General features: G+C 50.2%; 51 protein-coding genes, 3 pseudogenes and 1 riboswitch (1 of these 55 running past the window's edge). Of the genes and pseudogenes, 43 read left to right on the top strand and 11 right to left on the bottom strand.

What is annotated here, in order from left to right; all coding sequences use genetic code 11:
- The 19 genes and pseudogenes from ACE41H_RS12370 to ACE41H_RS12280 form a co-directional block, all read left to right on the top strand.
- Positions 1 to 1,019: the end of a rhamnogalacturonan lyase gene (locus tag ACE41H_RS12370; protein WP_375355573.1), read on the top strand. 1,585 nt of this gene lie to the left of the window's left edge; 1,019 of the gene's 2,604 nt are visible here — the last part of the coding sequence; its start codon lies beyond the left edge, outside the window; its stop codon occupies positions 1,017 to 1,019.
- A 173-nt stretch (positions 1,020 to 1,192) separates the two neighbouring features.
- Positions 1,193 to 1,387: riboswitch (cyclic di-AMP (ydaO/yuaA leader) on the top strand.
- A 130-nt stretch (positions 1,388 to 1,517) separates the two neighbouring features.
- Positions 1,518 to 1,913: a hypothetical protein gene (locus ACE41H_RS12365; protein ID WP_375355572.1), complete on the top strand. Its 396-nt coding sequence runs from the start codon at positions 1,518 to 1,520 to the stop codon at positions 1,911 to 1,913.
- Positions 1,914 to 2,163: 250 nt separating this feature from the next.
- Positions 2,164 to 3,837, top strand: coding sequence for a DEAD/DEAH box helicase family protein (locus tag ACE41H_RS12360; RefSeq protein ID WP_375355571.1), 1,674 nt, complete (start codon positions 2,164 to 2,166; stop codon positions 3,835 to 3,837).
- Positions 3,838 to 4,132: 295 nt separating this feature from the next.
- Positions 4,133 to 4,384, top strand: a complete 252-nt coding sequence (locus ACE41H_RS12355; RefSeq protein WP_375355570.1) for an AbrB/MazE/SpoVT family DNA-binding domain-containing protein — start codon at positions 4,133 to 4,135, stop codon at positions 4,382 to 4,384.
- Entirely contained in the window at positions 4,378 to 4,818 is a 441-nt protein-coding gene (locus ACE41H_RS12350; protein ID WP_375355569.1) for a type II toxin-antitoxin system VapC family toxin, read from the top strand. Before ACE41H_RS12355 ends, ACE41H_RS12350 begins: the two co-directional genes overlap by 7 nt.
- Before the next feature lie 120 nt (positions 4,819 to 4,938).
- A complete protein-coding gene (locus tag ACE41H_RS12345) occupies positions 4,939 to 5,898 on the top strand; it encodes a nucleoside hydrolase (RefSeq protein ID WP_375355568.1) in 960 nt (319 codons plus the stop codon).
- Positions 5,899 to 6,086: 188 nt separating this feature from the next.
- On the top strand, positions 6,087 to 6,476 hold the full coding sequence (locus tag ACE41H_RS12340; protein ID WP_375355567.1) for a GntR family transcriptional regulator: 390 nt from the start codon (positions 6,087 to 6,089) through the stop codon (positions 6,474 to 6,476).
- Positions 6,469 to 7,371 carry an ABC transporter ATP-binding protein gene (locus ACE41H_RS12335; RefSeq protein ID WP_375355566.1) on the top strand — a complete coding sequence of 301 codons (903 nt, stop codon included), beginning with the start codon at positions 6,469 to 6,471 and terminating at the stop codon, positions 7,369 to 7,371. Before ACE41H_RS12340 ends, ACE41H_RS12335 begins: the two co-directional genes overlap by 8 nt.
- Entirely contained in the window at positions 7,346 to 9,352 is a 2,007-nt protein-coding gene (locus tag ACE41H_RS12330) for a multidrug ABC transporter permease (protein ID WP_375355565.1), read from the top strand. Before ACE41H_RS12335 ends, ACE41H_RS12330 begins: the two co-directional genes overlap by 26 nt.
- An 83-nt stretch (positions 9,353 to 9,435) precedes the next feature.
- Positions 9,436 to 10,197, top strand: a complete 762-nt coding sequence (locus ACE41H_RS12325) for a class I SAM-dependent methyltransferase (protein ID WP_375355564.1) — start codon at positions 9,436 to 9,438, stop codon at positions 10,195 to 10,197.
- 426 nt (positions 10,198 to 10,623) lie between these two features.
- Positions 10,624 to 11,007 (top strand): annotated as a pseudogene (locus ACE41H_RS12320) (aldo/keto reductase); the annotation flags it as partial.
- Between the two features lie 38 nt (positions 11,008 to 11,045).
- Positions 11,046 to 11,558 carry a mismatch-specific DNA-glycosylase gene (locus ACE41H_RS12315; protein WP_375355563.1) on the top strand — a complete coding sequence of 171 codons (513 nt, stop codon included), beginning with the start codon at positions 11,046 to 11,048 and terminating at the stop codon, positions 11,556 to 11,558.
- Positions 11,559 to 11,918: 360 nt separating this feature from the next.
- Positions 11,919 to 13,136 (top strand): branched-chain amino acid ABC transporter substrate-binding protein, encoded by a 1,218-nt coding sequence (locus ACE41H_RS12310; RefSeq protein ID WP_375355681.1) that lies wholly within the window; start codon positions 11,919 to 11,921, stop codon positions 13,134 to 13,136.
- Between the two features lie 104 nt (positions 13,137 to 13,240).
- Positions 13,241 to 14,227 (top strand): branched-chain amino acid ABC transporter permease, encoded by a 987-nt coding sequence (locus ACE41H_RS12305; RefSeq protein ID WP_375355562.1) that lies wholly within the window; start codon positions 13,241 to 13,243, stop codon positions 14,225 to 14,227.
- Positions 14,228 to 14,236: 9 nt separating this feature from the next.
- Positions 14,237 to 15,499: a branched-chain amino acid ABC transporter permease gene (locus tag ACE41H_RS12300; RefSeq protein ID WP_375355680.1), complete on the top strand. Its 1,263-nt coding sequence runs from the start codon at positions 14,237 to 14,239 to the stop codon at positions 15,497 to 15,499.
- A 27-nt stretch (positions 15,500 to 15,526) separates the two neighbouring features.
- Positions 15,527 to 16,312: an ABC transporter ATP-binding protein gene (locus tag ACE41H_RS12295; RefSeq protein WP_375355561.1), complete on the top strand. Its 786-nt coding sequence runs from the start codon at positions 15,527 to 15,529 to the stop codon at positions 16,310 to 16,312.
- On the top strand, positions 16,309 to 17,013 hold the full coding sequence (locus ACE41H_RS12290) for an ABC transporter ATP-binding protein (RefSeq protein ID WP_375355560.1): 705 nt from the start codon (positions 16,309 to 16,311) through the stop codon (positions 17,011 to 17,013). The genes ACE41H_RS12295 and ACE41H_RS12290 overlap by 4 nt, the downstream gene beginning before the upstream one ends.
- Positions 17,014 to 17,353: 340 nt before the next feature.
- Complete coding sequence (locus ACE41H_RS12285; RefSeq protein ID WP_375355559.1) at positions 17,354 to 19,105, top strand: methyl-accepting chemotaxis protein; 1,752 nt, start codon at positions 17,354 to 17,356, stop codon at positions 19,103 to 19,105.
- 66 nt (positions 19,106 to 19,171) lie between these two features.
- A complete protein-coding gene (locus ACE41H_RS12280; RefSeq protein WP_375355558.1) occupies positions 19,172 to 22,861 on the top strand; it encodes a non-ribosomal peptide synthetase family protein in 3,690 nt (1,229 codons plus the stop codon).
- 80 nt (positions 22,862 to 22,941) lie between these two features.
- On the opposite strand, the gene ald is transcribed toward ACE41H_RS12280, so the two are convergent.
- Positions 22,942 to 24,081, bottom strand: a complete 1,140-nt coding sequence (gene ald / locus ACE41H_RS12275) for an alanine dehydrogenase (RefSeq protein ID WP_375355557.1) — start codon at positions 24,079 to 24,081, stop codon at positions 22,942 to 22,944.
- Between the two features lie 175 nt (positions 24,082 to 24,256).
- On the opposite strand from ald, the gene ACE41H_RS12270 reads away from it, so the two are divergent.
- The 4 genes from ACE41H_RS12270 (at position 24,257) to ACE41H_RS12255 (ending at position 30,057) form a co-directional block, all read left to right on the top strand.
- Positions 24,257 to 25,924, top strand: coding sequence for a PucR family transcriptional regulator (locus tag ACE41H_RS12270; RefSeq protein ID WP_375355556.1), 1,668 nt, complete (start codon positions 24,257 to 24,259; stop codon positions 25,922 to 25,924).
- 143 nt (positions 25,925 to 26,067) lie between these two features.
- Entirely contained in the window at positions 26,068 to 27,582 is a 1,515-nt protein-coding gene (locus tag ACE41H_RS12265; RefSeq protein ID WP_375355555.1) for a copper amine oxidase N-terminal domain-containing protein, read from the top strand.
- 159 nt (positions 27,583 to 27,741) lie between these two features.
- The gene (locus ACE41H_RS12260; RefSeq protein ID WP_375355554.1) at positions 27,742 to 28,659 is read left to right on the top strand and encodes a RecB family exonuclease; all 918 of its coding nucleotides are present in this window, start codon (positions 27,742 to 27,744) and stop codon (positions 28,657 to 28,659) included.
- Between the two features lie 126 nt (positions 28,660 to 28,785).
- The gene (locus tag ACE41H_RS12255; RefSeq protein ID WP_375355553.1) at positions 28,786 to 30,057 is read left to right on the top strand and encodes a methyl-accepting chemotaxis protein; all 1,272 of its coding nucleotides are present in this window, start codon (positions 28,786 to 28,788) and stop codon (positions 30,055 to 30,057) included.
- 86 nt (positions 30,058 to 30,143) lie between these two features.
- Here the strand turns inward: ACE41H_RS12255 and ACE41H_RS12250 are convergent, their stop codons facing one another.
- Positions 30,144 to 32,213, bottom strand: a complete 2,070-nt coding sequence (locus tag ACE41H_RS12250; RefSeq protein WP_375355552.1) for a hypothetical protein — start codon at positions 32,211 to 32,213, stop codon at positions 30,144 to 30,146.
- Positions 32,214 to 32,347: 134 nt separating this feature from the next.
- Complete coding sequence (locus ACE41H_RS12245) at positions 32,348 to 32,560, bottom strand: hypothetical protein (protein WP_375355551.1); 213 nt, start codon at positions 32,558 to 32,560, stop codon at positions 32,348 to 32,350.
- 152 nt (positions 32,561 to 32,712) lie between these two features.
- Here ACE41H_RS12245 and ACE41H_RS12240 point away from each other — a divergent pair, with 152 nt between their 5' ends.
- The 6 genes and pseudogenes from ACE41H_RS12240 to ACE41H_RS12215 form a co-directional block, all read left to right on the top strand.
- A complete protein-coding gene (locus tag ACE41H_RS12240; protein WP_375355550.1) occupies positions 32,713 to 33,432 on the top strand; it encodes a M50 family metallopeptidase in 720 nt (239 codons plus the stop codon).
- Positions 33,429 to 34,181 carry a YwaF family protein gene (locus ACE41H_RS12235; protein ID WP_375355549.1) on the top strand — a complete coding sequence of 251 codons (753 nt, stop codon included), beginning with the start codon at positions 33,429 to 33,431 and terminating at the stop codon, positions 34,179 to 34,181. Before ACE41H_RS12240 ends, ACE41H_RS12235 begins: the two co-directional genes overlap by 4 nt.
- Positions 34,182 to 34,380: 199 nt before the next feature.
- Positions 34,381 to 35,775: an N-acyl-D-glucosamine 2-epimerase gene (locus ACE41H_RS12230; RefSeq protein WP_375355548.1), complete on the top strand. Its 1,395-nt coding sequence runs from the start codon at positions 34,381 to 34,383 to the stop codon at positions 35,773 to 35,775.
- An 81-nt stretch (positions 35,776 to 35,856) separates the two neighbouring features.
- Positions 35,857 to 36,312 (top strand): NUDIX hydrolase, encoded by a 456-nt coding sequence (locus ACE41H_RS12225; RefSeq protein WP_375355547.1) that lies wholly within the window; start codon positions 35,857 to 35,859, stop codon positions 36,310 to 36,312.
- Positions 36,313 to 36,446: 134 nt separating this feature from the next.
- On the top strand, positions 36,447 to 36,629 hold the full coding sequence (locus tag ACE41H_RS12220) for an NUDIX hydrolase (RefSeq protein ID WP_375355679.1): 183 nt from the start codon (positions 36,447 to 36,449) through the stop codon (positions 36,627 to 36,629).
- A pseudogene (locus ACE41H_RS12215) lies at positions 36,574 to 36,708 on the top strand (class A beta-lactamase); the annotation flags it as partial. The gene ACE41H_RS12220 and the pseudogene ACE41H_RS12215, both read left to right, overlap by 56 nt.
- Before the next feature lie 93 nt (positions 36,709 to 36,801).
- On the opposite strand, the gene ACE41H_RS12210 reads toward ACE41H_RS12215, so the two are convergent.
- On the bottom strand, positions 36,802 to 37,983 hold the full coding sequence (locus ACE41H_RS12210; protein WP_375355546.1) for an MFS transporter: 1,182 nt from the start codon (positions 37,981 to 37,983) through the stop codon (positions 36,802 to 36,804).
- Between the two features lie 69 nt (positions 37,984 to 38,052).
- Complete coding sequence (locus ACE41H_RS12205) at positions 38,053 to 38,343, bottom strand: ArsR/SmtB family transcription factor (protein ID WP_375355545.1); 291 nt, start codon at positions 38,341 to 38,343, stop codon at positions 38,053 to 38,055.
- Positions 38,344 to 38,497: 154 nt separating this feature from the next.
- On the opposite strand from ACE41H_RS12205, the gene ACE41H_RS12200 reads away from it, so the two are divergent.
- The 6 genes from ACE41H_RS12200 to mle all read left to right on the top strand — a co-directional run bounded on the left by ACE41H_RS12200 (position 38,498) and on the right by mle (position 46,219).
- Positions 38,498 to 39,049: a PadR family transcriptional regulator gene (locus tag ACE41H_RS12200; protein WP_375355544.1), complete on the top strand. Its 552-nt coding sequence runs from the start codon at positions 38,498 to 38,500 to the stop codon at positions 39,047 to 39,049.
- A 35-nt stretch (positions 39,050 to 39,084) separates the two neighbouring features.
- Entirely contained in the window at positions 39,085 to 40,233 is a 1,149-nt protein-coding gene (locus tag ACE41H_RS12195) for an MFS transporter (protein ID WP_375355543.1), read from the top strand.
- Between the two features lie 122 nt (positions 40,234 to 40,355).
- Complete coding sequence (gene treC, locus ACE41H_RS12190) at positions 40,356 to 42,056, top strand: alpha,alpha-phosphotrehalase (protein WP_375355542.1); 1,701 nt, start codon at positions 40,356 to 40,358, stop codon at positions 42,054 to 42,056.
- A 40-nt stretch (positions 42,057 to 42,096) separates the two neighbouring features.
- The gene (gene treP / locus ACE41H_RS12185) at positions 42,097 to 44,088 is read left to right on the top strand and encodes a PTS system trehalose-specific EIIBC component (RefSeq protein ID WP_375355541.1); all 1,992 of its coding nucleotides are present in this window, start codon (positions 42,097 to 42,099) and stop codon (positions 44,086 to 44,088) included.
- Positions 44,089 to 44,222: 134 nt separating this feature from the next.
- Positions 44,223 to 44,954, top strand: coding sequence for a trehalose operon repressor (treR, locus tag ACE41H_RS12180; RefSeq protein WP_375355678.1), 732 nt, complete (start codon positions 44,223 to 44,225; stop codon positions 44,952 to 44,954).
- A 419-nt stretch (positions 44,955 to 45,373) separates the two neighbouring features.
- Positions 45,374 to 46,219 carry an alpha/beta fold macrolide esterase gene (mle, locus tag ACE41H_RS12175; RefSeq protein WP_375355540.1) on the top strand — a complete coding sequence of 282 codons (846 nt, stop codon included), beginning with the start codon at positions 45,374 to 45,376 and terminating at the stop codon, positions 46,217 to 46,219.
- Between the two features lie 93 nt (positions 46,220 to 46,312).
- Here the strand turns inward: mle and ACE41H_RS12170 are convergent, their stop codons facing one another.
- Positions 46,313 to 47,038: a peptidylprolyl isomerase gene (locus tag ACE41H_RS12170; protein ID WP_375355539.1), complete on the bottom strand. Its 726-nt coding sequence runs from the start codon at positions 47,036 to 47,038 to the stop codon at positions 46,313 to 46,315.
- A gap of 305 nt (positions 47,039 to 47,343) precedes the next feature.
- Positions 47,344 to 47,601, bottom strand: a complete 258-nt coding sequence (locus tag ACE41H_RS12165) for a YqkE family protein (protein WP_375355538.1) — start codon at positions 47,599 to 47,601, stop codon at positions 47,344 to 47,346.
- Positions 47,602 to 47,730: 129 nt separating this feature from the next.
- On the opposite strand from ACE41H_RS12165, the gene ACE41H_RS12160 reads away from it, so the two are divergent.
- The 4 genes and pseudogenes from ACE41H_RS12160 to ACE41H_RS12145 all read left to right on the top strand — a co-directional run bounded on the left by ACE41H_RS12160 (position 47,731) and on the right by ACE41H_RS12145 (position 51,299).
- Positions 47,731 to 48,987, top strand: a complete 1,257-nt coding sequence (locus ACE41H_RS12160; protein ID WP_375355537.1) for an MFS transporter — start codon at positions 47,731 to 47,733, stop codon at positions 48,985 to 48,987.
- Positions 48,988 to 49,057: 70 nt separating this feature from the next.
- Entirely contained in the window at positions 49,058 to 49,918 is an 861-nt protein-coding gene (locus ACE41H_RS12155) for a carbon-nitrogen hydrolase family protein (protein ID WP_375355536.1), read from the top strand.
- Positions 49,919 to 49,922: 4 nt separating this feature from the next.
- Positions 49,923 to 50,579, top strand: a pseudogene (locus tag ACE41H_RS12150) (GNAT family N-acetyltransferase); the annotation flags it as partial.
- A gap of 48 nt (positions 50,580 to 50,627) precedes the next feature.
- On the top strand, positions 50,628 to 51,299 hold the full coding sequence (locus tag ACE41H_RS12145; RefSeq protein ID WP_375355677.1) for a GNAT family N-acetyltransferase: 672 nt from the start codon (positions 50,628 to 50,630) through the stop codon (positions 51,297 to 51,299).
- Positions 51,300 to 51,411: 112 nt separating this feature from the next.
- Here ACE41H_RS12145 and ACE41H_RS12140 read toward each other — a convergent pair whose 3' ends face one another.
- Together ACE41H_RS12140 and ACE41H_RS12135 are read right to left on the bottom strand one after the other, a co-directional pair.
- Entirely contained in the window at positions 51,412 to 51,672 is a 261-nt protein-coding gene (locus tag ACE41H_RS12140; RefSeq protein ID WP_375355535.1) for a hypothetical protein, read from the bottom strand.
- Positions 51,673 to 51,889: 217 nt separating this feature from the next.
- A complete protein-coding gene (locus ACE41H_RS12135) occupies positions 51,890 to 52,186 on the bottom strand; it encodes a hypothetical protein (protein ID WP_375355534.1) in 297 nt (98 codons plus the stop codon).
- Positions 52,187 to 52,331: 145 nt separating this feature from the next.
- On the opposite strand from ACE41H_RS12135, the gene ACE41H_RS12130 reads away from it, so the two are divergent.
- Both ACE41H_RS12130 and ACE41H_RS12125 read left to right on the top strand, forming a co-directional pair.
- Positions 52,332 to 52,634, top strand: a complete 303-nt coding sequence (locus ACE41H_RS12130; protein WP_375355533.1) for a hypothetical protein — start codon at positions 52,332 to 52,334, stop codon at positions 52,632 to 52,634.
- A 106-nt stretch (positions 52,635 to 52,740) separates the two neighbouring features.
- The gene (locus ACE41H_RS12125) at positions 52,741 to 54,651 is read left to right on the top strand and encodes an ATP-binding protein (protein WP_375355532.1); all 1,911 of its coding nucleotides are present in this window, start codon (positions 52,741 to 52,743) and stop codon (positions 54,649 to 54,651) included.
- A gap of 99 nt (positions 54,652 to 54,750) precedes the next feature.
- Here ACE41H_RS12125 and ACE41H_RS12120 read toward each other — a convergent pair whose 3' ends face one another.
- Together ACE41H_RS12120 and ACE41H_RS12115 are read right to left on the bottom strand one after the other, a co-directional pair.
- Positions 54,751 to 54,990 (bottom strand): NHLP leader peptide family RiPP precursor, encoded by a 240-nt coding sequence (locus ACE41H_RS12120; protein WP_375355531.1) that lies wholly within the window; start codon positions 54,988 to 54,990, stop codon positions 54,751 to 54,753.
- A gap of 40 nt (positions 54,991 to 55,030) precedes the next feature.
- A complete protein-coding gene (locus ACE41H_RS12115) occupies positions 55,031 to 55,972 on the bottom strand; it encodes a hypothetical protein (RefSeq protein WP_375355530.1) in 942 nt (313 codons plus the stop codon).
- A gap of 232 nt (positions 55,973 to 56,204) precedes the next feature.
- On the opposite strand from ACE41H_RS12115, the gene ACE41H_RS12110 reads away from it, so the two are divergent.
- A complete protein-coding gene (locus ACE41H_RS12110; protein ID WP_375355529.1) occupies positions 56,205 to 56,942 on the top strand; it encodes a hypothetical protein in 738 nt (245 codons plus the stop codon).
- Positions 56,943 to 57,299: 357 nt separating this feature from the next.
- On the top strand, positions 57,300 to 57,671 hold a 372-nt coding region (locus ACE41H_RS12105; protein ID WP_375355528.1), incomplete at its 3' end, for a transposase.

Here is a 57,671-nt window from a genome sequence, read left to right as displayed (position 1 = left end):
TGGATCACGACGGCAGCCTGCTGTACAGCTCCATGGATGAGATGCCTGAGCAGAGCGCAGCGCCGGGAACCACAGCCCGTCTGGGACACGGGGACGCGCTGCATGTTACGGATATTGACCCGGACCGGCCGGGACAGGAAATTTTCATGGTTCATGAAGGCGGAACCTATGCCCCTTACGGTTATTCCCTGCGTGATGCGGCCACCGGCGAGGTCCTCTATGGCGGCTACACCGGCAAGGATACAGGACGCGGCATGGTGGGAGATATCGATCCGGAGCACAGGGGGCTGGAGTCCTGGGCGGTTGGCCTATGGACGGCGGCCGGGGAGCAGCTCAGCAGCAGTATGCCGGGCACCAATATGAACATTAAATGGGCCGCGGACATGACAACGCAAATTGTGAACGGGGCGATTGACGTCACGCCGGTGATTGAAGACTGGAAGCGTGGTGTCCTGCTGACAGCCGATGGAACCTTGACCAACAACTACACCAAAGGAACGCCTTCACTTGTGGCGGATATTTTCGGGGATTGGAGAGAAGAAATGCTTGTCCGCAAGGCGGACAGCTCGGCGATCCGGATTTATCTGAGCACAGAAGTGACGGACCGCAAGCTGTACACGCTTATGCATGATCCGCAGTACCGGACCGGGGTAGCACGGCAAAATACGGCCTACAACCAGCCGTCATATACCAGCTTCTATTTTGCTTCAGACACGGATTGGGCGGATGTGCCGGTTTCCGTCTTCCATGCGCCCGCCGCGCTGAACGGTCTGCAATCCGCATTTGTGCAGTATCGTGCGGCCAAAGAAGTAAAAGGCGATCTGGCTTCCCGTCTGAACAGCACCCTGAAGCAGGCGCAAAGGCAGCTGGAGCAGGGGAATACCGGCAAAGCCGTAAGCTTGATGGAGAAATTCGCTTTCCAGATCAGCGGGAATAAAAAAGAGGAGCAGATTTCGCAGCGGGCTGCTTGGAGCCTCATCCGGTATGCACAGTTGTTTATCGGAACAGAGAAGAAATGATGTGAAAATCAGCTGAAAAACGAGGGTTTCAGCAGGCAGGCGGGCAAACGTTCCGCCTGCCTTTTTGGATTGCAGCAAATTTTTATTAGAAACGGGAATAGAAGTCTTTACACTTTCAGTCGGCCGGGTGTATGATTCAAATCGGTAATTTAAATATTTTCTTTGTGATGATTTTGCTTTTACCGCTGAATTTCCGCACAGAGCGGAAAATGGGGGAACCAAAGCGGCCAGCTTGTTCCGGCAGGAGAGTCGGAAAAGGCCTGGCTTGCAGGGGTGAATCGCGGAGGAGATTCCAAGGTCTCAGCCGCGTAGGGCGACTCTCTCGCCCGAATCCGACAGCTAACCTCATAAGCGTACAGGGAGAGGCAGCAAACCGACTAATATCCAGTCCATGTTTTATTGACATGTGGACCTTTGGAAGAAGCCGCGGGAAGCTACTTGGACGCCCTGGCTTCTTTTTTTTGTATCTTTGCTGCCCGAATATCGAGGAGGATCTAAATGCAAACCGAGACCATTCTCGTTGTTGCTCCTAACAACGATGGCCGAAAATTTGTGAAGCTGCTGCAGCATCACCATTTGCCCTTTGCGGTTCTGACGAACAGCGCTGTAAAAGAAAAGCAATTTGAAAAGCAAGGGGTGAAGCAAATTGTTCGGATCGATACGTCCATGACGGACAAATGGGTTATTCCCAAAATGACGGTGGGCCGTATTTTCATATTTGAGAGCAGTTTGAACCTCACCTGCCGCTACCTGCAAATCTGCAGATCATGGACAGAGCGGGAGATTTGCGTCATTACCCGGCAGCTGTTGCATCCGAGGGGCGTTTACCAGCGGATGGGGGCGAACCGGGTGATTTATACCAAGACAGGGGAAGTCGGATTTATTCTCCAATGATAAGCGACGGGTGACGGTATTTTTGTAATATAATATACCAATAAAAGGAGAGCAGACTGCCTGAACAGGGCTCACACGAAGAACTGGTGGCGAAGGACGGCTTCTATGCGGGACTGGTTAAAGGGCAGGCTTCCTGAAGGATGCAAAAAGGTGTGGGGATGGGCACTAAGATTTGTTCAGAATTCGTTCAGAACCGTATGTTACTTTGGGATGTAAAAAAGATATTACTACATCCAAAGGAATGATTGAGATGAGTGAACGGAAGAGGCGGCAGACAGCCGAAAGTCATCCGGATTCCATGGATCATCATCTGATCCAGATCACTTCATTACATCGGCAGCTCAGATTTGTAAAAGATAGTGAATTAAAGAAACAAATGCATCTCGCCGGACAAAGCAGAGGAGCGGGAGCCGGAAGCTATCAGCATAAATACATGGTGTTTGCGGCAGCGAAGGAAGCTGTCAAACGGGTAACAGGACTTGAACTGCACGAACTGCAGATGACTGCAGGCTGGTGGATGTCCGAGGGGAAAATTATTCAAATGGCCTCCAACGAAGAAAGATTGCTCGCCTCGGTTCTGGCATGCGCTTGGCGTGCCCTGCCAGGGCGCGGGGTGCACATGATGTCGACGGACAATCAATGCTCCTGGAGGGATTATAATGTGTTATATCCGGTATACACAATGCTTGGTCTCACCGTAGGCTGCAATCTTGCAGGCGCGTCAGCGGAAGAGAAGCAGCAGGCCTATCTCACGGATATTACCTTTGGCGATTTCCGGGAATTTGCAGCAGACTATTTGCTCGATCATCTGACCATGAATGCAGGCGAACGTATGCAGACGTTTAATGCCTGCGCGGTCATCGACAATGTCGAGCAGGTGCTTGTTCATCATCTGATGACCCCGATCACTCTTTCGGAACAGAGCGGAGCAGCGGAGCAGATGGTTGCAGGCGCGCATGCCGAAATATCGGTGCACCATTATATGCAGCAGTACGGGAGTATTGCGGGCATGACAGACCGGATTGGCGGAGAAGCCGCCCTTTTGCAGAGGGCTTATGGTCTGGATACGGTGATGTTGCCTGCTTCAGATTTGAGAAAAAGGTCCGTGACGGAGGAAGTCATCGGATATCGCCGGGAGAAGGCCTCCTTCAAGCTTAGCGGAACGGATGGCGGGCCGGCGTCCGGTTCGGCGGAAAGTTTGAGAACGGCGGGTTTGAAATGTTTGGTGAAAAGGGATTCCGGTGCAGCAGAAGTTTCCAACCGGGGAGTGGCCCGGCCGAAGACGGCAGAAGAACACCGCATGCTGATATGGCAGCCTGATGGGACACGCTGGGAAGAGGAATGGCTGTATGTTACGGAAATGGAACGGATTGTGCATACTCACCGGCAGCTTGTGTATGAGCGGCGTGATCAAATGTGGGAGAAGGCCAATATCAAGCATATACTGAATACCCATGTATCTGCAACGATCACTGAAATGGATACTATATATCTGGAGAAGATGCGAAACTGGTTGTTGACGATCGGTCAGGGTATGCTGGAAGATGACCATCTGCTGCTGCAGGGAAATGCTTTTGACGTTCAGGAGCTTCAGCAGGTCTGGTCGGATATATGGCAATGCCTGCTGAAGCGGCCGACGATGAGCAGGCATCTTCTGAGCTGGAGTCATAAATATATTCAATTGCTGGACAAATACTGGGCCAGGTATATGGAAGGCGCAAAGGAGCTGCGGCGGCAGGCCGGAATTGGCGAGAACGGCAGGGAAACGATGGTTCAGGCCTATCATGATGCCTGCTCGGAGCTGTTTCTGCGGATTAAAGCCGATTGGAGAACGGAGTTCACCAACTGGTTTTTAAGCGAAGCATTGCCTGCATTTACGGCCGTGCTACCGGAACAGCCGCTATGTGGCTCAGGAGCCACCTGAACGTTCAACATTGACCTAGGTCAAAAAAATAGTCTGAATTCCCTGGAAAAAGGAATTCAGACTATTTTGTTTTCATCTTTCTCGTCGTCATTGATCTTACGAATTTCCTTTCTTTTCTTCCTGGACTTTTTAAAACGGTGTCTAACCTGATTCTCGATATTTCCGGAATTATTCTTCGATGAATAATCGTTAATTTACCCAATATTGGATTGTGATAAAATCAAGTTTGATTAGATAAATTTATTTTTTGTATGATATAATTCATATATATAAGAAGTCCAAGGAGTTGATCGATGTGGATCATGTTGTTAAATCAGAAAGCGAAATTCGCACAAGATATCAAATAACAATACCCGAGGATATAAGAACGAGGGCAAAACTTAATATTGGCGATTCATTACTCTGGCAGTACGATGAAATAAGTCAGGAGATCATTGTTATGCCAAAACCAAAATCTTTCTCTGACAAACTATGGGGACTTGGCAAAGACATCTGGGAACAGGAATCAGCAGATGGTTACATTCGCAAGGAGCGTACTGAATGGTAATGTCGAATTCTCTCCATGGTAATAAGAAAATTGCGTTAGATACAAATCTATTCATTTATGTTTTTGAGCAACATTCCGAATTTGGTGAGAAAGCTAAAGCGATTTTGGAGCAGATAGAAGATGGACTTGTTGCTGCGGTGGCTTCTTCCGTCTCTCTCACTGAAATCTTGGTTAAACCAATACGTGAAGGAAATCTGACTCTGGAAAAGCAATACAAATTGCTTTTCTCCCACTTCCCCAACCTTACCATCTTACCGATCGATAACATGGTCGCCGAACGAGCTGCCTATCTCCGTGGAAAGTACAATATTAAAACACCAGATGCATTGATCGTCGCTACAGCGCTTGTAGCCAATGCAGATTTGTTTATAACGAACGATCAACGACTCGAAATTGTCAAAGAAATAAAATGCGTATCATTAAGCCAACTTTAATTCAAGTGGGATTACACTAAATCCCTATCCTCTGCTGCGGATGCGCTCGGCGGATTTTCCGCTTATCACCGCCCGAATTGGTGTATAATCAGTGGGACAACTGGCTGATGGAGGATTGGAATGACGAAACGAATCATACTGGATGTGGACACAGGCATTGATGACGCGCTGGCCATTGGTTATGCGGCGCACTCGCCCGAGCTGGTGCTGCTCGGAATTACGACAACGTTCGGGAATATTTCGGTGCCGGAGGCGACCCGCAATTCGCTGGTGCTGCTAGAAAAGCTGAATAAAGAGGTGCCGGTGTATCAGGGAGCGGACAAGCCTTACGCCAGAGAGCTGTTCAAGCCCTACTCGAGACATATTCATGGCGAGGACGGGATTGGTGGCTGCTTTAGCGAAAGTCCTCTGCGTTCGGCGGCTGAAGGGCATGCGGCTGATTTTATTATTGATCAGGCCCGGAAATACCCCCGGGAGCTGACGGTGATTGCCGTGGGGCCGCTGACAAATTTGGCGCTTGCGCTGAATCGCTGCCCCGAGCTGCCTGAACTGCTTGACCGTCTGATCATTATGGGCGGTGCGGTCACCGTGCCGGGCAATGTGACGCCGACAGCCGAGGCGAATATCTACGCTGATCCTGAAGCAGCGGAATATGTGCTGACTGCTGGCTTTAATCTAACGCTTGTCGGTCTGGATGTGACAATGCAGACGCTGCTTCCGCAGTCCGATGTTGACGCTTGGCGTGGTCAGGGCGAGCTTGCGGAATTTATGGCGGACATGACCGATTTTTATATGCAGGCTTATAAAAATTTCAAGCCAGGCATCGCAGGCTGTGCGCTGCATGATCCGCTCGCTGTAGGTGTGGCGATCGATCCGGGTTTTGTTACAACAAAACCGATGCATATCGCTGTGGACACCGGGGATTCCCCGACTGTGGGCCGGACGCACGAAGTAAAATCTGGTGAGGTGCCCGCTACTGAGATGTCCGCCGGAGCCGCCCGCGCGGGCAAGACCATTGATGTGTGCCTTGAAGTGGATGCAGAACGCTTTCTGCGCCATTTTCTGGGCCGTATCCTGTAAATGATATAGAATCCTATTCGAAGTGGAGCCGTCACTATTTGCTGATCTGGAGCAGATAGCGATGGCTTTTTTCTGTTGACAAAGGTGTATTAACTGTATTATTAATAGTAATACAGTTAATACACCTTTCTGGCATGCAGTAACCGCAGACCAAGTACATAAGAGCGTGAAGAGAAGGGAGGAGAAGTATGTTCGAATTGGATGTGCGGAGCCGCAAGCCTATTTACGAACAGCTGCAGGACAAGATCCGGGATATGATCGTGTTCGGTGCCCTGCAGGCGGATGAACAACTGCCATCCGTGCGGACATTATCATCCCAGCTTACGGTGAATCCCAACACAATACAGAAAGCCTACCGCGAGCTGGAGCGCCAGGGCTACATTTATTCCGTCCAGGGAAAAGGCAGCTTTGTGGCGCCGCCCGAGCATCATCCCAAGGAAGCAAGCAGGGAGAAGCTGCGGACGGAGCTGCTGCGGTTAATGACGGAGGCGGTATTTCTGGGATGGACGAAGCAGGATATCGACGATTTGTATCATGATGCTGTGAAGCAGCAGGAAAGGGGGATGTCCCGTGATTGAACTGGGAGAGGTTACGAAACGATTTCAGGGGGAAGCGGCAGTTGACGGGCTTACGCTGCTGGTGCGCAAAGGCTCCATCTTTGGCCTGCTTGGCTCCAATGGGGCAGGCAAAACCACTTTGCTGAAAATGATTGCCGGGATATACAGGCCTGATGCAGGGGGAGTCGCTGTCGAGGGAGAGGCAGTTTATGAAAATCCCAAAGTCAAGCAGCGCATTTTCTTTTTACCGGACAACCCCTACTTTTTTCCGCAATCCTCCATTGAGCAGATGGCCCGTTTTTACAGGTCGGTGTATCCGAGGTGGAGCGAGGAGCGCTACGCCATGCTTGGACAGGTGTTCAAGCTGGATATAAAGCGCAAGCTGAGCCGGTTTTCGAAGGGGATGCGCAGGCAGGCGGCCTTCTGGCTGGCCTTAAGCTGCATGCCGGATTTGCTGGTGCTGGATGAGCCGATTGACGGTCTTGATCCGGTCATGCGCAGACATATTAAAAATCTGCTGTTCCAGGATACGGCCGAACGTGGGATGACCGTGATCATTTCATCCCATAACCTGCGCGAAATTGAGGACTTATGCGATCATGTTGCCATTATGCACAAGGGACGACTGGTGCTGGAGAAGGAAGTGGATTATCTGAAGGAGGACACCCATAAAATTCAGATCGCCTTCCGTGAGCAGGCCCATGAACAGGCTCTGGAGGAGCAGGTGGATGTTTTGCATAAGGAAACGAGGGGTAGCGTTGTTCTGTATATTGTACGGGGAGAGCGCGAAGGGATCAGCCGTATTGTGGAAGCCTTTGACCCTTATGTGTTTGACGTGCTTCCGCTCACCTTGGAGGAAATCTTTATTTATGAAATGGGGGACGCCGGCTATGACATCCAGCCGATTCTTCTTTAACGGCGGTGTGATCCGTCAAAATATAAGACAGCACGGATGGATCGGCATCCTGTACCTGGCCGGGCTGCTGTTCACGCTGCCGCTGAAGCTGATATTGGGAATGCCGTACACACAGGCAATCCGTTTAAGGGACCTGTTTGAGTATCATGGTGAGGAACAGATGATATTTATCTTAAGCCTCCCGGTTATTGCCGGCGTATTCATCACAAGATACATACAGAGCAGGCCTTCGGCCGACTTGTATCACAGTCTTCCGCTGCGCAGGGAGCATCTGTTGACGGCTCATATAACCAGCGGTCTGATGCTGCTGATTGTTCCGGTCTGGCTTACGGCGGCCATCACTGCTGTGCTGTCCGGCAGGCATGATCTGGACTATTTCTTCACGCTGTCCGATGTACTTTCATGGGCAGTTACGGTTACAGTCATCACATTATTCCTGTACAGCTTCAGCTTGCTTGTCGGCATGTGTACGGGGCAGTCCATCTTTCAGGCGATAGCGGCGTACGTGATCCTTTTCCTGCCCATGGTGCTGAGTGGGCTGCTTACCGCTCATTTTGACCGTTATCTGTACGGATATCCGGATCCGGGGCGCACAAGCCATACTTTTGAAGTCTTTTCACCGCTGTACCGTATGATCGCCATCTCGGAAACAACCCTTAGCGGTCTGGAATTGCTCATTTATACGGCGCTTGCCGTGCTGTTCCTAGCTCTGTCTTATCCGCTGTACAAGAAACGGCATATTGAAACTGCAGGCCAGGCCGTGGCTTATGTCTTTTTTCAGCCATTGTTCAAGGCGTTCGTTATTCTCTGTCTGATGCTGCTGGGAAGCATCTATTTTCACAGCCAGTCTGACGGGAAAACAGGCTGGACGGTTGCAGGCTACATGCTCGGAGCGGTGGTGGGCTATGTTATCAGCGAATTGATCATCCGGAAAGGTTGGCAGATATGGTCTAGGAAAGCGGTATTTGAGCTGGCCGCCTATGGGGCGGGAATCGGTCTGCTGCTGTATGGATCGGTATCCGGTATCACGGGTTATGAAACGCGGATTCCGGCTGCCTATTCTGTCGAGGCTGTTTATATGGGGGACTACTTCGACTGGTCCGATACGGAGGAGGAGAACTCCTACTCCCGCGATCCGGATTATATCTCCGCGGTGCTCAGCCTCCAGCGTGAGGTTGTGAACGTGCGGCCACCCGAAATTCCTGATGCGGACCGTCCCGAAACCTATCGGAATGTATCCATCTCTTACCGGTTGAAAGAAGGGGGCATGATATACCGAGAGTATCAGATTCCTGAAGAACAGTTCAGAGATGAGCTGAAGAACGCGATGGAATTAGAGGATTACAAAAAAAGCAGCTACTGGCTGTATAAATTGAACGGTACGGCGTCGTCCGTCGAGATCTCCAGCGGAATCTCTCCGAATCGGAGAGTTATAATTCACGATCCGGCAGAAATGCGGGAGTTTGAGCAGGCTTTGAAACAGGATATGGATCGGCTGAGCTATGAGGAAATGACCGCAAAGCGTATTCCGGAGGCGGTAATCGATATATATTGGAAGGTTCCGGGCGCTCTTCACAATCTGCATCAATTTAAGTCCTACCCGGTCAGCCGCATGTTCACCCATGTGCAGGCGTGGATGAATAAAACAGGTTATGCCAAAAACATTAAGGTAGATCCCGGGAGTGTCGGCATGGAGATTGTTGATACGAAAGATTACAGTCTGGCTGATGCTATGAACGGATTTACCGGTTTGGCGGAGGCATTCACGCAACTAAAGGAAACGAACGGAGGGTATACCGTTGAAGATGCCGAGCTTAAGAAGCAGGTGCTTGAGCATCACAGCGATTTTGATTTTGGTAAAGAGGATGCGGCTTACCTGATCCGAACCACGGTGGGAGTCGATGAGAGGTACAGCGTTCTTTACCGTAAAGATATGACGCCTGAGCTGGAGAAAGCGCTGCGTGGCAATTCTGGAAACTAGATAGAGAAAAATAGGTTCTGGTATAATATGGACATCCCCTGTATTTTTGGGACCCATACATATACACAGGAGGCCGAATGTAGTTGAACTATGATGCGCAATTTTTATTTTATCTGGAGCATATGAACAGGCAATTCAGCGGATGGGACTTCTCCTATATCGAAAAAACAGGCAGAATGCAGGAGGAACCGCTGGATTGGTCCTACGGAAGCATTGTGCTTTCGTACATGAACAAGGCGAATGCGATGCTGGATATGGGGACAGGTGGCGGAGAGCTGCTGTCCATGCTGGGCCCGTTCCCGCAGGATCCGTGCGCAACGGAAGGTTATGCGCCGAACGTTCCGATCGCCAAAGCACGTCTTGAGCCGCTCGGCATTCAGGTGGAGCAGGTGTTTGCAGATGATGAGCTGCCTTTTGCGGACGGGCGGTTTGATCTCGTCATTAACAGGCATGAATCCTATTCCGTGCGCGAGGTGCGGCGGATTTTGCGGGACTCGGGCATTTTCCTGACACAGCAGGTTGGCGGGACCGACTGTAGAGAAATTAACGAAAGGCTTGGAGTTCCGCTGAACGATGAATTCCAGCATTGGAATTTGGACTTTGCCGTCAAGGAGCTGGAGGCAAACGGCTTTAAAATTATTAAGAAGCGGGAACAGGCGCCAATGCAGCGTTTTTATGACATTGGAGCACTGGTGTATTATTTGAAGGCCATCGAGTGGCAGGCTGTCGGATTCCGGATTGAGGACCATAAGGAGGCGCTGTATGGCATACATAAGGAAATCAAAACTCGCGGCTTCTGGGAAACGACACAGCAGCGCTTTCTGATTGTGGCTTCGCCGGTATAGGTGTTAGGTGTTGCGGGAAGGCTTCGGACATGCTCCGGGGCTTTTTTTGCCATAATAAAGCTCAAAACCGAAAGCGATGCTTGACCGATGAATAGGTGCGAGTGAGAATAAAAGCGCGAATATTCTAACAGTTGTAAGTAACGCTATTTGGGCAAAAACGGGGGGTTACAAAATGTAATGGTTGCCAGTGAGCCTATTTCTCTTTTTTTGCAGGTAAAAGGGCTGGTTTGCCTAAATAAGCGCGCATATAACTGTTAGAAAAGAAACCTCCGTTTTTTCAGTCGAATAAGCGCTGTGACAACCGTAAGCACAGAAATGCACCGGATAGATCGATCATTCGAGGTAAGCCTTGGGTGAAGCTCCGTTCTCTAGATTGAGCCATAATAAATGTACAAGCATGAAGAAGGAACTAACCAAGGAGGGAACATGATGAGCGGTCAACAGCATAAAAGTGTGACATTGCCTGATGGCACGAATGTGCCGGTAATCGGCCAGGGAACCTGGGATATGGGAGAGAATGCGGCGGCACGAGGCGCAGAGGTAAAGGCGCTGCAGACGGGCATTGATCTCGGCATGACCTTGATCGACACGGCGGAAATGTATGCCGACGGAGAGGCTGAGAAAATCGTCGGGGAAGCGATAAAAGGGAAGCGGGACAGCGTATTTCTCGTCACCAAGGCTTACCCGCATCATGCCGACAGCAAAGGGCTGGCGGCTGCCTGTGAAGCCAGCCTGAAGCGCCTCGGTACGGACTATGCCGATCTGTATCTGCTGCACTGGCGCGGCAGCATTCCGCTTGAAGAAAAGGTGTTCCCTGCGCCGAGACGTAAAATGCCGCTCGATATCGTATGAACGGAATTCCTGATCATCTGGAGCACGGTTTATCCGTCGTATTTATCGGCTTTAATCCAAGTCTGCGCTCAGGAGAGACGGGGCATCATTATGCCAATCCGCGCAACAACTTCTGGCGCATTCTGCATCAGTCCGGCCTGACACCGCGGCTGTATCAGGCCTCAGAGGACGGAGAACTGCTGCAATTGGGCTACGGATTCACGAACATTGTGGCCAGACCGACCCGAGGCATTGCAGATATTACCCGCGAAGAGTATGCGGAGGGCAGGCGTATTCTACGCGAGAAGCTGGCGATGTATCGTCCCAGAGTTGCGTGTTTTGTAGGCAAAGGGGTGTATACGGAGTACAGCCGGAAAAAACAGGCGAGTTGGGGATTTCAGCCCGATCCGCAGTATCCGTTTACTCATGAATTTGTTGCTCCCTCTTCCAGCGGGCTTGTCCGCATGTCAAGCGATGAAATCATAGGGATATATAACCAATTGACTGAATGTTTAACAAATTTATACTAACATATTTTTTTTAGAAAATATTAAATAACACAATCCCGAGAATTATTCGGGATTGTGTTATTTTTATGTTAATTTATATAACTCTAAATTTGAAATCATTAAATATTATTCTTTAAAAATTCACGCTTTTCCGGAGAAGAAAACGGGATGGGTTTATTTCTAATCATAAAAAAATAACGAAAAAATTATAAAAACATAAAAAATGAAATATAAATTTAACTATAACTCATATTTATGAAGATAAAATCCGAAAAAAGGAATTGCCCAATTATATATTTCTGTGTATACTAAGTGTATTATTAATACCACTTTATGTTAAGTAAAGTGACACAAAAGAAAATTGGGGGAATGTTTGTGAAGATGAAGGGACAAGGATGGTTGGCATTAACACTCATAGCCGGACTGCTGGCTGGCTGCGGAAGCGGGGGAGGAGGCACGGCAGGCACCACACCGGCAGCTTCGGGCACCACTGGGTCGGGAGGCGGAGGAAAGGTCATTAAAATCGCCACTCAATCTCCATTGTCCGGAGGAAGCGCCATTCAGGGTGAATCGATCAAGCTTGGCGCCCAAATGTCGCTGGAGGATCATGCGGAAGAGTTTAAGGCTCTTGGATATGACCTGGAGCTGGTTCCTTATGACGATCAGAGCGACCCCAAGAAGGGCGTAGCCAACTCCGAGCTTATCGGTGCTGATCAGGCGGTGCTGGGTGTGATCGGACATTTGAATTCCGGCGTTTCCATTCCGTCTTCGGTTGTTTATGAGAAATACAACATTCCTATGATCTCTCCTGCAAGTACGGCTACAGACTTCACAGACCGAAAACTGAAAGTGGCGAACCGTGTAGTAGCCCGTGATGATTTCCAAGGGCCGGCAGCTGCCGAATATGCGGTTAACACCGTGGGGGCAAAAAACATTTTCGTCATTCAAGACAAAACAGCATACGGACAAGGTCTTGCCGAAGCGTTCCGTGATGCTGCGGAAGGGCTTGGAGCCACGATTTCCGGTTACGAGGGCATTACAGTAGGCGAAAAGGACTTTAACGGCGTACTTAACATTGCTGCCAGCAAAAATCCAGACTTTATCTTCTTTGGCGGTTTATACGCTGAAGGCGGACTTCTGATCAAGCAGGCTCGTGATAAAGGAATTAAGGCTCCGATTATGGGTGGGGATGCACTTGACTCCTCAGGCCTGGTTGATATTGCCGGCGAAGATGTCGACGGCTCGCTCTACAGCTCCGTTGCCGGGGATATCACGAAAACGGAAGAGGGCAAGAAATGGGCTGACCAGTATGAACAGAAGTTCGGCAAGAAGGCAGAAGGCTACTCCGTCTATGCCTATGATTCGATGAGTGTCATGCTGGAAGCAATCAAGAAATCCATCGAAGAGAACGGCGGGGAGCTGCCTGCCCGTGAGAAAGTGCGTGATGCGGTAAGGGCTACGAAGGATTTCCAGGGTGTTGCCACCAAGGTTTCTTTTGACGAGATCGGTGATAACTCGTATGCCAAAGTCTTCATTTATAAGTTTGATGGGGCGACCTACCCGGGAGCGATAGTCTCGGAAATCGAAAAAAATAAGTAATCTGGGATCCACGCAGCCAGGAGGTATGTTCCGGATTGGACATACAGCCTGGCTGTAGTTTTGATACTGACGTTTTTCTTATCAGACGGAAGGGGTAACCAATCATGTTCGCGACAATACTGCAAAGCTTGCCGCAGGTGCTGATTGACGGGCTGGCGTTAGGCGCCATTTACGCCGTCGTTGCACTGGGCTACACCATGGTCTACGGAATTTTGGAGCTGATCAATTTTGCGCATGGGGAAATTTTTATGACCGGCGCTTTTGTCGGGACTGCTGTACTGTTTCTTTTTCAGGGCTTTGGCCTGCTGGGCGGTCTGCCAGCGTGGTTATCCTATGTACTGATTATATTCGTGGCCATGATGGTAACCGGAGCGCTCGGGGTCGGGATCGAACGGGTCGCCTACAGGCCGCTGCGCAAGGCGCCGAAGCTGATCTCTCTGATCTCCGCATTCGGGGTTTCCTTTGTGCTGCAGGATCTGATCCGTTTTATCGCCGAGCTGAAAACCGGCAACTTCATTGTAAGCACGCCTTCGTTGTTTGATGGAAGGATCGATCTGCCTCTTTCCTCCGTATCCGGTGCTTTCACGGACACTTCTATCAAAACAAACACTATTTTTATTCTGATTATTGCGGTGCTGTTGATGGTGGGGCTGGATCTGTTCGTCAACCGGACGAAATGGGGAGTGGCCATGCGTGCGGTTGCCCAGGACCGTGAGACGGCGTCCCTGATGTCGATCAACGTTAATAAAGTCATTGTACTTACCTTTTTCATAGGCTCCGCACTCGGTGGTTCTACGGGCGTTTTGTTTGCACAGCAGTATGGAACCATAGACCCTTATATCGGTTTTATTCTGGGCATGAAAGCCTTCACGGCGGCGGTGCTGGGCGGAATCGGCAACATCCGCGGGGCCATGTTTGGCGGGATTGTCATCGGTGTGCTGGAAATGTTTGCGTCTGCCAACCTGGGGCTGCTTACGGACGGCAACTTCGGCGCCGAGTATAAGGATGTATTTGCGTTCATGATTCTGATTATCGTACTGATATTCAAACCTGAGGGCTTGTTCGGTAAAGCCGTCAAAGAGAAAGTGTAGGTGAAACCGATGCAACATATGAAGACCTTAATCGCGAATAAGCCGGCGCAGGCAGCGCTGCTGCTGCTGTTTGTGGCCGTGACCGCCTCCGGCGTCTATTTTATGGATAAATCGGTCATTTCCTTTTTGCTTCTGCTCGGATCGTTGCTGCTTCTGTATTACACAACCTTCAGCAACGGCATGAAGTGGGCTATCGCCGGCGTGCTGCTTGTGCTGATTATTCCGTTTGCGAGCTCTGGCGGGCCTGCGTATGAGTCTTATATGGAAGTCGCGACACAGTGCGGCATTTATATTGCGATGGCTTTGGGGCTGAATATTGTGGTCGGGTTTGCCGGATTGCTGGATATGGGGTTTGTCGCTTTTTTTGCGGTGGGCGCCTATACGTACGGCATATTTGCCACAGGCCAGGCCAACAATTTCATTGCCGGCGACCTGTTTCCGCTGTCAGGCGCGTCATTTTGGATCTTCATCCTGCTCGGCGGATTCATGGCAGGCATATTCGGCATTCTGCTGGGGCTGCCGGTGCTCAGAGTAAAAGGCGATTATTTGGCGATCGTAACCCTCGGCTTCGGTGAAATCATCCGGATTATATTCAACAATCTTGAGAAGCCGGTGAATATCACCAACGGTGCGCTCGGCCTGTCTTCCATCCAGCAGCCCAATCTGTTCGGTTTCCAGTTTGCGTTTCCGCACCAATTTTATTTCATCGTAATTGGCATTCTGGCGGTTGTTATTTTTGCCGTCCGCAGATTCGAGCATTCCAGACTCGGCCGCTCCTGGAAGGCTGTGCGCGAGAATGAAATCGCCGCCCAGTCGATGGGCATCCCGCTGATCCGCACGAAGCTGACGGCTTTTGCGATCGGCGCATCCTTTTCAGGCATGATGGGCGTTGTGTTCGCTGCCAAGCAAACGTTTATTGATCCAACAAGCTTTACATTGATCGAGTCGACGACGATTCTGGTGATGGTCGTGCTCGGGGGCATGGGAAGCGTTCCGGGCGTCATTTTGGGAGCCAGCCTTGTCACGATATTGAATCTCCAAGTGCTCACCGAGTTCACCAACTGGCTGAACCAACTGTCCATGCAGGGCATTGTGCAGGTTCCGAACGCGCTGTCTCCTGCCAAAATGCAGCGGTTCATATTTGGTGCCATTCTGATTCTTGTCGCCATTTTCAGGCCCAACGGACTGATTCGCGCGAAAAATCGGCCTGTGAAGCTGGAGCAGGTGAAGGATCAGCCCGCTGCCGTCAAGGCAACCGCGCTATCCGAATGACATGCATATACGGGGGAGGTAATCCATATGGCGGTACTAAAAGTAACGAATCTGGTCAAGCGCTTTGGCGGGCTTACAGCCGTGAACGGTGTGAACTTTGAATTTCCGGAAGGGAAAATATCGGCGGTAATCGGACCGAATGGTGCCGGGAAAACGACATTTTTTAATATGATCACCGGGATTTACGTTCCGGATGAAGGGCAGATTGAGCTGAAAGGACAATCCATCGTGAATGTGAAGCCTGACCGCATTACCGGCCGGGGCATTGCGCGGACATTCCAGAATATCCGGCTGTTTGGCAGTATGACCGTACTGGAAAATGTCATGGTCGGCATGCACATTCACCTGCGCTCAGGTGTGATTGGCACACTGCTGAATTTGCCGCGGGTTAGGCATGAAGAGCAGCAGGCCAAGATAGAGGCGTACAGTCTGCTGGAATATGTCGGCCTCGAGACGCTGTACAACGAAGAAGCGGCCAGTCTGTCCTACGGAGCGCAGCGGCGGCTGGAAATTGCGCGCGCGCTTGCGGCCAGACCGTCAGTGCTGCTGCTGGATGAGCCGGCAGCGGGAATGAACCCGCGCGAGACGGCGGAGCTGACGGCGCTGATCCGCCGCATCCAGCAGGAGCTTGGCATCTCGATCATCCTGATCGAGCATGACATGAAGCTGGTTATGGAGCTGTCCGATCATATTCTTGTATTGGATCACGGGGAGAAGATCGCAGAAGGCGGCCCTGAAGATATCCGCTCGAATCCGAAGGTCATCGAGGCTTATCTCGGCAAGAGCGCTGTGGAAGAAGAGGTGACGATATGAGCTTGCTGACAATGGAAGCTGTGGAGGCCTATTATGGCGCGATTCAGGCGTTAAAAGGGATTTCCCTGCAAGTGAATGAGGGGGAGATCGTAACGCTCATTGGTTCGAACGGCGCGGGGAAATCTACTACGTTGAAATCCATCTGCGGCCAGGTCAAAACCAAGGGCAGGATCGTATTCAACGGAAAAGATATGATTTCCGAGCAGCCGCACCTGATCGCCTTGGGCGGAATCGCGCATGTTCCCGAAGGACGGCGTATTTTTCCCAAACTTACGGTCAAGGAAAATCTGGAGATGGGAGCCTTCTCCGTCAAGGACAAGAGACTGATCAAGCAGCGGATCGAACAGGCCTTCACTTATTTTCCGCGACTGAAGGAACGTTATCATCAGGCTGGAGGCACGATGAGCGGCGGGGAACAGCAGATGCTCGCCATTGCCAGGGGACTGATGATGAACCCGAAAATTTTGCTGCTGGATGAGCCGTCCATGGGACTTGCGCCGGTGCTGGTAGATCAAATATTCGAAATCATACAGGAGCTGAATGAGGCGGGCATGACGATTTTGCTGGTGGAGCAGAATGCGTACCATGCGCTGCAGATCGCTCACCGGGGTTATGTCATTCAGACCGGCGAAATCATCATGCATGATGATGCCGCCAAGCTGCTGTCCAATAACCAGGTGAAGGAAGCCTATCTTGCATAATTTGCAGTAGTTGGAGAAAGCTCTGGACAACAATACAAACAGGCCTGAAATCTGTGCCTGTTTGTGTTGTTGTGTCAGGGCTTTTTTTCATATGTGTAGTCACAAAGGACTATATTTAATTTGTTTTTCACGAAATTTTTACAATTAACTATTAATTTTTTAGTCAATAAGGCCGATATTATTGATAGTCTATGTAGAAATTTGGCGACATAGCGATTGTTTAATAGACCATGTCGGATTATATGGAGTTCTAAATTTAACAAAGGGGGGCCATTAAGCCGTAAGTTGAAAATGCAGCCAAAGCTGCGACAATAAATTTATAATAGGAGCGTTAAAACAAATGTTGTTGATCAGACGTATGTCCTTCTTCACCAAAAATTTGTTGTTGGCCTTTATTAACATTATTTTGATTGGTGCGATTTTGATAACATCCTGTTACATAACACAAAAATCAATCTTGATTAAGCAACTGCAAGGGCAAATTATGGCGATTACCCAGAAATGGGCCGAAGAAATTGATCCGGCTCTTGTCGCCCAGGCGATTACCCAGAAGAGCTACAAAGGATCGGCGCAGGCTGAGTTGCAAAAAAAACTGGACGATATTCATAATTACAACCCGAATATCGCTCAAGCGTACCTGTTTGGTACAGAATTGAAAGGAGGGAACCAAACTTCGCTGATTGGCATGCCTACCAATCTCGTTGAAGCATTCTCGGCAGATAACGTTAACATCGGTGATATGTATGATCAGCCGGAAGCTATGGCGACTGCTGTTGCCACGATGCTTAAAGACGGCAAGCCGACATTTACGATGCTTTATAGCGACAGCTTCGGAATCTGGACGACGATCATTTATCCGGTGAAGAACGAGCAGGGAGAGATTATCGCATTCCTCGGCGCGGACGCGGATGCTAGTGCTGTTCCTGAAGGACTGCAGAAGCTTCTTGTGAACGGCATAACCATTATGCTTATTTTCATGCTGCTCATCTTCCTGATTCAGTACTTTTTGTCGCGCTTGACTTTGAAACCTATTAAAGAATTGGTACGCGGCATCGAGGAGGTCAGCAGCGGCAATTTGAATGTCGAGTTGAAGACTGGCCTGGATGATCTCGGGATCGTCAACAGCAAGTTTAACAGTATGGTGAATCAAATGAACGATATGATGCTCAAGGTTCAACATACTTCTCACTCGGTTACAAATTCTGCTAGTAGCCTTCGTGAAATCTCGGAGCTGAACAGCAAAAATTCGAACCTGATTACGCAAAGCGTTGAGGAAATCTCGCAAGGTATCGTAGAGCAGGAGCAAGCTTCCGTAAGCACCGCAAGAGCTATGTCTGAAATTGCAACCGTCATCCAGAACATCGCTGAAAATTCTTCGAAGGTTGCGCAGGAAGCGTTTGACATGGAATTGAAATCTACTGAAGGCAATACGTCCGTGAAACAGGTTATGACGCAAATGGAGCAAATCCAAACGTTCGTCGGCAAGTCGACGAACGCCATTAAGTCGCTGGACAGCCGTTCCCTGGAAATCGGAAACATTGTATCGATTATTATGAACATATCCAGCCAAACCAACCTGTTGGCGCTAAACGCGGCCATTGAAGCCGCAAGGGTCGGCGAGCATGGCAAAGGTTTTGCCGTTGTCGCCGGCGAGGTAAGAAAACTGGCTGAGCAGTCGGATCAATCTGCGAACCAAATTTCGGAGCTCGTCAAAGAAATTCAAGAGTTGATCCGGGTAGCCGTCCAAGCGTTGGAGCAAGGTACCCGTGAAGTAAGCGGCGGTCTGCAGATTACCAATACGACGAGCCAGATTTTAAATGAAATCCTGCAAGCCACACAAAACGTAACGATGCAAATTCAGGAGGTGTCCAGTTCGACGGAAGAACTGGCGGCAGGAACGCAGGAGCTTACGGCAACGTCTGAAAGTTTGTCGGCTTCGGTTGGCGTAACAGCTGTAAATAGCGCCAAAATTTCCGATTCCGTCAAAGAGCAAAAAGAGAATATGGAAGCTATCTTCCAATCCTCGACAGAACTTTCGGGTCTGTCGGAAGAACTTCAGAAACTTCTTAACCAATTTCAAGTACGTGCTTAAAGACTAGCCATTTTTATCCTGGCACCGAATCCAATGCTGCTTACTGCTAAGGAGGAATTAACAGAAATGACGGAGATTAATCATTACACTGCTGCTTTGGTAACCGAAAGTCCACTGCTATTCATCCCGCTTGATTCGTCACGTCACGGCCGAACGTATTCCTACTTAACAGCAGATGTTCCCATGGAGGAAAGCCTGTGCGCCAAGCTCGGGCAATTGAAGGACGGCGGAGAGCAAGCCGGGATTTTGGCAGCGGCTTATTTTGCACTGCTTTACCGTTTATCGGGCGAAGCCGACATTATAGCGGAATGGATTTCTAACGAAGGAAAAGCCGTTCCGCTGCTAATGAACTTTGAACAGAAACAGACCTTCTCCACCCTTAAAAGCAGCATAACCGCCCAAATGGCCGCAGGCGCCGAAGCTGCCCCGGAGCTTCAGTTTGATACCCGCTTTTCGATGGGTCAGCCGATTGAGGCAGTACAGGAGCTGTTGAACTGGCAGCTGTTTGAGAGCGGCGACCACTGGACCATACGGGTGACTTACGACAGTTCTGTCCTGTTGGAAGGCACGATCCGCAGGTATGTTGAATATTTCCATACGCTGCTCGATGCGGCGCTTACGGATGCCAATCGCCTGATCGCTGCTATCGATATTTTGACCGGGCAGGATAAAGCTATCTATGAGCAAATGAACGATACGGCATGGCCTTACGACAAATCGAAGACCATTCACGGCATGTTCGAGCTGGCGGCTGCTTTATATCCAGAAAGGATTGCGGTGTCATCGATCCATGGGCAGTTTACTTATCGGGAATTGAACGAAAAGGCGAATCGTACCGCACGGATGCTGCTGCAGCAGGGATTGCGCACAGGTGAATTCGTTTCGATTTTTATGGAGCGGAGCCTTGAGCTTATCGTCAGCCTGCTTGGCATCCTCAAGGCGGGAGGTGTATACGTGCCGGTTGATCCTGAGCATCCGGAAGACCGCAACCGCTATATTTTGTCGGATACGGGATCTTCTTTTATCCTGACCAAAAGCGAATATCAGGAGCAGGCAGCGCTGCTATGCACAGAAGTGGATACGGTCAAGGGAATCATTTCGATGGATTCCGGCATGATGGATGCATTCGAAGGCACCGGGAATGTCGATAACGGGGTAAAACCTGACGATCTTGCTTATATCATTTACACGTCTGGCTCAACGGGAAGGCCGAAGGGTGCGCTGATCGCACATGAAGGCGTGGTCAACCTGGGGGAAACGGTCCGCAAAGATTGCGGGATCGGGCCTGAAGACGTGCTTACACAGTTCGCTACCTATAGCTTTGACGCCTCGGTATGGGATACAATCGGTGCGTTATTTTACGGCGCGCACTTGTATCTGCTATCACCTGAGGAACGGGTATCGGTCGAGGAGTTCGCTGTTGCTGTCGAAAAAACGGGAACAACCATCATTACGATTCTTCCGACCGTGTTTTTCAACCAGCTGTCCGCGTATTTATCGGACGAAGGTTTCCGCAGGTTGTCCGGCGTAAAGCTGATTACGGTGGCGGGCGAAGCGCTTTATGGCGAACAGGTTCGCGCATTCCAGCGCAAATTCAAGGACGCGATCGAAATTGTCAACGTCTATGGGCCGACGGAATGCACCGTATGTACGACAACACACACAATCAGGGGATTCATTCCGGATGACTTGACGAATGTTCCGATCGGCAGGCCAATTCATAATTACAAGGTCTATATCGTTAATGAAGAAAATCAGCTATGCCCGGTTAATGTACACGGAGAAGTATATATTTCGACTGTAGGCTTGGCTAAAGGCTACCTGAATCAGCCGGAAAAAACGGCGGAAGCCTTTATCGCCAATCCGTTTGGCGAAGGTCAAATCTATAAATCCGGCGATATTGCGAAACTGCTTCCGGACGGAACGATCGAATACGTCGGCCGTCGTGATTCCCAGATCAAAATTCGAGGCCATCGCATTGAAATCGGGGAAATTGAGGACAGCTTCGCCAAAATTCCAAACGTACAAAATGTGGCCGTCATTAGCAAGAAGGATACGGATGGTCAAAATATGCTGATCGGTTACTTTACAACGAGAGATGGCGGCTTATTGCCTGCCCCTGTCATCAAGCGTTTGCTGGGAACTAGACTGCCTTCCTATTTCATCCCGAAATGGATTATCCAGCTTGAAACCATGCCGACTTCACCGACGGGCAAGATCGACCGGAAAAGCCTGAAAAACTACGACCATCGGGAGATGGCCGTGCCGGATGTCGAATTCGAACCGCCGGCTACGGATATCGAGCGGCGTGTTGCGGAGTCATGGCAGGAAGTACTGAGTGTGGAACAGGTAGGTCGGCACGATGACTTTTTCTCGATTGGCGGCGACTCTTTGGCGATCATTCACGTCCTGGTCCTGTTAAAGCCGCATTATCCGGATCTCAAAATCAATGATTTCTTCCAGTACCGGACGGTCAAAGCGCTATCCGCGCACATCGGGCAGCTGAAGGTGGAAAAGCTACAGACAGTGGAACAATCTGTTGTGTTGACCGGACCAGCTATTCCGCTGGAGGAGCATCCTCAAATCCCGCAACGGGTCGGAAATACCGAAATCAGCTTCCAAGACCCTAAGACTGTGTTATTGACGGGAGCTACCGGATATCTGGGCGCTTATTTGCTGCATGAGCTGCTGGTCCAAAGCAAAGCTGTCGTTTATTGCCTGGTCCGGCCGGGAATTGATCCGGGTTTGACAAGAATTCAAAGCCATATGGAATATTTTTTTGGCTCGTCCGTCAGTAAGCTCATGAAGGACCGCGTGGTCGCGGTGGAAGGGGATTTGGAGCGCGAGGATCTTGGCATCATGCCTGAAACGAAACATAAGCTGGCGGGTGTACTGGATATGATTGTCCATAGCGCCGCAGACGTAAGGCATTTCGGAGATGAAGAGCAATTTGCGAAAACGAACATAGCCGGCACATTGTCCTTAATCGAGCTTGCACGCGGATGCGCAAACCCTATCCGGTTCCATCATGTTTCGACAATGGGCATACCGGAAGATCTGGCATTAAGCGGACAGTGGGAGCAGGTGGTAAGCGAGCAGACGCTGCGTCCTGATCTTAAAGTGGAGAATCTGTACACGAACAGCAAGCTGGAAGCGGAGAAAGCACTTATGGCAGCGGCGCAGCAGGGGCTGCATGTCAGCATTTATCGGGCAGGTAATTTGTCCTGCCATTCGGAAAGCGGGCTTTTCCAGAAAAATATCGACAGTAATTCGTTCTATCGCATGTTAAAGGCCATGCTGCTGCTTGGCAAAGCTCCACAGGTACAATGGGAGGTCGATTTCACTCCGATTGATTACGCGGGAAAATCAATCGTGGCTCTTGCGCTGCGGTCCGATTCTTTGGGAAGGGTGTTCCATATTTGCAATCCGCAAACGATTTCGTATACTTCGTGGGTCAATCTCTTCCGTGAATATGGATACGAAATTGAATTGATGGAGCAGGAGGCGTACAGGACATGGTTATTTGATCCTGCCGCCCCGAAAAATACGGAAGGCGTTAAGCTGGCAATTGCTCAGCTTGAAGGAGACGGGGCGAAGGATTCCCGCTACCGATATGGATGCGGGTTGACCTCCGGGGCTCTGCAGGGGACTGGCATTACATGTGTTCTTCCCGACAGCCTCTTCATGAAAAGAATGATAGAACATGCCATCAAAGTAGGTTATTTACCGAGAACGGCAGCACTGGCAAACATTTAATAACTAAACCCCCTTAACCGATTTTGTCGGATAAGGGGGATTTTTAATGGAAAATGGAACTGACGAAGGAGTGCCCAAGCTCAATTCGGCTGTTTGAGTGCTGCTTCCTGCATGGCCTGAAGAACAGGCACATAGTCATAATCGAGATCATGCGCCACCGCTTCATACGTTATTTTCCCGTTCATCACATTGACGCCGCTCTGAATCGCCTCGCTGCTGCGGATCGCTGCCAGAACGCCCTTGTCCGCTATTTGCACGGCAAAAGGCATGGTGGCATTCGTTAACGCAATTGTGGAGGTCTGGGGAACGGCCCCCGGCATGTTGGCTACCGCGTAGTGTACAACTCCGTGTTTTACATACGTAGGCTGATCATGGGTTGTAATCCGGTCGATCGTCTCCACGATGCCGCCCTGGTCAATGGCCACATCGACAATGACGGAGCCGGGCTTCATGGCTTTGACCATTTCCTCTGTAACGAGCTTCGGAGCCTTGGCACCGGGGATCAGAACGGCACCGATCAGCAGATCGGCTTCTGCGGCAGCTTGGGCGATGTTAGAAGGGGTGGATACGAGCGTATTCATTTGGTTGCCGAAAATATCGTCCATCTGCCGCAGTCTGTGCAGGCTCAGGTCAATGACGGTCACATCCGCTCCGAGCCCGACGGCCAGTTTGGCAGCATTCGTTCCGACGACACCGCCGCCAATAATGACGACTTTGCCGCGTTTGACACCCGGTACGCCGGACAGCAGGATGCCTTTTCCGCCTTTCGGCCGTTCCAGCAGTTGGGCTCCGATCTGCACGGACATGCGTCCGGCCACTTCGCTCATCGGCGTCAGCAGCGGCAGAGTTCCGCTGACAGTGATTGTCTCATAGGCAATCGCTGTCACGCCGCTTGTGGTCAGGGCCTCGGCAAGTGACGGCTCGGCAGCAAGATGAAGGTAGGTGAACAGGACGAGACCCGGACGGAAGTACCCGTATTCGCTTTCCAGTGGTTCTTTTACTTTCATAATCATCCCGGACTCCGCCCATACTTCGGCCGCCGTTTCGACCAGGGAAGCGCCTGCATCCGCATAATCTGCATCCTGAAATCCGCTTTCCGCGCCGGCATGCTGCTCGATCAATACGGTGTGGCCCCGGCGAACCAGCTCCGAAGCGCCTGCAGGGGTCAGAGCAACCCGGTTTTCATTATTCTTGATTTCCTTGGGAACCCCGATGATCATGGTCATGCACCTCTAATGTTAGATTTAATACCAGTTTACAAAGGGTGCTGAAGGATGGCATCATACAAAGTGTCAATAATTTTGCGTTTTAGGCTCGACTGTTTGTTGATGCTTTTATATTATTTGGTTATAAATGGATGATCATGTTATTTATTATGACATTTGGGGTGGATGGATGAAGGGTAAAGATCTTTTTACCATTGCAGAGATGCTGAAACGCCCGGTATTTCACCGGGCCAGGCTGGCTGCGGGAGAGCGGGGGATACACCGTCCGGTGGGCTGGGTGCATGTGCTGGAAATTACACATGTCTCCCCCTTTGTGAGCAGAAATGATCTGATTTTAACGACCGGACTGTGGCTGAAGCGTTATGAGGAAGAACGATTTGAATATATGAAGCAGTTGTTCAGCCAGGGAGCAGCAGGTTTGTGTGTGGAATTTGGCACCACGATTGATGCGGTTCCTGACGAAATTTTGGAATGGGCCGAGGAGCATGATTTTCCGGTGATCGTATTTGAGCAGCCGGTCCGCTTTGTCGAAATTACACAGGACATCCATTCGCTGCTCATTAACCGTCATCATCTGCTGCTGCAGAATCTGGAAAGCTTCTCGCGCAAGCTTCAGCAGGAGACGCTGCGCAGCTCGGACATGTCCGCAATATTGCGGCTGCTGCATGATTATGTATCAAGACCGGTTGTGTATATTTCTTCGATCAACGCGAGCCGGTTCGTGCCTTCCGTCGATGCGGCGCTTGCGGAGAAGCTGGGGGATATATACGGACGGGAAGTAGCGGGGCGGATGAGTGCGGACCGGGAGAATCATCTTCTTTTTCAACTGAACGGTCATACCTCGGTTTTATTTCAGCCGGTCGTGTGCTTTGGACAGGTATTCTCCGCTGTTGGTATTATACTAAATGGCGAGCAGCCGGGAGAAGCGGTGCCGCTGCTGCTGGATTACACAGCCAAAGCGGCCGCGACGCTTGTCCTGCGCACTCAATTTCTGGAGGAACGTCTGCTGCGGAATCAGAACGAGCTCATTCAGGAGCTCATGAACAGGCAGATCAGCAGCGAGGAACAGGCTCAGACCCGAATGGGACTTCGTCTGCTTGCCAAGGGCGAATATTTGTTCATGGCGGGCATTTTTGAGGTGGAGTCCCTTGACAAGGAAGCAGGTCAGGTGCGCCGGGAAGCGATTCATCAGGATATCCTTGTCCTGCTGCGCTCCCTGCTCAAAAAACATAATCTGCACAGCTTGCTGATGATGAAGGGCAACCATTGTTATCTGCTGTGTGCCAAGGAATCGATTACAGCGCGTTCCTTGACCAACCTGCGAACCGTCCTGTCCAATATTGTGCAGCATCTGAACCGGTATGCGGAGGAGGAACTGAGCGAGGTGCGCATTCATGCAGGCTTCGGGAAGAGCAGAAGCAGAATGCTGGAGACGGACCGGAGCTTGCATGAGGCCTATCAGGTCATCGAAACCGCGCGTTGTGTAGCGCGTATGAAAGATAGACTGTTTTATGACGAATTGGGCATCTATCAGCTGCTGAAGGCCGTGCCGGATACTCCTTTTCTGGTCGCCTTTGTTGAAGACCATCTTGGCGCTCTCATAGCATACGATCAGGAGCATCAAATGCAGCTGCTGGACACACTGGATATGTATTTTCAATGCCATGGCTCCAAGAAGGATACAGCCGACAAGCTGTATATCCATCGGCAGACGCTGTACAACCGGCTCGTTAAAATCACCGAAATTATCGGTACGGATATGCTTGCTCCTGATAAAAGACACTGTCTGGAAATGGCCTTGCTGGCCCATCGCATGCTGCAGTCGGAAGGAAGCTAGGACCTGCATACCAGGTTTTGAGAGCTTGTCCCGGGAATAAACGAAAAGGAGCTGATTTACAAATCAAGGCAAGCTTGCGATAATGGAACTAGGAAACTGCTCTTCATGTGATGTCACTAATAAACTTGGGGAAGGAGATTTACATGAAGCTGAAAAAATGGCTTGCAGCTCCGCTTGTCCTGCTGCTCGTAATCTTAACGGGATGTCAGGCGGTAGGGGGCTTTGATGTCAACCAGGGACTGCTCGGCACGCTCAAAGTCAAACCGCAGGAGTCCAGCTCCACACTGTCCTTTCACGTTGAGCCTGCTGGCAGTGCTTCGGCGGAAGACCGGGAAATCATTGATTTTATTAACTCTGTATCGATATCTGTTTATGAAGCCAAAATCCAATCGGAGGATGTTGTATCCGCCAAGGGCGCTTTCCATTACCAGGATGTAAGCCTGCCGTTTGCCATGTCCATGGATCAGTCGGGGCTGGCATTTGAGCTGGAAGGCTCCAAGAAGCCCTACTACATAGGATTGAACCAGGCAGAAGCGCTGGAAGGGCTGCCTGAGGGTTTTGATCCGTATGCTTACAAGGACAAGATCAATGACCTGGTGCTGGAAGCAGCCGGACTGTTCATTGAGCATTCGCCGAATCCGAAGGATATCTCGGTTGCAAAGGTAACCGAGGAAGTGAACGGAGAGCAGGTTGATCTGACGAAGCTGTCTGTCCAGCTGACAGGAGAAGAGCTGGTGCAGCTCGTTAAACCGATGCTTCAGAGCCTGGCCCAGGATGAAGAAGGACTGAAGCGGTTGATCGGACAGGGGCTGGATTTGGCTGCAGAGATCGCTGCCGCTTTCGGTGAAGAGGAGAGCCTTAAAGAAGGTCTGGCCGGGTTCGGCGATAGCCGGGAAGAGATTTTGAATAATCTGTACACGGAGGCCAAAGACGCGCTGGATCAGGTCGTAAGCCAATATGATGCCGGCGTAAGCCTGATGTATACACAGGCACCGGAGCTGCGGACTGTACTGGGGCCAAACACGGTGCTGAAAACCGATATGTATTTTGATGCGAATAAAGATTTGCGCAAAGACCGTACGGAACTGACCGTCGCCTTGCCTGGAATGGAAGATTTGCCGATCACTTCGTTCACACTTCGCTCCGAAAGCGAGCTATGGAATGTGAACGGTGCGGTGACTGCCGATAAGGTGGACACTTCAGGCGGTGTCATCAATGTAGAAGAAGACGGCTTGACGCCGGGAGACACCCTGCGCAACTTTGACAGCAGCTCGAAGGTTTATGATATTTTGAAGAACGACCTGCAGTTGACGCATAAGGAAATTGTCATTGATCCGGAAGACAGCTACTATGACCTGGTGATTAAAAAAGGCACGACCATGATTGCGCTGCGTGATATCGCCGCCGAGCTGGATGCCGAGCTGGACTGGGACGCGGCTGCGAAGCAAATCACGGTGACCGACGATATTACGGAAGCGAAGTTTGTAATCAAAAAAGGAATGAAGCAGATCAAGGCGGGCGATCGGACGATTGACCTGCCGCAGCCGGTATTTGCCGCTGAAGACGGTACGCTGTATGTGCCGCTTCGCCAAGCTGCCACGGCTCTTGGAGCGGAGGTTACTGTCCAGGACGGAATGCTGGTCATTGAAAGAGATTAAATATTGAAATCAGGGAAAATAGCAGATCATCCGCTGTGGCGGGTCTGCTATTTTTTTGCGCTCATAAAGAACGGTTGTTCCTCTTTTATGCTCCAATCCCGTCCGATTTAAGGTATAATTAATCGGTAGACCTTTTCAGTCAAGGAGGGAACGGCCAAGTTGGTTATGTATCCGCCCTGGTCCTACTCTCAATCAAGGGCCAATACATTTGATGAATGCCTGCGCAAATATTATTTTCATTATTATGGTTCCCACAACGGCTGGAACCGGGAGCAGGCCACGGAGGAGCAGGCCGTGCTGTACCGGCTGAAGCAGCTAAGCAATTTATATTTGCTGTTCGGCGATCTGGCTCACCGTATGTGCGAGTCGGCCATTCGTGCGCTGGATGTGCGCCGTGAACCGCCGCGACCGGAATTTTTAGACAAGGTTATGCGGGACATGCTGAACCAGGGCTATAAGGAATCCCAGGACCGGGAGGCCTGGCTCAGCCAGCCCAAGCAGCGTATCATGCTGTCTGAAATCTATTATGGAGAGGAAACGCTGCATGACCGGATTTCCATCATTAACGACCGCCGCCGCGCCATTGTCCGCAACCTGTCCGTATCCGCAACATGGAAGGAACTAAGCGCCGGCCGGGCCCAGGTCGTCGAAGTCGAGAAATGGGACACGATGCTTCTCCATGAGACAAAGGTATATGTCAAAATGGATTTGCTATACAGGCGGCAAAACGGAGAGATGGTGATTGTGGATTGGAAGACGGGCAAGGAGGGGGATTTCTCGGACCAGCTGTATTTATATGCCGCTTATGTGCGGGAGAAATATAATATTCCGTTGGAGCAGCTTGAGCTGCGGGTGGAATATCTGGTTACCGGAGAAAGTGAAGCTTATAAGCCGGAGCAGGAGGAAATTGCTAAAGTTGAAGAGAATGTAGGCCGATATATTGTAGAGATGAAATCCTGCCTGGATGATGAGTATTACAACAAGCCGAAGCCGATGTCCTTTTTTACCCCGATGCCGTCCCGGCGTGCCTGCGGAAGCTGCAATTTCCGGGAAGTGTGCGAGCACAGGCATGTATAGGGAGGAAAGACCTAAATAAAAGGCGATTTTATTCTTAAAATTTAGCATATCAATGATATTTGTCACACTTAACGCTAGGATTTACTGGTAAATTAGACTTAAAAAGCGATATCAGAGGTGTAAAGCATGAAATTATCCTTGGGAACAAAAATGGTTGCAGGTTTTATAGCAATATCCGCCATTACATACGGGACAAGCTCGTTTTTCATCTTCGTGCTGAAGGACTGGATTGCTCCCGGCATGGTGGACTGGCTTTATGTATCGATCATTTTGCTGCTCGGTGTGATATGGACGGGAATTCTCGGCTGGCTGACTTCCAGGTGGCTGACCCGGCCGATTGTCCGTCTCGCCAAGGCTGCGGAGGAAGCCGCAGCCGGTAACTGGCATGTCGTGATTCCCGAGCGGCGATCCGGGGATGAGATTAAAGTTCTGTACGATGCGTTTCGCAACATGCTGGCCCACATCGGGGGCATGCTGGACGAAATCTCCTACAGCACAAAGACGACCTCACATAATGCCGAAACCTTGAGTACGGCCATCGCTCATGCGACCACGCAAATTGAATCCATGTCCAATGTGGTGGACGGTATTGTCTCCGGGGTGGAGGAGCAGCAGAAGGCATCTGAGCTGTCCCTGCAGACAGCCGACCAGATGCTTGGGGACTTCCGGCTGATGCATTCGAAATCCAACCGGATGATGGAGCTTTCGGGCAATATGGAGGGCTCCGTCCGTTCGACCCAGTCGCTGTTCTCTTCGCTGATGGGCGGGATGGATGCCCTGTCAGAGTCCCATCAGCGTTCTCATGAGGTGATCCTGAGACTTGAACGGGAAGCGGAACGGATCGAGAACATCACCGGTACGGTGAAGGAAATTGCCGAGCAGACCCATTTGCTCGCCTTGAACGCTTCCATCGAAGCTGCCAGAGCGGGAGAGGAAGGAAGCGGATTCGCCGTAGTAGCTCAGCATATCCGGACACTTGCGACCCAAAGCTCCTCTTCGGTCGAAGAAATTAACCAGATGATCAGCCACATTCAGGAACAGATTACAGAAGCGGTCTCCCTCATGCAGCAGCAAAATGCGTTGGTGAGAGAGGAAGCAGGCCGCACCCGTTCAGTGGAAGCAACGCTGAATGAGCTTAACCGGATTATTGACGAATTCGTGGACGGGGTGCGCATGCTGGAAAACTCCGTCTCCGAGCAGACCGGCCGGGTGGAGCAGACGTACAATTACATGAACCGGATTCAGGAGATGTCGACCTCGTTTGCGGAGGGAGCGCAGCAAATCAATCGCGCGGCTCATGAAGAGACGGCTATTATGCAGGAAATATCGTCCGCGTCGGATGATTTAAGGACGCTTACCGGCAAGCTTATGCTAAAAACACAGACACTTCAGGGTTGAAGTGCAAAAAAAAGGAAGCTGCAGCGAATATCGGCACATTAGCCGTATTCGCCGGGCTTCCTTTTTTTGTGCATGCAGTCTGCATTTCACAGACCCGGTGTTTTTTTGTTTCGTATCATGTCTCGATTATCCCAAAGCAATTTACGTAGGTTGGATTTCGATCCTTCTATTTTGAAATGAGGTATTTTTTGTTCTTTCGCAATAGGAATACAGCTCGTAGTTGCCTCATGAGAATTGGCAGTAAGAAGGTAAAACAAAGCGTCAGCCCGGCGCAATTTGGGGTGAATTCTAGATGGGGACTCTCCATTTTCATGATAGAATTCTGCTCCTGTTTCCTCGACAACTGAATCAAACCATTTCTTTAATCCGCCAATGATGACAATCTTGCAACCTTCGAGGAACGGATCTCGGCCGGCATTCGGCGATTCGTGCTTCTCTCTGGAAACGGTTCCTGTATTCCCCTTGATTGGTTTGTCATTCATGTTTTCTTTTTTATAATAATCCGTGCTATAGCTTGTATAAAGCTTGGACAAGCGTGCATGTTCTCCACCATGTGCTACATTAAACAAACATGGATCTCCGTCCTTAGGCTTCTGAATTTCAAAGTCTTTTTCGTACAACGGGTAACGATTATTGGGATCGGAGATATCCACACAGTAATACTTGAAGTGCTCACCAAGTTCTATATACCCCATATATTGAGTGATAGGGGCGCGAGTATCATCTCCTTGAAAAAGCATTCGAATGATATAATTTACGGAACCATCAGCTCTGTGTGCGGGTTCGCATTCTACTTCAGCTTCATGCTCTAATTGTAGGCTATTTACCAATGACTCTGGGATGTTAAAGGCTGCGCCATTTTCCAGCTTGATATAACCTCCGTGATCCATTCTATAAAAAGTTCCTGGTTGAGCATGTGGAATTTCATTGTTAGGGTTATCTTTTTTGGGTAGCTCCTTAGTCTGCTGTGTAGTTTCATCTACTGTCTTTTCTGGATTGATTTGAGGTAATGGTTTTATGAGTTCTTCCAGAAGTAGCTCGAAGGAATCCATGAGCTGCATGTGGTCATTCATTTTTTTTCTTAGTTGCTCACGATCTGTCCGGTCCAGGCTGGTTTTAAGTTGAGCAAAATTTATTTCTATAGCCTGATACAGGTAATCCATTAACATTTTTACTGCTTCATTTAAACTTAAGTTGGAAGAGGAGGTTTCATCTTTTAATTTCTTAATATCTTCCTCATATTTTTGGATCAACAATTTCATTCCGGTATTTAACTCTCTCAATTTATTTTCATAATCTTGAATGGTTTGCTGCTCTTTAGTTGTTTGCTCATCCAGTGTTTTCTGAAGATTGTTCAATTGATTGTTCAAATTCTCTTTTTCAGCTTCCAGGTTGATTACTTGATTCCGGTAAGCTTCTGTAGCTTCATCCATCTCTGATAACTTTTTCTCTAAAAATAATTTCTCCGAAGATATAAGCTCATTCGTTTCTTTGATGCGTTCCTGGCTTTTTTCCAAACTTCTTATTTCTTTCTTTAGACTTTCGATTTCCAACTCGGCCTTTACTCTAAGATTTCGTTCCTTGGTAATAAGGGAATTTTCTTTAGCTTCCTTACTTTCATCCTTTGATTCGGCCAAGTTGGTCGCCGCTGTTTCCTTTGCTGCATCAGTAATGGTTGATAGCTGCTCCTCGAACTCAAGGAGACGATGCTCGATCTTGCTATCATGAATTGGAAACAGGCGCAACCCCCAATAAAAGTGAGCTGGTCCAAATTGCTCATATATTCTTTGTTCATTCGACAAAAATTTCTCAGCCGTTAATTCTTCTGATTCTCCGTATATATCGAATATAAGATTAATGATTTCCTGGTACAGCAATATTTTGCTTTTTTCTTTTGAATACTTCGTTCGCAATAAAGTAATTAATTGTGAGTCAGGAAAGGGTTTGTTAGCCATCACTTTTATTTGCATATTCATGCTAGATGCGAAATGCCTCTTTTTCAGGTCAGTTGCCTCTTTGAATAAGAGTGATATTTCTCGTATTGGAAATGGGGTTTTAATCTGTTTTAATAGAACCAAGTTAAATCCTTCAACTAATTCCACCCCTTGCTCATCCATTAACATACCCATAGCTTTTATAAATCTTTTACTTATCATTTGCATCTCTCCTAAAACTAATGTGTATAGATAAAAACCTCAAGACAGACGTAAAATGCCTATGTTGAGGTCCTTGTTGATATTAATTTGATTACATTACTGCCTCTTAAATAACGCTTGTCCATTGAACAGGTCTATCTTCTTAACTCAAAAAACTCACACCGGTTGCGATCGTGGTACGCGAGGTCGTCTACGCCTGACTGGATGACAACGGTTGTGTCGTCGAAACGGATGACGCAGCCGCCGGAGCCGACGAGCTGGTCGTTCTCGAAAATGCGGACCGGAAGGTGGTGGTCGATGGCTTCCTGGAAATCTCCATCCGTCCACAGCTTGCGGTTAGTTGGCATAAAAGATGGTCTCCTTTGTGAAATAAATACGGCCCCGAGTTGCTGTAGGCTTGCTCTTATCATAAGATGAATATAACGGTTCGGGCAAGCACTCTTCTGATCATGTATTTTTGGCTGCCCAAGCATAACCGGGAAAGGTTGGCGATTCCGCTTTGACAAAATGGCTCAAAACGCTGCTGCTGCTGGCCGGAGCCGCCCTGCTCACCCGGTTTATTCCGTTCTCCCATATATTCAGAACGCTGGACACGATGATCCACGAATTTGCTCATGCCGTGGTCACGCTGATGATGTCCGGCCAGGTGCAGCGGATTGACCTGAACGCGGACCACAGCGGTGTTACTTATACCTTAATGATCTCGCAGAGCAGTTCGATTCTGGCCTCCCTTGCCGGATATACGGGGGCGTCTCTGTTTGCCGTGCTGATGTTTTATTTGCATGCCCGGCAGCTGCACAAGTGGGGTTTGGGAATCATAACGCTGATTGCGGCAGTCATGATCCTCCTCTATGTGCATGAAGGTTATGGATTACTGTGGCTGGCCGGTTTTATCGTGCTGAATACCGTCATTATGCTGGCAGGGGGACGTACAATAACCAAGCTGTATTACTTGCTGCTGGCCTTCATCACACTTGAAGAGTCGGTTGCGGGTACGATCATCATTCTCACAGCATCGCTGCTCAGCCCATCGCAAGCGGGGGATGCTGCTAATTTGGCGGCCTGGACGCATGTGCCTGCATGGATATGGTCTGTATTATTCCTGTTGTTTTCACTGTTCTGTGCCAGAGCAGCCATCGGGCAGTTTCTGCGCAGACGAAAGCCGGGCATGGAGATGCAAAAAAGAGGCCTTGGCTTCATAAGGGGGAGATCCGGTTGAGAGAACAGCCTTCCTGGCTTGACGCTCATTCCGGCGAAATATTTCAGTCGTTCTCGCCGCCGCATCTGGTCTGCATTGGCATTATTGCGGCTGTGGTGTGGCTGCTGTTTGTCCTGCGGCACAGCATTCGCAGCCGGGCCAGATTGCGTACGCTGCTGCGCTGGGTGCTTGCCGCGCTCCTGCTGGTTTCAGAGGTATGCCTGCATCTCTGGTACATTCATCAGCAGATATGGGACGCAAGCCGGACCCTTCCGCTGGAGCTGTGCAGCATTACGCTCCTGCTTTCCATGGTCATGCTGGCGACGCGCAGCCGTCTGCTGTATCAGTTCCTGTTCTTTGCCGGCATAGCCGGCGCTCTGCAGGCTGTACTTACGCCCAATCTGGCGTATGAATTTCCGCATTTCAGGTATATCCAGTTTTTCGTTGCCCACGGGGCGATTATCCTTGCCAGTTTATATATGACCTGGGTTGAAGGGTACAGGCCCACCTGGAAGTCCGTTGGACTGGCTATGCTGTTCCTGAACGTGTGCGCGCTGCTCGTATGGATTGCCGATGTGCTGCTGGACGCCAATTACATGTTCCTGCGGGGCAAACCGGATACGCCGTCCCTGTTGGACGTGCTCGGACCCTATCCTTATTACATAATCGTTGAGGAGGCCGTGGCCTTCGTGTTCTTTTCGTGCATGCTGCTGTTGTTCAGGCTGCTGTCTGGTAAAAGGGAAAGCGTATCAGAGAAAGTAACGACTTGAAGCCCGGAGGCTTGCTGCAAGCAAGCCTCCGGGCTTTATTTAAGATTTTTCCGCTTTCGCCGGGGTGGTCCTGCACGGGGCTCCTTAGTTTCGGTATTTCATACCCTCATGACGAAGTGAATGAATCATACAGGGATAACCATAATGTATAGAAGGGCTCCCTTTACCAAGGCAAACCTATTCAATCAGGAGGTCACCCATGTCACAAAACGTCAATGGAACAGAACATGCAATCAAGCCCTGGGCCTTACAAGGGCCGAGTATTCAGATGGATCCGCTGTTTCCCTATTATGAAGGCAGGTCTGCGGAAAGTGTGGCGGAGGAAATCGAGTGTGCAGGCTACCGCACAGTTCATTATTTTGTCGTACAGGAACATAAAATACATACCCGGATTATAGATGCCCTGCAGCGGAGGGGGATCGCGGTGTGGGCGATGGTGCTTGGCAACGGCTCTTTCGGCGTATCGCATCTGCCTCCACAGTGGAGCAGTTGGAAGATGGAACTGCTGCGGGAGCCGAAGGACAGCTTCCAGCGGTTGTCCCATTTTGCGGAGGAATATGTGCAGTGGAAAAAAGCGGCTGCCGCCCGCCTGGTATCGGAAGTACCTTTTGACGGGTTTGAAGTGGCCGAGCCGTACTTTCCCGAGTGGAACGGCTTGCGCAGCGGAATTTATGGGGATGTCGGTCCGCACGCGCAGCGTGCGTTCAAGGAAAGGTATGGCACGGAAATGCCTGAATTCCGCAACAAGTGGGCCGCAAATTATTACCGCAGGGTACCGCAGCTTTACCGGCGGTGGGTTGAGCTAAGGGTTGAAGCCGTAAACGGACTGATTGACGAGCTGGTGAACGGCTCCGGCGGCGTGCGGCAGGCCAGGCCGGATATCCGGATTGCAACCTGGTCGCTGGCGGTAAGGGACAGACGGGGATTGGCGCCGGCCAAGCTCCGCGAGTGGCAGGGGATTGATGCCGTTGAAATGATCCGCCGCGTGCGGCCGGATATGCATGTGCTGCAGACCCACTGGCCGGACTGGATGCGGCCGAAGCTTGCGCCGGACTATATTGGGGAGTATAAGCGCTTTGCCGATCCGATCCAGGCTGCTTTTCCCGGGCTTCCGCTTGGTATACAGACAGATATCGGATCACTGGAGCGGATGATCAGAGGCAGGGATTGGCTGACAGCATTCAACTCGTCAATACGCGGGCAGGGATACGATGCCTGGACAGCCTATGAGTACCATTTGGGCGGTTATATGTACAATGAGCCTCCTGTTCCGGTAAAGACTGCCCGCTCCGGTGATGACGAACTGGTCATAACCTTCAGCAAGCGTATCGCCGCTGTTGGTCCTGAGTCGATTGGGGTGTACGCGACCACACCGGATGGAACCCGGGAAGCTTTAAGGCTGAGAGCAGCCGAAACGGATGGGAACCGTCTTTTTCTGCAGGCGGAGAAGCTGCCAGAGAAGGCATTTGAGCTGGAGGTGCAAGGAATCCGGGATACACCGGAGCTGTGGCTGTTCAAGAATCGGGCAGGACATCAGATACCTGCGGAACATACAGTCCAAGTGGAAAGTCGCAATGTTATGACAAAAGAGTGATGGATTCTACTGGCAGATAAATACATTTTCGTATATTGTAATTTACATACCAAAACCTTCATATGAAAGGGAGTCGTCCCATTGGGATATATAAGTGAAATTCGGAAATTAGTTGGCTCAAGGCCGATTATTATGGCGGGAGGTTGTGTGCTGCTGCATCGCAACCGGGAATTGCTGCTCGTGCGCAGAGCAGATAATGGGTTGTGGGCACTGCCGGGAGGATCGATGGAGCTAGGGGAAAGTCTGGAAGAAGCAGCTGCACGGGAGCTAACTGAAGAGACGGGGCTGACTGCCGCGAAACTTGAACTGCTTCATGTTTTTTCCGGGAAGGATCTGTATTATAAATACCCAAACGGTGATGAAGTATACATTGTTGTTGCCGCTTATGAATGCACTGAATTTACAGGGGTACCTGCGGAAGACGGGACTGAGACCGGAGAGGTGCGTTTTTTTGCCTTTGATGAAATACCGAGCGATCTGTCACCGCCGGATATACCTTTAATCAACAGGTTTCTTGATAAGATCACAGGGAGGTAGAGATATTGCGCTACAGAGCATCTTCTTTGTGAGGATCCTCCATATTGCTGGAAGAGTTTCCGGAGGAAGACGGGGTTATCACATTTCGCCCGGTCGGCGGTACCATTGAGTACGGAGAAGACAGCAAATCGGCTGTGCAGCGAGAGGTAAAAGAAGAGATCAATGTTGATATCATAGAACCTAAATTAATCGGAATTATTGAGAATATCTACCCTTTTGATGGTCAAATCGGTCATGAGTACGACTTTATCTATGAAGCTTATTGCCATCATATGGCCGCCGAGCCGGGAGCCGATCATCATCGCCGTATTGTCTAGCCGTGATGCACAGGATGCCGAGTATGACAATGCTTTGATCGCCCAGGCGGCCAAGACAGCATTGGAAGCCCTGGAGTAATTGCGAAGAAGCCTCCGAAATGGCGGACCACTCTTCTCAAGCAGAGTTGGTTCCACCCTTTTCACGAGGTGACATTTTGGACATTGGGGTCATTTATGATGCAAGCTCCTTCTTTGCTTGTGCTTGATTGTTCATAATACCGCTGAATATAAAACATAATAACGAACCGGCATAGCAAGCAGCCGCAAACAAACCTACGATGGAAAAACCGTTAAAAGTCGCGTAAAGCAGACCTGCGATCCAAGAACCGAGCGTTGTCGCAGCGTACATGATCGAATTGGCCAAGCTGGAGATCGTGCCGCGGATGGTCGGATTTAATGAATTCAACATGCCCAATATGAGTGGAAAAGCGATGCCCATGTTAACGAATATGAAAAAGTAAACACCTTCGAAGGCCGCAACCGATGGCAGGTGAGGCAAAACAATGAAACATGCGATAGAGACAAGAAAACCCGCAACCAGCGTATTGAAACGGTTTAATTTTTTGATCACATAAGCACCGCCGAAGCTCCCGACTATATTCCCGAGACCAAGAAAAAACATTACGTACCCTGCTTGATCAATTGAAAGGTGAAAGCGGTCTGTCACCCATTTTCCAATGAAAGAAAAGGCAGCAAAGAATCCGCCTTGAAATAAGAAATGAGCGAGGAAAGCCCTTCTCGCCAATGGGCTATTCAATAGGGGGAGGTATCTGCTGAAAATCGGAGTCTTGGTTTTTGGGTCTTGATTCGGTTTCATTGCGGGTAAAGCATAGAAGATAAATACCGCGACCAATAATGCACATGCTCCGATAGTGAAAAAAGGATAAGACCAATGGGTGGAGGCAAGCAGGCTTCCAATAGGGATGCCGAACGCTTGGGATGCGGCCAAGCCTGCCATGACGATTCCTGATACTTTGGCGATTTTGGATGGTGGGAACAGAGCAGGGATCGAGGCCCAGACTTGAGGCGCCGTAAATGCAGCGCTGACTCCGGCTAAGAAGCGGAATAAGAACATCGACCAAAACCCTGTGGCAAAGCCGCATAACATGGTCGAAACCGCGAAACAGACCATGCCGGAGAGCATGACTTTTTTGCGGTCCCAACCATCGGAAAGAGGTCCGGCAATCAGTGCAAATAGGGCATAACCTAAAGCATAAGCTCCTACCATCCAACCCGCATATTCGGTCGGAATATGAAACATATTTTGAAGCGTGGGGATGAGCGGAGAAATCAAAAAAGTATCCGTGCCGATCACAAACATGACCAGGAAGAACAAGGTCGTTAATTTAAACATGTTATTCACCCTTTTTAATAGTTATAAAGTTCAAAAACTATTGAACTAATGAAGAAAAAAAATTTCCGTCTACAACGTATCCAGAAATCCAGGTAAGTAAGTGTGAAACGTCTCTAAATCGATACTCATATACTTCGCTTGAGCTTCTTTTCGTACCTTGATCAATTTCGCCTCCTTTAAAGCACGTAAGTGATACGAAGTATTCGATTTCGTAGTATCGCGAATGTTCCCTACTTCTCCACAATTCATCTCCTTCCTGCTGGTGTATAGAGCTCGTATGATGTCCAATCTTGTTTCATCCGCTAATGCCTTAAATATTTTGACTCGGAGCTCATCATTTATTATTTTTTGAGTAGTCATAAAACCATTGTACTAAGATATCGCCACAAATCAAGCCTAAAGTGAAAGAAAGCGGTATTTTCTTTGGCTGAATCATGATGAAGTTGTAGACACATATATCGAATCGACATATAATATATATCGACAAGACATATATGAAATGGTGTGAGCGAAATTGTACGAATTATTTATTCTCGGAGAACTGATGACTGGCGAGAAGCACGGCTACATGCTGCAGGATGTTCTAAAAAACTCCGTCGGGCTTGGACGGAAGATCAGCTCGGGAACGCTTTATCCGCTTCTGTCCCGCATGACGGATGCCGGATGGATCCATCTGCGTGTGGAGGAGGAGACGAAGGGGGGGAGAACGAGAAAAATATACGGCATTACAGAGGCAGGGACGGAGCGCTTTGTGGAGCTTATGGCGGCCCCCTTTGATTCGGATTGGGACATTGAGACACAGTACACATTCCGCTTCAAAATGGTCTATTTCCAGTATGTCACCAAAGAAATAAGGATGGAATGTCTGAATCAGTATATGCGGCTTCTCATGAAAAACCTTAAAACGGTATCAGACTTCGAGTATTATCTTTTGGCGAATAAACCGGAACCGGAGAAGCAGCGCGTTCAGCTGCTGCGGGTCTTTGATCACCGAAAACGGCTGGCAGAGACGGAGATCCAATGGATTAAGGAAGAAATTGAACGGGTTCAGGCACAGAAAAACTAGCGATCTGCTAAAACAAACCTGCAGGGAGGATGCAAATGGACCGAATATGGACGAAGTCCTTTATCCTAATGACATTAGCCATGTTGATGCTGTTTATGGGTTTCTATTTATTATTGCCTACGCTGCCGCTTTTCATTAAGGAAATGGGGGGAAGCGAGTCGCAAGTAGGCGTGGCGGCAGGTGCTTTTACGATAACGGCAGTATTGCTTCGTCCATTTGTGGGCGGATTGCTTGACCGTTATGGCAGAAGGCCGTTTATGATCAGCGGGCTGCTGATTTTTATCCTGTCTATGTATCTTTATGATTGGGTAAGCAGCATGGCGGGGTTGTTTGCTCTTCGCATACTCCATGGTGCGAGCTGGGCGCTTGCAACGACGGCGGTCAGCACTTTAGTGACGGATCTGATTCCGGAGTCCCGCCGGGGGGAAGGCATGGGATGGTTCGGTATGGCGATGACTTTGGCGATGGCGGCGGGACCTATGCTCGGTGTGTGGGTGCTGGAAAATGGGTCGTTTCATGCGATTTTTTGGGCTGGTGCAGGACTTTCTGCAGCAGCGTTTCTGATCGTTTTTCCTGTCCGTGTCCCGTTCAAGCCAAAAGAAGGGTCGAGAAAAATAGAAATTTTTGATAAATCCGTGCTGCCCGTCTCCCTTTCTGTGTTTTTCCTCGCCGTTGCCTATGGTGGGATCACTACATTTTTACCGTTATTCTCGGAATCGATCCGGATTAATCCAGGCACATTTTTTCTGGTCTATGCCATCGCTTTAACGTTAGCCAGGCCGATCGCAGGCAAGTTGTCCGACCGGATCGGTCAGGGGTATGTGGTCGTTCCAGCGCTCATCATTACTATATCTGCACTGATCATCCTAAGCCTCTCCAACGGGCTGCTTCCGGTGGTTATTGCGGCAGCGCTCTATGGGATCGGATTTGGCTCGGCGCAGCCGGCTCTGCAGGTGTTGAATTTGCGGCTTGTTCCTGCTGATAAAAGAGGAGTAGCGAACGCCGCGTTCATGACTGCGTTTGATCTTGGTATCGGGCTGGGCTCCATCGTCCTCGGGTGGGTATCCCAGCTTACGGGATATTCTATGCTGTTCGGCGTTTGTGCCGTCTCGGTGGCTGTTTCCGCACTGGTATTTATGATCATGCACTCCAATTTGCAAAGAAGAAAAGGACAATTGGGATAGAACGATAAAATATCCATTGACAACTTGTATATACAGGCATAGAATTAACTTGCTTGTATATACAAGTTTTTTTGGATTTAGGGAAATCCATTTTTCATTACATGATAGTGGGGGCTTCTATAATGAGCAATACAAAGCAACAGGATTGGTGGAGAAAGCTTACGGTCTATCAGGTGTATCCGAAGAGCTTCAAGGATACGACAGGCTCGGGCTCAGGGGATATCAAGGGATTGACCGGCAAGCTTGATTATTTGCAGGATCTCGGGATTGATATCGTCTGGCTGCAGCCGGTTTATGTCAGTCCGCAAAATGATAACGGTTACGACGTAGAAGATTATTACAGCATCAATCCCGAATTCGGCACCATGGAGGATTTTGAAGAGCTGGTCTGTGAGCTCAAAAAACGCGGGATGCACTTGATGATTGATATTGTCGTCAATCACTCTTCTACGGAACACGCATGGTTCAAGGAATCCAGGAAATCGAAGGATAATCCGTATCGGGATTATTATATATGGAGAGACCCGGCGCCTGCTGGCGGACCCCCGAATAACTGGCAATCCAAATTCGGCGGACCGGCATGGCAGTATGACGAAATGACAGGGCAGTATTATCTTACGCTGTTTGACAAGACCCAGGCTGATCTAAACTGGGAAAATGAGCAGCTTAGAGATGAAGTTATCAAACTGATGACCTTTTGGGCGGAGAAAGGTGTGAGCGGTTTCAGGCTGGATGTCATCAACCTGATCTCCAAAAATCAGCAGTTCCCTAATGACTTTGGTCCGAACCAGCCGGCAGACGGGCGCATCTATTACACCGACGGGCCGCGTGTTCACGAATTTGTGAAGGAACTGCACGAGAAGGTATTCGCTCCATACAATATAGTGACGGTCGGAGAGATGTCTTCCACAACGCTGGAGAACTGCATACGTTATTCCGACCCGGATGAAAAGGAATTCTCCATGACCTTTAACTTCCATCATCTGAAGGTGGATTATCCGAACAACAACAAGTGGGAGCTTATGCCATACGATTTCGAGCAGCTGAAAAGCCTGCTGTCCAAGTGGCAGCTCGGGATGCAGCAGGGCGGGGGCTGGAATGCCTTGTTCTTCAATAATCACGACCAGCCGCGCGCTGTGTCTCGTTTTCTGGATGACGGGCAATATCTGGCCGAAAGCGCCAAACTGCTGGCAACGACTCTGCACGGACTGCAGGGGACCCCTTACGTATACCAAGGGGAAGAGATCGGCATGCCTGATCCGCAGTGGAACAGCATAGCTGAAATCAGGGATATCGAGTCCAGAAATATGTATCGGATTTTGCAGGAACGGGGTAAAACAGACGAGGAAGCATTTGCTATCATTCAGGAGCGTTCGCGGGACAATTCCAGAACCCCGATGCTGTGGGACGACAGCCCGCAGGCCGGCTTTACCGGCGGCACTCCCTGGATTAAAGTTGATGAACGTTACCCTTCGCTCAATGTGAAACAGCAGCTGGCGGATCCGAACTCCGTGTATCATCATTACCGCAAATTAATAGCTCTGCGCAAGCAGATTGAGGTATTCACGGATGGAAATTATGAGCGGCTGGACGAGGGCCACCCTCAGACTTTTGCTTACAGTCGCAGCAACAGCAGGGAAACCTTGCTGGTCATTTCCAACTTTAGCGGGGATGAGGCTGTATTCGAGCTGCCAGACCGTTTCTGGAATACGGTGAAAGACAGACATGTGCAACTCTTGCTAGGCAACACAGACATTAAACCTGAACTGCTGCAGCGGACAAAGCTGACTCCGTTTGCTTCATATATGTGGATTATACGGTAAACAACAGACCAAGATACTTAATTCAGAGGAGGAGAGTAAAATGGCGATTGATAAAAAGGATGTAGAGCTGATTCTTCAGGCCGTCGGTGGTAAAGAAAACATCGAGGCGGCCACCCACTGCGTCACCCGGCTCAGATTTTCGCTTTATGATGAAAGCAAGGTGGATGAAGCCGCGCTTGAAAGCAATGAGCTGGTCAAGGGGCACTTTTCCACCCAGGGGCAATTCCAGGTGATTATCGGGCCTGGTATTGTCGACCAGGTATATGACGAAATGATGAAAATCACCGGCGGAGAGCGGGTTTCCAAGGATGAGCTGAAGAACATTGCGAGCAAAAAGCAAAACCCGCTTCAACGGGCTGTCAAAGCGCTGGCGGATATTTTTATCCCCATTCTGCCGGCGATCGTTACTGCAGGTCTGCTGCTCGGGATTAACAATATTTTAACAGGACCGGGCATTTTCTTCGCAGGGCAATCCCTGGTGCAGGTCTATCCCGAGTGGAAGGATTTCGCGTCCATCATTAATACGATTGCCAGCACGGCATTTACTTTCCTGCCGGCTCTCATAGGGTGGTCTGCCGTCACCCGTTTCGGGGGCAGTCCGCTGCTTGGCATCGTGCTCGGACTGATTCTTGTCCATCCGGATCTGCTGAGCGGTTACGGCTATGCTGATGCCAAGACGAACGGTACTGTCCCTGTCTGGAATCTGTTCGGCTGGGAAGTAGAGAAGATTGGTTACCAAGGTCAGGTGCTGCCTGTTCTGGTGTCAGCTTATATTTTGGCGAAGATTGAAGCATTTATGAACAAAAGGGTGGCTGACGGGCTGAAACTGCTGATCGTCGCTCCCGTAACGCTTTTAATTACAGGCTTTCTGGCCTTTACTGTGATCGGGCCCATTACGTTTGCCATTGGAAACGCAATCACTTCCGGACTGGTGTATATCTTCGGTCTGGCTCCTGCGCTTGGCGGCCTGATCTATGGCGGATTGTATGCGCTGCTTGTCATTACGGGCATGCATCATACCTTTCTGGCAGTCGATGTGCAGCTTATCGCTTCCCGTGGCGGCACCTTTCTATGGCCGATGCTGGCCCTGTCCAATATCGCACAGGGCGCGGCGGCGCTGGGCATGATGTTCGTATTTAAACAAAAGAAAAGCAAGGGCCTGGCCGTGACGTCTTCGGTTTCCGCTTTTCTGGGAGTAACAGAGCCTGCCATGTTTGGTGTCAATATCAGATCTAAGTTTCCGTTCATCTTCGGTATGATCGGCTCGGCCATTGCCGGTGTTCTGCTGTCGGTGAATGGTGTGCTGGCGTCCTCCGTTGGCGTCGGCGGTATTCCCGGTTTTCTGTCCATTTACCCTAACCAGTGGGGTGTGTTCTTCCTGGGCATGGCTATTGTATTGATCATTCCGTTCACCGCTACATTGCTCTATGGCAAATGGACGAACCGCAAAACACCAGACCATGCGGATAACGGCACCCCTTCCGAACCGGAGGCTGCAGAACATTCCGGGGCGACAGCTGAACACGGGCATGCAGCCGTTTCTGAAAGTGCAGACAACCCAGAGGCTGTTCTGGAGATCCGGTCTCCATTGTCAGGGAAAGCGGTGGAACTGGCGGAGGTACCCGATCCTGCCTTTTCAAGCGGTGCCATGGGGCAGGGAATTGCTGTGGAACCGGCAGAGGGCAGAATTACGGCTCCTTTCGACGGTGTTGTGGCCCATGTGATCAAGAGCAAGCATGCCGTGATGCTGGAGCATGCCTCCGGCGTTCAGATCCTTATTCACGTCGGAATCAATACGGTGGCTTTAAAAGGCCGCGGTTATACCGTCCATGTTCAGGAAGGGGATGTGGTCAAAGCCGGCCAGCTGCTGCTGGAGTTTGACCACGAGCGTATCAGGGCAGCCGGATTTCTGATGATTACGCCGGTTATTCTGGCTGGCGGGCAGGAACGAATTGAGCGGGTGGAAGAGATGCCGCTTGGCGAGGTTCGGGGCTCGCAGGATATTATTCTTAAGGTTCATCTTAAAGATTAAAAGCCTGTTCATGTGCGCTTCCAACAGCGTCTCTTCATAAGTTCTTAGAGCAGGGGAAAGTCAGTTCCTCCGATGCCGATGCCGGTAGCTGGATAATACAGAATGCCCATGTTAAAATGAATGCGGTGATCACATTGTATAAAAACATCTACTTGCAAATCTTCAATGACTACTCGGAGAAGATTCAGGCCGGGGAGCTGGCTCCCGGTACAAAGCTACCTTCGGAAAATGATATAACCGCTGAATATGAAACCTCAAGAGAGACGGTGCGCAAGGCGCTTAATTTGCTGGCCCAGAACGGATATATCCACAAGGTCAAGGGCAAAGGCTCTTTTGTATTGGATATAGGACGAATGGATTTCCCTGTAACCGGACTTATATCTTTCAAGGAAATGTCGGAAAAGCTCGGCAGAAGCACCAAGACTCATGTGTATGAGGTCAAGCTGATTCCCGCCTCCCCTGAATTGGCGAGACAGCTGCAGATTACTGCAGAAGAGCATGTCTGGAAGGTCGTAAGGTCGAGGGAGATTAAAGGGGAACGGATTATTCTGGATAAGGATTATATTTTATCCTCCATCGTCGGGTCTCTGAACAAGGAAATTGCCGGCCGTTCCATCTTTGAATATTTGGAGCGGGAGCTGCAGCTGAAGATCAGCTATGCCAAGAAGGAAATTTCCGTAGAGGAAGTTACAGACGAGGACCGCCGCTTGCTGGATCTGCATGATTATCAGCATATCGTCGTCGTCCGCAACTATATCTACCTTGAAGACACGACCCAATTCCAGTATACCGAATCCCGGCACCGTCTCGACAAATTTCAGTTTGTAGACTTTGCCCGGCGGGTGCATGGAGAAGAACAGAATTAAACCACTCAATGAAGGAGGGCAATCTCAAAAGTCTTAAAAGATGACTTGGGGGCTGCCCTTTTTTCTATTCATGTAGACAGTTCAAATTAGATATGGTAACCTGTTGTTAATTAAACGACAGGAGGGTTACGTGTGGTAAATTTTTCTCGATTGAGAAAGCAATGCAAATCACTGTAATTGCTGCTTCTCCTCTGTCTTGTGCAGAGTAATCGGGATAGGTTTGCCTTTTTCACGTGAGTCCGCCTTTCGTAACAGGTCACTCTTTGTTTTGGGGTGCTTCTTTTACATGCATATTATTGCATGTGGGTATTTTCTTTTGCGGACATATGGGCATTTCATATTTCGATTACACTGCACAGACATGACGATGTCTGTGTTTTTTTGTTTCGGATTATGCTTCAAGCAAAGGAGATATGACTATGAACGAACAGCTTATTAAAGTTAATGGTGTCAATATATGCTGCGAAAGCTTCGGAAATCAGGCTGACCCAGCCGTTTTACTAATCATGGGAGCCCAATCCTCCATGGTGTGGTGGGAGAAGGAATTTTGTCAACACATAGCTGAAGCAGGGCGTTTTGTCATTCGTTATGATAACCGCGATGTTGGGCGTTCTACGACCTATACACTGGGTCACCCAGGCTATACGTTTGAAGATATGGCTGATGATGCCATGGGTGTGCTGGATGCCTTCGGAGTTGACAAAGCCCATATTGCCGGCATGTCCATGGGGGGATTGTTAGCCCAGATTCTTGCTCTGCGGCATCCCGGCAGAATCCTGACCGCCACGCTCATCTCATCCTCGAATTTCGCTCCTGATCTTCCGCCGATGGAGGAGAAGGTGATGAACTTTTTTGCAAATGTCGGGACAATCAACTGGGCGAATGAACAAGAAGTAGTGGATTTTATCGTGGCCAGAGGAAAAATTTGCGCCGGGACCAGGCATCCGTATGATGAAAACAGGATTCGCCGTTTAGCAACTGAGGAAGTGCAAAGAAGCAGCAGTCTGGAAAGTATGAACAATCACGGCATGGTAATGGGCGGGGAAGCTTATCTGGCAAGGACGGACGAGATAGCTGTTCCTACTCTGGTTATTCACGGTACAGAGGATCCGGTGATCCCTTACGTACATGCAACATCTCTTGTCAAAACCATTCCCGGCGCAAGACTGCTGACACTGCCAGGGACAGGACATGAGCTTCATTATCAAGATTGGGATACAATCATTGAGGCAATGGTAGAGCACACATCGGCATCAACAGATTGATCCTGATGTACAAAGGAAACTAAAAAGAAGCAGGCTTGGTTCGGCATGCTGCCAGACCAGGCCTGCTTCTTTTTTTGGTTATGGCCTCCGATGTTATTGAACCTTCTCCGGTTCAGGATATTCCTTACCTAGTGTATCCACGGTAACCTTCTTCATCACCGGAGGGGTCTCCGGCTTGTCATTCGCGTCACGTGGCAGGTTCACGATTTCATTGACCACATCCATACCTTCGGTGACTTTGCCGAAGGCGGCATATTGACCGTCAAGGCTCGGCGCATCCGCAACCATGATGAAGAACTGGGAGCCGCCTGAGTCGAGATCGGCCGCGCGGGCCATGGATAGCACGCCAGTCGTATGCAGCAGATTATTTTCTACGCCGTTTGTTTTGAACTCACCTTTAATGCCGTAACCAGGCCCTCCGGTGCCATTGCCGTCCGGGTCGCCGCCCTGGATCATAAAGCCGGGAATGACACGATGGAAGGTGGTGCCGTCATAAAATCCGCTTTTCACCAGCGAAATGAAGTTGTTCACCGTATTCGGGGCAACCTCCGGGTACAGCTCAAGCTTGATTTGCTTGCCACTGTCCATGTCGATCGTCACTACAGGGTGTGAGGCGGCTCCGCTGGTATCGACGTTTCCGGTGCCGGAAGGCGTGGCAGAATCCTTCCCGGCGCCGCTGGCGGCTTGACCGCTTCCCGTTTGCGCTTGTCCTGTCGGGTCGCTGCCTGCCGCTGGCTTCGTGCCGCATCCGGCTACCGCGATCAGCAGCAGGGCAAACAAGCTCAGCAGCAGGGGATGCTGCATTCTTTTTTTCATCATAACTATGACCTCCGCTTCGATTAAATCTGAGATGGCTGATAACTTTTACATTTTCTATCATACCTTATAGTACGTGGAGAAGAAAAATCCGGGGATGAAAGTCCCGTCTCTTGACCATACTGCTGCTATTCCCGAAGAAAAGGGGCAGTGAACCATGGACATCAATACTAAGCTGATCAAAGGCCTGATTTGGGGCATTCTGTTCAGTCTGCCGGTCTGGATCGGGGTTCTGTATTGGATCAGGCATGTACTTATATTGTAAGCGCATTACTGAGTAAGCCAAAAACCCGTTAGGGGTTTCTGGCTTATTTGTGCTTCTTCCAGTCCGGGCTGCTGTTGTTCAGCAGGTATTCGAAATCATTTTCCAGCCGCTTCTGCTCGGCCTTGCGCGCCTCGATCACCTTTGCCCGTTCTTCCTCCTGGCGTCTGTCCTGCTCCGCCTTGGCCTCATTCGCCTGTGCTTTCAGTTTATCAAGCACTTCCGGGCTGAGCAGGTCCTTCAGGGTGGCGGGTTTGTCCTGTGGGGCTTGCGCCGGAGCTGTCGGTCTTCTTTTTTTAGCCATTGATCTCATCTCCATTCCCCATGATTATACCAGTTTGCCGGCCCCCGTTCCAAGCTCAGACAGGCGTCAGATGGTGGACATTTCCCGAAACTGGCGTAGAATGGAAGGCAACAGAAAGGACGTGTAATCATGGCATATTCTTGGAAGCGTAATCTTGCGGTGCTGTGGACCGGTGTATTCTTTTGCAGCACCGCCTACTCCATCTCCATCCCTTTTCTGCCGATCTTCATGAGCACGGATTTAGGGGTGACGGACCGGCTGGAGATTTGGTCAGGCATCGCCTTTGGCATTACTTTTCTGGCAAGTGCCCTTATTGCCCCTTATTGGGGCTCCCTGTCTGACAAATACGGGCGCAAGCCGATGCTGATCCGCTCGGGCTTCAGCCTGGCGGCGCTGTATCTTCTGAGCTATTTCGTTACTGATCCTTACACCTTCCTGGTGGTGCGGGTGCTGCAGGGGCTGCTGGCCGGGTTTGTCCCTGCATCGATTGCGCTTGTCGCCACCAATACACCTGAGGAGAAAACGGGTTATGCTTTGAGCGTCATGGCGACCTCCGGCGCGACCGGAAGTATTATTGGTCCGCTGATCGGCGGGGTGGTGAGCCATTATTACGGCAACCGGAATGCCTTTCTCTTCTCGGCCGCCGTTGTTCTGATTGCGGCCCTGATCGGGACGTTTGGAGCCAAGGAGCAAAATTTCAACCGTTCGGGAGCAAGGTCGCATGTGAGGGATGATTTGAAGCTGGCTTTTGCCAACCGGACCTTCGTCATTCTGCTGGGCCTGGTTGCCTTGAGTACTTTCTCAGTCATGATTCTGGAGCCGCTGATTACGGTATATGTGCTGGAGATGGGGGTCGACCGCAGCAGCGCCTCGCTGACTTCGGGAATCGTCTTTTCCGCGGTTGGTATAGCTACGGTGCTGATGGCACCGCGCTGGGGGAAGATCGGCAGCCGCATCGGTTACGGCAAAGTATTGCTCATCGGCCTGGTAGGATCGGGCATCGGCAATATTCTGCAGTTTTTTGTAACTGATTTTATCGGCTTTGGTGTGCTGCGGTTTGGCTACGGGCTCTTCTATGCCGCCGTGCTTCCGGCCATCAATGCTTTGATCGTGCAAGTTACGGAGCCGGATTTCCGCGGCCGTGCCTTCAGTTTGAACCAGTCCTCCTCACAGCTGGCCATGATGGCCGGCCCGATCATCGGCGGCATGCTTGGCTATCTGCTTGACATTCAGTGGGTGTTCGTCATCAACGGGGCGGCACTGCTGGTAGCGGCACTGTTGCTGTGGTTCAGGGGAAAGGGGATTCTGACTCCGTCGGCCAACGCGGCAGGACCGCTACCGGCAGCTTCCTCCGCAGGGCGTGTCAGGCATATGGACCGCCGCTGATTATCTGGAATATGAAAAACGTTCAAGTTATAATGGGCATGAATGTACACTGGTTGGTTAAGGAGGAGTTATGAGCAAAATCAGAGTGTCAGCCGTGCAGTACCATCTTCATACGATTCAATCGTTTGAGGAGTTTGCATTGCAATCGGAGCATTATATGAAGACAGCAGAGGAATTTGGCGCGGAGTTTGTGCTGTTTCCCGAGTTTTTTACCACACAGCTCATGTCCATCGGCGACAGCAAGGGCAATGCGCTGACGATTAACGATCTGCCTGATTTTACGGATCGTTACCGTGAGCTGTTTTCTTCTTTTGCCAAGCGCACGAATATGCATATTATCGGCGGAACTCATGTGGTGCGCAGAGGTGACCGTTTATATAATACAGCGCATTTATTTTATCCTGACGGCCGTATTGCTGAGCAGGCAAAGCTGCATATTACGCCAACGGAAGTGCATGAATGGAACATGGCTCCAGGTGACGGTCTTCAGGTGTTCGATACGGCAAAGGGCAGGATTGCGATGCTGACCTGTTATGATATCGAATTCCCCGAAATCGTGCGCATGGCCAAAGCCAAAGGGGCGGATATCATCTTCTGTCCGTCGTGTACGGATGACCGTCACGGCTTCTACCGGGTGCGTTATACGAGTCATGCCCGTGCGGTGGAAAATCAGATTTACGTTGTCCTTACCGGAACGGTTGGCGCACTGCCGACGGTGGATTTCATGAGAGCCAACTACGGACAGGCCGCTGTCATTACGCCGAACGATATTCCGTTTCCGCCGCGCGGCATCATGGTGGAAGGCGAACTGAACGATGATATGATCGTAACGGCGGATCTGGACCTGGACCTGCTGTATCAGGTGCGGGAGCGTGGTTCGGTGACGACGTGGAGGGACCGGCGCACCGATCTTTACACGGATTGGAGCTGAGCGGGTGTATTACAAGGAAATATACGTATTTGATGGGGAACGTCCCGTCAAAGCTGTTATCCGCAATTATGGACCGCAGGATTTTGACGGCATGATCCGCATCCAGCAGGAATGCTTTCCCCCGCCGTATCCTGCGGAGCTGTGGTGGAACAGGGAACAGCTCGCCTCGCATGTGGAGCGGTTTCAGCAGGGGGCGCTCTGTGTGGAAATCGGCGGTGAGCTTGCGGGCTCGGTGACAAGCCTGATCGTCGATTACGATCCGCAGCATGCCGGGCATACATGGGAAGAGGTGGCGGATCACGGTTATATCCGCACCCATCGGCCAGACGGCAACGCCCTGTATGTGATCGACATTGCCGTCAGACCGGCATTCCGTAAGCTGGGGCTGGGTAAGTGGCTGCTTTTCTCACTGTATGATGTGGTTGTACAGCTTAAGCTTGACCGGTTGCTTGGGGCGGGGAGGATGCCTGGCTACTATGCCCATGCTGACCAGTTGACCGCTGAACAATATGTTGATGCCGTACTCGCCGGGGAATTGAAGGATCCTGTGCTGACCTTTCTGCTCCGCTGTGGACGTATGCCCGTTCAAGTACTGCCAGATTATCTTGAAGACGAGCAGTCCTGTAATTATGCTTTGCTGATGGAATGGAGCAACCCTTTTCGCAGCAGGCAGTTTCCTGAATTGAATCGAAGCAAGGAGTGTGGGGATATGGAATATCATCGCATTACGAGTATTGAAGATCCGCTGTTCGCCAAAATGCACCGTCTGATGCAGGAGGTGTTTCCGCCTGAGGAAGTGCTGGAATACAGTCTGTGGAAAGAACCGCTGGAAGACCCGGGCATTCGCGTTTTTGTTGCTGTGCATGAGGGAGAGGTTGTGGGCGCGACGGAATACCGCTACTATCCGGATTTTAATGTGGCCATGACCGATTTCACAATCATTGGCAGACCCGGCCTTGGCATCGGTCGTTATCTCTGGAAGAACCGTCAGACCGACCTGCATGAGCTTGCGGCCCAAAGCGGGCAGAAGCTGTTTGGCATGTTCGCCGAAATCTATGACCCGTACCTGGGCAATGATCATGAATTCGGTGGTGTGAAGCCGATGAATCCATATGTGCGGCGCGAGGTGCTGTCCCACCTGGGATATAAGGTTCTGGACCTGGAATATGTCCATCCTTCGTGGAACAACGACGGGGAAGCGGTAGAAGGCCTGAACCTTGGCTTTATGCCTGAGGATGATAACATCTCTGAATTGGACACGAGGCTGGTAACTTCCTTTCTGCACCGCTACTACTCGGTGCTGCCGAACAAGCCGGAGGCATGGAACCGCATGGTGGCGGAGCTGGAAGCAAAGGATATGGTAGCTTTGCTGCCGATTTGATACCGATTGCAGCAAAACGCCGGAAACGATGAGTCTGGTTGACCTCGGTTCCGGCGTTTTCAGGTTGTATCGGGCTGCTGGCGTAACTTGCGCAGATGCTGTGTCTTTAGGCCTACTCTTCACGTTTAACCGGACTTGGAGACCCTGCACCGCGCGGGTGCTCTTCACCGATCAGGCCAGCATCGATCGTTGCAGCGAGAGCCGACGCTGCAGGCTCACGAGAGGTGCTGTCCGCTTCATCGATCAATTGAGTCGTGGCGGTTCCCACATGTTCCAGTTCATCGTCCGGGATATAGTTATCGTCTCCCGTCGGAGTCAGCTTCTTATAGCGTTCATAAGCCATATCGGCCTGGGTCAAGGGATCTCTGTACATGAGCCGCATCTCCTTCCTTGTAGAGGTAGTTCAAAAAGTCATCTTTTGATCACGAAGGAAGTCAGGAAGCGGACTCGACATCGAATCTTGAATTCAGCCGGGCCTTCCGGTGCTCACGTACCCAAACGTACGCTCCGCTCCTCAGTCCCTAGCTTCATCCAACCTTCTCGGTGCTGAAAACCTGACTTTTTGAACACGCACTTGTAGACTAAATCAATTATTCGTCTCCGTTAAAGCCGTTCAACAGGTCTGTACCATGAATGAAATCTGGGGGAGAGGACGGATCGACAGGGCTGTCAGGAGCGATATCATCGGCGTCCGGGACATTCTCCAAAGCCTCGTCTGGGCCTGCGGTCAGGTTCTCCCAATTGACCTCGGCATTTTGCAGCGAAGGCCCAAAATCAGGTGTTGCAGATTCTCCTTCCCCGCTGGCCGTACCGCTAACGGTGCCCTGCAGGGCTGGATGATCTTTGTTGGTTTCCTCCATGCTGTCAGCTCCTTCATATTGGGCCATCCGAGACAGCCCCTTATTCCGACCTTACCCACTGGCCGGGAACACTAAACTTTACAGCTATTGTGTGTGGCTTTACCGGACTCTATTCGGCTGGCAGAAAAGCTGGGTTGTGATATGATGAAGACCGATGGAGGTGGTAAGAACAATGGAATGGCTGACACTTCCCAGTATGCTCGGCCGCATCCGGATTGGACAGAAGGCTTCTACACCGGGGTTTGGACGCACCGTCATCCGCAGGCCGGATGGTCTTTATTGGTGCGGGGGCCTGCTTAACGGCAAAATCGTAGAAATCCGCGATTACCTGTTCTCGGATATCTGGACGCTCTATGAGGATGAGGAAAGCCTGCAGTGGATCAAATTCAGGGAACGCGAGGAGCATAAAGAGCGGGAAATGATTGAAAATCAGGTTGATGATCTGCGAACGAACACGAGAAACAGAGAATTTTAGCGAACGAGTCTCACAAGCAGGTGTGAGACTCCTGTGCATAGAATTAGTTAATGTGGAAATATGATGAAAGCTGGCAACCCAAAATGATGCTTGAGGTGCTATACATATGAAATACATGCCCAAAATTGCGGCGGTTTTCTGGATTCTGTTGCTGCTGGCAGCCGCAGCAGCTTCTCCTGCTTCCGCCTCCAGAGTGGTGTCGAACGTACAGACCATAACCAAATGGGATATGCTGTGGGACACTGCCCGACAGGAAGGCAGCCTTCCAGCGCCGCCTTCGGATCAAGAAGAGTGGGAGACGATAGGTTCTAATGAGGTGGCAGGCAACAAGCCGTCAGGCTCTTCTTCTGCATGGATCCGTATGGTTCTTCCGGAGTTGACAGCCGAGACGCCGGCCATTCTGCTGGAGAACATATACGGCAAGCATGTCATCATATACAAGGACGGGATTATTGTATATGAATCCTTCCGGTCCTATAACTATGAGCAGAATAAAATACTGCTGCCATTGGAACGTGAGGACAGCGGGAAAAGGCTATATATTTGGGCCGACAGTCGGCTGGACCGGTTGGGAATTAGCGGTGAAGTGATGACTGGGGAACAGCGTGAGCTGCTGGGCATCATGATTCGCAAGGATGTATTTGACGTTATCCTGGGAAGCGCCTTTATTTTAATAGCGCTGACGCTTGCGATTTGCTCTATTTTCCTGTTCCAACCGAACCGTTCCGTATGGCTGTCTCTTTGTACTGTTATTATGGCGATCGGAGTCCTGGTTGTTACCTATCCGCCTTTCCTGTTTACGTTTTACAGAGAATACGGGGAAATGTATTTGATCCTTTTTGATATGGCCTTATTTTTGCTGCCACCGTCATTGGCTTTATTTTTCGAGCAAATACTTGGGGATATTGTGTATATTCGCCGTTTTCGGAAATGGCTTACGTTCTATTCGATTGCCTGCTTTCTGATCATGATTGTAAATTGGCTGACGATGGACCGTTACTACTGGCTGTATTATGGTGTAAGCGTAACATTGCTTGGACTGCAGCTGATGGCCTTGCTTATTTGTCTGATGGTGGCCAGTCTTAAAAGGGCCTGGAAGGGAGACCGTGAGGCGATCATTTTATCAGTCGGCTTTGCCTGTTTTGCAGTCACTTCCGTAAGCGAGCTGTTTTGGTTTTATATCCGGCAGGGGCATTACAATCTGTTTCTTTGGAAGTGGGGAGTCATCGGTTTTGTCATTTCAGTCATTACGATTCTCGGCAGAAGGCTTGCTGAAAAGCACAGGCAAGTTGTGCAGTACTCACAGGAGCTGGAAATGTTCAATAATGAGCTGCAGCGGTCGGAGAAGATGGAGATCATCAGTGATCTGGCCGCTTCGGTGGCGCACGAGGTGCGTAATCCGCTTCAGGTTACCAGAGGATTCCTGCAACTGCTCAGCAGCAAGGAGGAGGAGGGCAAGAACAAGGACTATTTGAAGATCGCGCTTGAAGAGCTGGACAGGGCCTCCAACATCATTACCGATTTCCTCACCTTTGCCAAACCGGAATTCGAGCAGACCAAAATTTTGCATATTGACGATGAATTCAGACATATTGAAGGTATTATCAGCCCGATGGCCAACTTGCAGGGCGGCAAAATATCCATGGAAATACCTGAGGGGCTCGCCATTAAAGGCAACTCCTCCAAATTCAAGCAGGCTTTTATCAATGTTATCAAAAACAGCATCGAAGCTTTGCGGGATGAAGGACAGATTCATATTCGAGCCTACAGTTCGGGGGATGAGGTGTACATACATATTCGCGATAACGGAGAAGGAATGGATGCCCAGACGCTGATCAGACTTGGGGAGCCTTATTTCTCAAATAAAACGAAGGGCACGGGTCTTGGCATGATGGTTACCTTCCGGATCATAGAGGCCATGGATGGACGGATCACCTTTACGAGCGCGAAGGGAATAGGTACGGAAGCAACGGTCCGTTTTCCTGCTGCGAGCTCCGATTCTGCCCCCGAATCGTAATTCAGAGGCTGATATAACATAATAGCAAGCAGGGTACTCCTTGGCCTGACGGGCTGGGGAGTACCCTTTGTTAGCTTACAGCATTTGGTGGATTTCTTTTTACCACCTGAATTCTGGCTGAGTAGCGGCTGGAATCATCCGGGCAGGAGCAGGCGGAATAACCAGATACAGCTGCTCAGGAGTTTCTTGTACAGTTTTCAGCTGAATATGATCGGGAATGACGACCCCGAGCAGTTCACGGATGGCGGCTTTTGGATCCTCCATCAGCTTTTCACGGAAAGCCTGATCCTCCCATGCTTTTTGAATGAGCTGGTTTTGTGCGGCAAGTTCTACAGACATTTTTATCATCCTTTCTTCAAGATATAGTTTGGTGAAGCGGTTAGGAAGTACCTACCCTACGGTCTAACAGGTACTGCAGTCCTCCGCTCAGCAGGTGCTGTTTTTCTCTGGCAATGTAAGCCGCAGCCTGAACCAGACCCTCCGCTACGCCAATGGCAAAGCTTGTCAGACCGGGGATGGCCGGATTCTGCTCAGCAAGGGTGTGTGCCAGATCGGCCGCAGCGGCGGCGTAACGGCTTAATGCGTTTCGGGTATAAACAGCCTCTTCAATGTGTTCTGCGTGGATTCCTTGCATATACCCGACCTCCTGTTCGGCACTGATGAAAGACAAAAGACAGTTGTAGCTGCCTTCATGCAGATCCTCTCTCCAATCCGCCCAATCGTCGGCCATTTGCAGTACCAATAGCGCCTGATCCGTCATATCAGTGACTGTAGGAATGTGATGCTCCTGCCGCGAAAGCAGCAGTGCTCCGGTACCTGCCAGTTTAAGCGGGCTTGCTTTGCCGGAAATACCGGATCGGTTCTCCTGAAAATCGTCTCTATCGCCCTCTTGGGCTACGCTTGATGCCCATTCACCGACATAGAGCCTGTAATAATCCCAAAAGGGAGAGTCGGCCGGAAACAGTCCCCGGTATATGTCCATGCTCTCGGCCAGAAACAATTGTGCCAGAGCCAGACGGCTTCTCCAGTCGCCTGGACCTGTATCCATCACATCATCCTGCAGTAAAAAGGCTAACATGATATATACGTTGCCCAGAGACAACCGGCGAACCATTTCAGGCTGCAAACCGGCCATCTCATTGACCCAAAACGGGAGCAGATAGCAGATATAATTGCGGGTGCTGTTCTCCAGCAGCGGGTTGAATTGTGCTTCGTATTCCTGCCCCATCGTATTCAAAGGGGAGGGAAACAGGGAAATCCGCTTCTCCGCTTCAGCAAAAACCTGCTCAAGCTCATGCCTGTACCTTATGTACCATTCCATTTCCCCACCATCCGGATAACATCAATTTTTAGCGTCATTTCTGCTTGTTATTAGCATCTTAATCCTTGTCCTGTCTGACTGCAAGAGATGGTTTTCGTCAAAACCGCATATTATTCATGGTTAACTCCCATAATAAGACAACCGAAGAAGCGAAATTGCTCAATATATGACAAAGTTTTAAAGAAATTGCGGGAAAATAAAGTGAAAATAACTGGAAGGATGCGAAAAAAGAATGAACAAATTTATGTACATATGCGGATCTGCGAGTATGGCAGCCCTCTTGATGTGTGCGGACCCACTGACATCAGTTCATGCTTCAGAGGTGCACCCGCCTCATGATGTTCGCAAGGAAAAGACGGCCCCGGAAGTAAAGATGGCCCCAGGAGAAAAGAACGCTCCTGAGCAGAAAGGATCACACTGGTATTTCATGAACGAGGTTGCCAAGCTGCTGGGCATCACTCCACAGGAGCTGTCCGCTGAAATGGATAAGGGAAGCACGTTGGCGGAAATCGCGAAGAAGCGTCAGGGCTGGTCGGAGGAGCAGCTTGTTGCCAAGCTGGTGCCTGTGCTCAATGCCCGTGTGGACGAGCTTGTCAAGCAGGGGCTGCTGACGGCCGAAGAAGCCAAAGCCCGCAGGGCTCTTGGGGAAGCCTGGATCAAGCAGGCGGTGAACAAGCCGCTGCGGGAGCTGCACGGTTTTCATAGACCGTGGGGCAGGGGCTGGAGAGTAGGAGTCGACCGCGCAGCAGTGGCCCGCATCCTGAGCCTGACCCCGACACAGCTGGAAACGGAAATACGCAAAGGAAAGTCTATAGCTGAAATAGCGCAAAAGCAGGGCATCGGCGAGGAGGAATTGCTTCGCAAGCTGAAGGAAGAAATGACGGGAGACCTCAAGCGGATGATCAACCGCAAAGCGCCGATCACCTTTGAACGAACACCATCCAATGCACGGAAGACCGTGGCGGAGTGACTAACTCGGGGACAAAGGCGACCGCTCCGCTTTATCCGGAATTGCTTCGTTCTCTCCGCTGCTGCGTGCATCCCCACACTTATAAGTTACTCAACTTTCGCAGCATGAAATCGGCAAACAGGCCTTGATGTAACTGGGCAAAACGGAGATCCACTGCTGGAGTGACGCTGAATCAAAGCAGACAGCTTTTTTGCTAGCTTTCTTGCAAGAAGGGGATTCTCCCCCCTCAGAGTCTAGTAGCCAGAGTGAGATGGGTGTCTATAGGGTGGTGTCCGTTGCCTAATGCCTAATGCCCCGTGCTTGGTGCCTCTCCATACAGCCTTGCACGATTATCCCTTTTGATCAGAATGCGGAGGGTTGGGGCCTGGGGGAAGGAATAAAGAGAAACGAGAAACGAGAAAAGAGAAAAGAGAAAAGAGAAAAGAAAAAAAGAGGCAGCTCAAGTGGGATGTTCGGCTTGAAACAGGAACGTATGTTTGGTATAATGAGAAAAAGAACTTATGTTCGTGGATTATGGATTATGGATTATGGATTATGGATTATGGATTATGGATTATGGATTATGGATTATGGATTATGGATTATGGATTATGGATTCGGAGGCGAGCAGACATGGGAGTCCAAGCGGAAACGGAACTTCAACCCTTTAGCCGTCGTTATCACAACGAGCAGGCCTGTATGGAGGCATTGATCGCGATGAAGTGGCCGAACGGCTTCGTCTGCCCGCGT

This window comes from Paenibacillus enshidis, from assembly GCF_042136365.1.
Lineage (GTDB): Bacteria > Bacillota > Bacilli > Paenibacillales > Paenibacillaceae > Paenibacillus > Paenibacillus enshidis.
Note: the sequence above shows the minus strand (reverse complement) of the source record. Positions and strands in the feature narration are given on the sequence as shown.

What these genes read in the sequence shown, in the direction of transcription:
- ACE41H_RS12250 (WP_375355552.1), bottom strand. Translation starts at nt 32,213, where the DNA reads ATGATAAGTAAAAGATTTATAAAAGCTATGGGTATGTTAATGGATGAG.
- treC (WP_375355542.1), top strand. Translation starts at nt 40,356, where the DNA reads ATGAGCAATACAAAGCAACAGGATTGGTGGAGAAAGCTTACGGTCTAT.
- ald (WP_375355557.1), bottom strand. Translation starts at nt 24,081, where the DNA reads ATGATCATCGGGGTTCCCAAGGAAATCAAGAATAATGAAAACCGGGTT.
- ACE41H_RS12305 (WP_375355562.1), top strand. Translation starts at nt 13,241, where the DNA reads ATGTTCGCGACAATACTGCAAAGCTTGCCGCAGGTGCTGATTGACGGG.
- ACE41H_RS12160 (WP_375355537.1), top strand. Translation starts at nt 47,731, where the DNA reads ATGGCATATTCTTGGAAGCGTAATCTTGCGGTGCTGTGGACCGGTGTA.
- ACE41H_RS12125 (WP_375355532.1), top strand. Translation starts at nt 52,741, where the DNA reads ATGAAATACATGCCCAAAATTGCGGCGGTTTTCTGGATTCTGTTGCTG.
- ACE41H_RS12165 (WP_375355538.1), bottom strand. Translation starts at nt 47,601, where the DNA reads ATGGCTAAAAAAAGAAGACCGACAGCTCCGGCGCAAGCCCCACAGGAC.
- ACE41H_RS12115 (WP_375355530.1), bottom strand. Translation starts at nt 55,972, where the DNA reads ATGGAATGGTACATAAGGTACAGGCATGAGCTTGAGCAGGTTTTTGCT.
- ACE41H_RS12135 (WP_375355534.1), bottom strand. Translation starts at nt 52,186, where the DNA reads ATGGCCCAATATGAAGGAGCTGACAGCATGGAGGAAACCAACAAAGAT.
- ACE41H_RS12290 (WP_375355560.1), top strand. Translation starts at nt 16,309, where the DNA reads ATGAGCTTGCTGACAATGGAAGCTGTGGAGGCCTATTATGGCGCGATT.
- ACE41H_RS12340 (WP_375355567.1), top strand. Translation starts at nt 6,087, where the DNA reads ATGTTCGAATTGGATGTGCGGAGCCGCAAGCCTATTTACGAACAGCTG.
- ACE41H_RS12245 (WP_375355551.1), bottom strand. Translation starts at nt 32,560, where the DNA reads ATGCCAACTAACCGCAAGCTGTGGACGGATGGAGATTTCCAGGAAGCC.
- ACE41H_RS12110 (WP_375355529.1), top strand. Translation starts at nt 56,205, where the DNA reads ATGAACAAATTTATGTACATATGCGGATCTGCGAGTATGGCAGCCCTC.
- ACE41H_RS12195 (WP_375355543.1), top strand. Translation starts at nt 39,085, where the DNA reads ATGGACCGAATATGGACGAAGTCCTTTATCCTAATGACATTAGCCATG.
- ACE41H_RS12295 (WP_375355561.1), top strand. Translation starts at nt 15,527, where the DNA reads ATGGCGGTACTAAAAGTAACGAATCTGGTCAAGCGCTTTGGCGGGCTT.
- ACE41H_RS12350 (WP_375355569.1), top strand. Translation starts at nt 4,378, where the DNA reads ATGGTAATGTCGAATTCTCTCCATGGTAATAAGAAAATTGCGTTAGAT.
- ACE41H_RS12145 (WP_375355677.1), top strand. Translation starts at nt 50,628, where the DNA reads ATGGAATATCATCGCATTACGAGTATTGAAGATCCGCTGTTCGCCAAA.
- ACE41H_RS12140 (WP_375355535.1), bottom strand. Translation starts at nt 51,672, where the DNA reads ATGTACAGAGATCCCTTGACCCAGGCCGATATGGCTTATGAACGCTAT.
- ACE41H_RS12285 (WP_375355559.1), top strand. Translation starts at nt 17,354, where the DNA reads ATGTTGTTGATCAGACGTATGTCCTTCTTCACCAAAAATTTGTTGTTG.
- mle (WP_375355540.1), top strand. Translation starts at nt 45,374, where the DNA reads ATGAACGAACAGCTTATTAAAGTTAATGGTGTCAATATATGCTGCGAA.
- ACE41H_RS12345 (WP_375355568.1), top strand. Translation starts at nt 4,939, where the DNA reads ATGACGAAACGAATCATACTGGATGTGGACACAGGCATTGATGACGCG.
- ACE41H_RS12265 (WP_375355555.1), top strand. Translation starts at nt 26,068, where the DNA reads ATGAAGCTGAAAAAATGGCTTGCAGCTCCGCTTGTCCTGCTGCTCGTA.
- ACE41H_RS12330 (WP_375355565.1), top strand. Translation starts at nt 7,346, where the DNA reads ATGACATCCAGCCGATTCTTCTTTAACGGCGGTGTGATCCGTCAAAAT.
- ACE41H_RS12230 (WP_375355548.1), top strand. Translation starts at nt 34,381, where the DNA reads ATGTCACAAAACGTCAATGGAACAGAACATGCAATCAAGCCCTGGGCC.
- ACE41H_RS12310 (WP_375355681.1), top strand. Translation starts at nt 11,919, where the DNA reads ATGAAGGGACAAGGATGGTTGGCATTAACACTCATAGCCGGACTGCTG.
- ACE41H_RS12120 (WP_375355531.1), bottom strand. Translation starts at nt 54,990, where the DNA reads ATGTCTGTAGAACTTGCCGCACAAAACCAGCTCATTCAAAAAGCATGG.
- ACE41H_RS12315 (WP_375355563.1), top strand. Translation starts at nt 11,046, where the DNA reads ATGAACGGAATTCCTGATCATCTGGAGCACGGTTTATCCGTCGTATTT.
- ACE41H_RS12155 (WP_375355536.1), top strand. Translation starts at nt 49,058, where the DNA reads ATGAGCAAAATCAGAGTGTCAGCCGTGCAGTACCATCTTCATACGATT.
- ACE41H_RS12210 (WP_375355546.1), bottom strand. Translation starts at nt 37,983, where the DNA reads ATGTTTAAATTAACGACCTTGTTCTTCCTGGTCATGTTTGTGATCGGC.
- ACE41H_RS12270 (WP_375355556.1), top strand. Translation starts at nt 24,257, where the DNA reads ATGAAGGGTAAAGATCTTTTTACCATTGCAGAGATGCTGAAACGCCCG.
- ACE41H_RS12300 (WP_375355680.1), top strand. Translation starts at nt 14,237, where the DNA reads ATGCAACATATGAAGACCTTAATCGCGAATAAGCCGGCGCAGGCAGCG.
- ACE41H_RS12280 (WP_375355558.1), top strand. Translation starts at nt 19,172, where the DNA reads ATGACGGAGATTAATCATTACACTGCTGCTTTGGTAACCGAAAGTCCA.
- ACE41H_RS12170 (WP_375355539.1), bottom strand. Translation starts at nt 47,038, where the DNA reads ATGATGAAAAAAAGAATGCAGCATCCCCTGCTGCTGAGCTTGTTTGCC.
- ACE41H_RS12205 (WP_375355545.1), bottom strand. Translation starts at nt 38,343, where the DNA reads ATGACTACTCAAAAAATAATAAATGATGAGCTCCGAGTCAAAATATTT.
- ACE41H_RS12130 (WP_375355533.1), top strand. Translation starts at nt 52,332, where the DNA reads ATGGAATGGCTGACACTTCCCAGTATGCTCGGCCGCATCCGGATTGGA.
- treP (WP_375355541.1), top strand. Translation starts at nt 42,097, where the DNA reads ATGGCGATTGATAAAAAGGATGTAGAGCTGATTCTTCAGGCCGTCGGT.
- ACE41H_RS12360 (WP_375355571.1), top strand. Translation starts at nt 2,164, where the DNA reads ATGAGTGAACGGAAGAGGCGGCAGACAGCCGAAAGTCATCCGGATTCC.
- ACE41H_RS12255 (WP_375355553.1), top strand. Translation starts at nt 28,786, where the DNA reads ATGAAATTATCCTTGGGAACAAAAATGGTTGCAGGTTTTATAGCAATA.
- ACE41H_RS12365 (WP_375355572.1), top strand. Translation starts at nt 1,518, where the DNA reads ATGCAAACCGAGACCATTCTCGTTGTTGCTCCTAACAACGATGGCCGA.